The 53723-nt window shown below is 67.4% G+C and carries 36 protein-coding genes and 1 tRNA gene; 18 read left to right on the forward strand and 19 right to left on the reverse strand.

Annotated features, from left to right (window positions below; translation table 11 throughout):
* Positions 1-221 precede the first annotated feature (221 nt).
* On the forward strand, positions 222-1466 hold the full coding sequence (gene lipE / locus ABDV69_RS08445; RefSeq protein WP_343573234.1) for a lipase LipE: 1245 nt from the start codon (positions 222-224) through the stop codon (positions 1464-1466).
* 142 nt (positions 1467-1608) lie between these two features.
* On the opposite strand, the gene ABDV69_RS08450 is transcribed toward lipE, so the two are convergent.
* Positions 1609-1695: transfer RNA gene (locus ABDV69_RS08450), tRNA-Ser, on the reverse strand.
* 20 nt (positions 1696-1715) lie between these two features.
* Positions 1716-2204 carry a MarR family transcriptional regulator gene (locus ABDV69_RS08455; RefSeq protein WP_343573236.1) on the reverse strand — a complete coding sequence of 163 codons (489 nt, stop codon included), beginning with the start codon at positions 2202-2204 and terminating at the stop codon, positions 1716-1718.
* Positions 2205-2270: 66 nt separating this feature from the next.
* Between ABDV69_RS08455 and ABDV69_RS08460 the strand changes: the two genes are divergently transcribed.
* Positions 2271-3251, forward strand: coding sequence for an NAD(P)H-quinone oxidoreductase (locus ABDV69_RS08460; RefSeq protein WP_343573238.1), 981 nt, complete (start codon positions 2271-2273; stop codon positions 3249-3251).
* A 70-nt stretch (positions 3252-3321) separates the two neighbouring features.
* Here ABDV69_RS08460 and ABDV69_RS08465 read toward each other — a convergent pair whose 3' ends face one another.
* A complete protein-coding gene (locus ABDV69_RS08465) occupies positions 3322-4518 on the reverse strand; it encodes a cysteine desulfurase-like protein (RefSeq protein WP_343573240.1) in 1197 nt (398 codons plus the stop codon).
* A 110-nt stretch (positions 4519-4628) separates the two neighbouring features.
* On the opposite strand from ABDV69_RS08465, the gene ABDV69_RS08470 reads away from it, so the two are divergent.
* The 10 genes from ABDV69_RS08470 (at position 4629) to ABDV69_RS08515 (ending at position 17638) form a co-directional block, all read left to right on the forward strand.
* Positions 4629-6620 (forward strand): DUF6541 family protein, encoded by a 1992-nt coding sequence (locus tag ABDV69_RS08470; RefSeq protein WP_343573242.1) that lies wholly within the window; start codon positions 4629-4631, stop codon positions 6618-6620.
* A 47-nt stretch (positions 6621-6667) separates the two neighbouring features.
* Positions 6668-7132 (forward strand): bacterial proteasome activator family protein, encoded by a 465-nt coding sequence (locus ABDV69_RS08475; RefSeq protein WP_343573281.1) that lies wholly within the window; start codon positions 6668-6670, stop codon positions 7130-7132.
* Between the two features lie 7 nt (positions 7133-7139).
* A complete protein-coding gene (locus ABDV69_RS08480; protein WP_343573244.1) occupies positions 7140-7937 on the forward strand; it encodes an ABC transporter ATP-binding protein in 798 nt (265 codons plus the stop codon).
* Positions 7930-8829, forward strand: coding sequence for a glycosyltransferase family 2 protein (locus ABDV69_RS08485; protein ID WP_343573245.1), 900 nt, complete (start codon positions 7930-7932; stop codon positions 8827-8829). Before ABDV69_RS08480 ends, ABDV69_RS08485 begins: the two co-directional genes overlap by 8 nt.
* 49 nt (positions 8830-8878) lie before the next feature.
* Entirely contained in the window at positions 8879-9709 is an 831-nt protein-coding gene (locus ABDV69_RS08490) for an ABC transporter permease (RefSeq protein WP_343573247.1), read from the forward strand.
* Positions 9710-9828: 119 nt separating this feature from the next.
* A complete protein-coding gene (locus ABDV69_RS08495) occupies positions 9829-10239 on the forward strand; it encodes a GtrA family protein (protein ID WP_343573248.1) in 411 nt (136 codons plus the stop codon).
* Positions 10240-10271: 32 nt separating this feature from the next.
* Positions 10272-11654: an FAD-binding oxidoreductase gene (locus ABDV69_RS08500; RefSeq protein WP_343573250.1), complete on the forward strand. Its 1383-nt coding sequence runs from the start codon at positions 10272-10274 to the stop codon at positions 11652-11654.
* Complete coding sequence (locus ABDV69_RS08505; RefSeq protein WP_343573252.1) at positions 11655-12437, forward strand: decaprenylphospho-beta-D-erythro-pentofuranosid-2-ulose 2-reductase; 783 nt, start codon at positions 11655-11657, stop codon at positions 12435-12437.
* A complete protein-coding gene (locus tag ABDV69_RS08510; RefSeq protein WP_343573253.1) occupies positions 12438-14390 on the forward strand; it encodes a galactan 5-O-arabinofuranosyltransferase in 1953 nt (650 codons plus the stop codon).
* Positions 14390-17638: an arabinosyltransferase domain-containing protein gene (locus ABDV69_RS08515; RefSeq protein ID WP_343573255.1), complete on the forward strand. Its 3249-nt coding sequence runs from the start codon at positions 14390-14392 to the stop codon at positions 17636-17638. The genes ABDV69_RS08510 and ABDV69_RS08515 overlap by 1 nt, the downstream gene beginning before the upstream one ends.
* A gap of 53 nt (positions 17639-17691) precedes the next feature.
* Here the strand turns inward: ABDV69_RS08515 and ABDV69_RS08520 are convergent, their stop codons facing one another.
* The gene (locus ABDV69_RS08520; protein ID WP_343573283.1) at positions 17692-19056 is read right to left on the reverse strand and encodes an MFS transporter; all 1365 of its coding nucleotides are present in this window, start codon (positions 19054-19056) and stop codon (positions 17692-17694) included.
* Between the two features lie 287 nt (positions 19057-19343).
* Between ABDV69_RS08520 and ABDV69_RS08525 the strand changes: the two genes are divergently transcribed.
* Both ABDV69_RS08525 and embB read left to right on the forward strand, forming a co-directional pair.
* On the forward strand, positions 19344-22646 hold the full coding sequence (locus tag ABDV69_RS08525; RefSeq protein WP_343573257.1) for an arabinosyltransferase domain-containing protein: 3303 nt from the start codon (positions 19344-19346) through the stop codon (positions 22644-22646).
* Positions 22647-22663: 17 nt separating this feature from the next.
* Entirely contained in the window at positions 22664-25834 is a 3171-nt protein-coding gene (gene embB, locus ABDV69_RS08530) for an arabinosyltransferase EmbB (RefSeq protein WP_343573284.1), read from the forward strand.
* 450 nt (positions 25835-26284) lie between these two features.
* Here embB and ABDV69_RS08535 read toward each other — a convergent pair whose 3' ends face one another.
* The 11 genes from ABDV69_RS08535 to glf all read right to left on the reverse strand — a co-directional run bounded on the left by ABDV69_RS08535 (position 26285) and on the right by glf (position 45611).
* Positions 26285-27838, reverse strand: coding sequence for an acyl-CoA carboxylase subunit beta (locus ABDV69_RS08535; RefSeq protein WP_343573258.1), 1554 nt, complete (start codon positions 27836-27838; stop codon positions 26285-26287).
* Positions 27839-27851: 13 nt separating this feature from the next.
* Entirely contained in the window at positions 27852-33119 is a 5268-nt protein-coding gene (gene pks13 / locus ABDV69_RS08540; RefSeq protein ID WP_343573259.1) for a polyketide synthase Pks13, read from the reverse strand.
* Between the two features lie 8 nt (positions 33120-33127).
* Positions 33128-35020, reverse strand: a complete 1893-nt coding sequence (gene fadD32 / locus ABDV69_RS08545) for a long-chain-fatty-acid--AMP ligase FadD32 (protein WP_343573261.1) — start codon at positions 35018-35020, stop codon at positions 33128-33130.
* 336 nt (positions 35021-35356) lie between these two features.
* Positions 35357-36376 carry a cutinase family protein gene (locus ABDV69_RS08550; RefSeq protein WP_343573263.1) on the reverse strand — a complete coding sequence of 340 codons (1020 nt, stop codon included), beginning with the start codon at positions 36374-36376 and terminating at the stop codon, positions 35357-35359.
* Between the two features lie 102 nt (positions 36377-36478).
* Complete coding sequence (locus tag ABDV69_RS08555; protein ID WP_343573264.1) at positions 36479-37369, reverse strand: alpha/beta hydrolase family protein; 891 nt, start codon at positions 37367-37369, stop codon at positions 36479-36481.
* A gap of 168 nt (positions 37370-37537) precedes the next feature.
* Complete coding sequence (locus tag ABDV69_RS08560) at positions 37538-38581, reverse strand: alpha/beta hydrolase family protein (RefSeq protein WP_343573265.1); 1044 nt, start codon at positions 38579-38581, stop codon at positions 37538-37540.
* Positions 38582-38990: 409 nt separating this feature from the next.
* Positions 38991-40892: a flagellar motor control protein ZomB gene (gene zomB, locus ABDV69_RS08565; protein ID WP_343573285.1), complete on the reverse strand. Its 1902-nt coding sequence runs from the start codon at positions 40890-40892 to the stop codon at positions 38991-38993.
* Between the two features lie 79 nt (positions 40893-40971).
* Positions 40972-41889 carry a decaprenyl-phosphate phosphoribosyltransferase gene (locus ABDV69_RS08570; RefSeq protein ID WP_343573266.1) on the reverse strand — a complete coding sequence of 306 codons (918 nt, stop codon included), beginning with the start codon at positions 41887-41889 and terminating at the stop codon, positions 40972-40974.
* Positions 41886-42446, reverse strand: a complete 561-nt coding sequence (locus ABDV69_RS08575; protein ID WP_343573268.1) for a phosphatase PAP2 family protein — start codon at positions 42444-42446, stop codon at positions 41886-41888. Before ABDV69_RS08575 ends, ABDV69_RS08570 begins: the two co-directional genes overlap by 4 nt.
* Positions 42427-44400 (reverse strand): glycosyltransferase, encoded by a 1974-nt coding sequence (locus ABDV69_RS08580; RefSeq protein ID WP_343573269.1) that lies wholly within the window; start codon positions 44398-44400, stop codon positions 42427-42429. Before ABDV69_RS08580 ends, ABDV69_RS08575 begins: the two co-directional genes overlap by 20 nt.
* Positions 44397-45611, reverse strand: a complete 1215-nt coding sequence (gene glf, locus ABDV69_RS08585; protein WP_343573270.1) for a UDP-galactopyranose mutase — start codon at positions 45609-45611, stop codon at positions 44397-44399. The genes ABDV69_RS08580 and glf overlap by 4 nt, the downstream gene beginning before the upstream one ends.
* Before the next feature lie 266 nt (positions 45612-45877).
* Here glf and ABDV69_RS08590 point away from each other — a divergent pair, with 266 nt between their 5' ends.
* Positions 45878-46639 carry a hypothetical protein gene (locus ABDV69_RS08590; RefSeq protein ID WP_343573272.1) on the forward strand — a complete coding sequence of 254 codons (762 nt, stop codon included), beginning with the start codon at positions 45878-45880 and terminating at the stop codon, positions 46637-46639.
* Positions 46640-46836: 197 nt separating this feature from the next.
* The gene (locus ABDV69_RS08595) at positions 46837-48429 is read left to right on the forward strand and encodes an N-acetylmuramoyl-L-alanine amidase (RefSeq protein WP_343573286.1); all 1593 of its coding nucleotides are present in this window, start codon (positions 46837-46839) and stop codon (positions 48427-48429) included.
* Here the strand turns inward: ABDV69_RS08595 and ABDV69_RS08600 are convergent.
* Genes ABDV69_RS08600 through ABDV69_RS08615 form a run of 4 tightly spaced genes read right to left on the reverse strand, consistent with a single transcriptional unit; the run spans position 48426 to position 51560 of the window.
* Positions 48426-49292 carry an HAD family hydrolase gene (locus tag ABDV69_RS08600; RefSeq protein ID WP_343573274.1) on the reverse strand — a complete coding sequence of 289 codons (867 nt, stop codon included), beginning with the start codon at positions 49290-49292 and terminating at the stop codon, positions 48426-48428. The genes ABDV69_RS08595 and ABDV69_RS08600 overlap by 4 nt on opposite strands.
* Positions 49238-50023: a 1-acyl-sn-glycerol-3-phosphate acyltransferase gene (locus ABDV69_RS08605; protein WP_343573276.1), complete on the reverse strand. Its 786-nt coding sequence runs from the start codon at positions 50021-50023 to the stop codon at positions 49238-49240. The genes ABDV69_RS08600 and ABDV69_RS08605 overlap by 55 nt, the downstream gene beginning before the upstream one ends.
* 14 nt (positions 50024-50037) lie before the next feature.
* Positions 50038-50787 (reverse strand): lysophospholipid acyltransferase family protein, encoded by a 750-nt coding sequence (locus ABDV69_RS08610; protein WP_343573277.1) that lies wholly within the window; start codon positions 50785-50787, stop codon positions 50038-50040.
* A gap of 5 nt (positions 50788-50792) precedes the next feature.
* Positions 50793-51560, reverse strand: a complete 768-nt coding sequence (locus ABDV69_RS08615; protein WP_343573278.1) for a 1-acyl-sn-glycerol-3-phosphate acyltransferase — start codon at positions 51558-51560, stop codon at positions 50793-50795.
* A gap of 106 nt (positions 51561-51666) precedes the next feature.
* Here ABDV69_RS08615 and ABDV69_RS08620 point away from each other — a divergent pair, with 106 nt between their 5' ends.
* Positions 51667-53241 (forward strand): MBL fold metallo-hydrolase, encoded by a 1575-nt coding sequence (locus ABDV69_RS08620; RefSeq protein ID WP_343573279.1) that lies wholly within the window; start codon positions 51667-51669, stop codon positions 53239-53241.
* On the forward strand, positions 53238-53582 hold the full coding sequence (locus tag ABDV69_RS08625) for a hypothetical protein (protein ID WP_343573280.1): 345 nt from the start codon (positions 53238-53240) through the stop codon (positions 53580-53582). Before ABDV69_RS08620 ends, ABDV69_RS08625 begins: the two co-directional genes overlap by 4 nt.
* The last annotated feature ends 141 nt before the right edge of the window (positions 53583-53723 follow it).

Raw genomic sequence — 53723 nt, forward strand, 5'->3', positions numbered from 1 at the left:
GCCGCTCCGGGGTGGTCAACACCTCGAACCTCAGATCCAGCGCGCGCGTGACCGCAGCCCGAAGACCGTCGAGCACCTCGACGACCTCCTCACGACTACTAGAACACATGTTCGAATAATAACGACGGAGTCCGACACCCCGCACCCCACAAAGCCGCATCTGTGGATAACAGTCCAACTGCGGATAACTCGACGACGTGGCTCCCCCGTACCCTCGCGGCATGAGCGACTTACAGGGCAGAATTAAGATCCCCGCCGACCTCGACTCCGTCACTGCGGTCGGCGACGAAGACCACTCCGGGATCGACCCGCGGGCCGTCGAGCGGATCTGGCTGGCCGCCCGCCACTGGTACCAGGCCGGCATGCATCCGGCGATCCAGGTGTGCTTGCGGCACAACGGCAAGGTCGTGCTTAACCGGGCCATCGGCCATGGCTGGGGCAACGCCCCCACCGACGCACCGGACGCGGAGAAGATCCCCGTCCGGACCGATACACCGTTCTGTGTCTACTCGTCGGCGAAGGCGATCACCGCGACCGTCGTACACATGCTCGTCGAGCGCGGGCATTTCTCGCTCGATGATCGGGTCTGCCAGTACATCCCGTCGTACACCAGTCACGGCAAAGACCGCACCACCATCCGGCACGTGATCACCCACAGCGCCGGCGTCCCCTTCCCCACCGGACCGCGCCCGGATCTCAAGCGGGCCGACGACCACGCATACGCGCAGGAGCAACTCGGCAACCTGCGGCCGCTCTACCGGCCCGGTCTGGTGCACATCTACCACGCGCTGACCTGGGGTCCGCTGATGCGCGAGATCGTCTACGCCGCCACCGGTAAGGACATCCGCGATATCCTGGCCACCGAGATCCTCGACCCATTGAACTTCCGGTGGACTAATTTCGGTGTGGCAGAAGAAGATATCCCCTTGGTCGCGCACAGCCACCCCACCGGCAACCCGTTGCTGCCGGCGCCGATCGCGGCCGCCTTCCGCAAAGCGGTCGGGGGTACGACACATGAGATCATCCCGATCACCAACACGCCACTGTTCCTCAAGACCGTCGTCCCGTCGTCCAACACCATCTCGAACGCCGACGAGATGTCGCGATTCGCCGAAATATGGCGTCGTGGAGGCGAACTCGACGGCGTCCGGGTGATGAGCCCGGAAACACTGAAAGGCGCGGCGAAGCAATGCCGCCGGCTGCGACCGGACGTCGCTACCGGTCTGCTGCCGGCTCGTTGGGGCACCGGATTCCAGCTCGGCACAAAAAGATTCGGCCCGTTCGGCCGCGGTGCCGACAAGGCGTTCGGCCATTTGGGGCTGGTCAACTGCGCGATCTGGAACGACCCCGAGCGCCAGCTGGCAGCCGGCGTGGTCAGCAGCGGCAAGCCCGGCCGCGACCCAGAGGTCAAGCGGTACACCGCCTTGATGGACACCATCGCCGCTGAGATACCGCGCGTTCGGTAAACCTGCGTCATAGTTGAGCGGTGCAGGCGCAGTACCCGTGCTAGCCGGGCGATCGCAGGACTACTTCGCGGCCGACAATGATCACCGACGAGGTCACCGGAGCGGCATCACGTCAGCGCAGTTCACTCTGCTCGCGTAAGAGCGGTGGCGGAGGGATTTGAACCCCCGGACGGTGTTAGCCGTCTCTCGCTTTCAAGGCGAGTGCATTAGGCCGCTCTGCCACGCCACCGCGGACAAGGGTAGCCGGGCCTAGTCACAAGTTTTCAGTGCGGCGCTGATCCGACGGCAGTTCTCGCCGACCGCGACAACCTGCGAGCGCGACAACGGGCCGAGGAAGTGGGCGCGGATGCCTTCGGCGTAGGTCACCATGGCCTCTCGCGCAATCCTGCGACCGTCATCGGTGATCGCGGCAACCACCCCGCGCCGATCGTCCGGGCTCGCCTCGCGGCGTAGCAGTCCCTGCGCCTCCAGGCGGCGGACCTGGCGGGTGAGCCGACTCGGCAGCGACGCCAACGCCTCGGCGAGGTCACCCATCCGGGCGCAGCCGGCCGGGGCATGATCCAACATGTCGAGGACCCTGACGTCGAACACCGACAGCTGGTGTACCTCGGTGAGTCGACGATTGAGCGTCGCATACAACCGCAGGGTGGAATCCAGGAAGTGTTGCCACGACTTCTGCTCAGCAACATCCAGCCCGGGCATCTCACTGGCTGTCCGGCCGGCAATCAGGGCGGCCATCACGTCATGCTATGCGACACATCGCCTTTGGAACAGTCACAATCGGCAGGTAGTAGCGTGGCAAGCATGCATGGCATAGTCGCCGAATCGGCCGATCGACTCCAGTGGAAGCAAGTCCCAGACGTCACCCCGGGCCGTGACGACGTGCTGATCAAGGTCAGCGCCGCCGGGGTCAACCGGGCCGACCTCTTGCAGGCCGCCGGCCAGTATCCGCCGCCGCCCGGCGCGAGCGAATTGCTCGGGATGGAAGTCTCCGGCGTCATCGAGACAGTCGGCGACGACGTCCACGGTTGGGCGCCGGGACAAGAAGTCTGCGCTTTGCTGTCCGGCGGCGGCTACGCCGAATACGTCGCAGTTCCGGCCGGTCAGGTGCTGCCGCATCCGGTCGGCCTCGACCTCGTCGACTCCGCGGGGGTGCCGGAGGTGGCGTGCACGGTCTGGTCGAACCTGGTGATGACGGCACATCTGCACGAGGGTCAACTGCTGCTGATGCACGGCGGTGCCAGCGGCGTCGGCAGCCATGCCATCCAGATCGCCCGCGCGCTGGGCGCCCGGGTCGCCGTCACCGCTGGCTCAGCGGCCAAGCTGGACGCGTGCCGCGAACTCGGCGCCGAAATCCTGATCAACTACCGCGACCAGGACTTCGTCGCGCGGGTGCACGAGGAGACAGCTGGCCGCGGAGCCGACGTCATCTTCGACATCATGGGGGCGGCATACCTGGACCGGAACCTCGACGCGCTGGCCACCGACGGCCGCCTGGTCATCATCGGCATGCAGGGCGGGGTCAAGGGTGAACTCAACATCGCCAAGCTGATGGGCAAACGAGCGCAGGTGATCGGCACGACGCTACGCGGCCGGCCGACGACCGGGCCGAACAGCAAGAGCGACGTCGTCGCAGCGGTGACGGAGTCGGTGTGGCCGATGATTGCCGACGGGCGTGTCCGCCCGGTGATCGGGGTTCGGCTGCCGATTCAGCAGGCCGGCGAGGCGCACCGATTGCTGTCCGCGGGAGAGGTGACCGGGAAGATCGTGCTGACGGTCGAGTAGCGCGAGCAGACGCAGAATCGCACGTTCGCGCTGCGAACTGTGCGATTCTGCGTCTGCTCGCGCCGTGACGTCAGCCCAGCGACGCCAAAGCGCGTACCAACTGGTCGACCTCGGCAATCGTCGAATAGTGCGCCAGGCCGACGGTGACCGCGCCGCCGACGTCGTTGACCCCGATCACATCGAGCACCCGCGAGTTGGCATCGGAGATCGCCAGAATCCCGTTGTCCGCCAACCGTTGCACCACCCGCTCGGCCAGCACGTCGTGCACCGCGAAGCTGACCACCGGAATCCGCGACTCTGGGCGGGCGATCACCACCACCCGCGGCAGCGAGCGCAGCGACCCCATCAGGTACTCGAAGATCCCGTCCAGGTAAGTCGTCGCGGATTGCATTGAGGTAGAGAGCCTTTCGCGCCGAGTCCCGCGGGCCGACTCGTCGAGCGAGGCCAGGTACTCGATGCTGGCGACGAAGCCGCCGAGCAGGCCGAACTGGTGCACGCCGACCTCCAGGCGGCCCGGCCCGGTTGCGTACGGGTTGGTCGACACCGAGGTGAACGTGTTGATCATCGCCGGGTCCCGGAATACCAACGCGCCCAACGGCGGACCGCCCCAGTTGACGGCGTTGACCGCCACCACGTCGGCGTCGATCTCGTCGATGTCGATCAGCCGGTACGGCGCCGCAGCGCAATGGTCGACCACGACGAACCCGCCGACGTCGTGGACCAGCTTGGTCGCCGAGCGCAGATCGGTGACGGTGCCCAACGTCCCCGACGCCGACGTCACCGCGACCAGCCGCGTCGACTGCCCGATCAGGCCCTCCCACTGCCACGACGGCAGGTCGCCGGTCTCGATGTCGACCTCGGCCCACTTGACCCTGGCGCCGAACCGGTTCGCCGCACGTAGCCAGGGCGCGATGTTCGCCTCGTCGTCGAGGCGGGTGACCACCATCTCGTGGCCCAGGCCGGCGCGGGTCGACGATGCGTCCGCCAGCGACGCCAGCAACACCGCACGGTCGGCGCCCAGCACCACACCGCGGGGGTCGCCGTTGACCAGGTCTGCTGCCGCCTGGCGGGCCGCGTCGAGCACGGCCACGCTGCGTTTGGCCGACGGGTGCGGGCCGGCGGTGCTGGGAAAGGACCCGCGGAAGGCCGTCGAGACGGTGGTCGCCACCGAGTCGGGAATGAGCATTCCGGACGGGGCATCAAAGTGCACCCAACCGTCCCCGAGCGACGGGTGCAACCCGCGCACTCGAGCGACGTCGTATGCCATAGCAGCCACCTTAGAGCCATGCACAATAAGCGGAACCGGGACGCCTACCCGGCACCCGGATACATCCCCGCCGTCCCGAGCCAGGTCACCCGGCCCGCCATAATAATCGCGTGGGGCTGTGCTTCGGAACGCTGATCGCCTTGTTTTTGCTGATCGTCCCGGGGGCCATCGTCGGAAGAATCGCTGCGCTGACATGGCCGATCGCCATCGCAGTTGGCCCGGCGCTGACCTACGGCGTGGTCGCGCTGGCGATAATCCCGTTCGGCGCAATCGGCATCCCTTGGAACGGGTGGACAGCACTCGCCGCACTCGCCGCGGTGGGCATCGTGATGATCGGTGTGCAGCCGTTGGCGGCCCGCTACCGGGACGAGGCGGCTCAAGCGCTGGGTATCGAACGCCGGCAGGCGTTGACGATGGCTGCCGGGGTGGTGCTGGGCGGGTTGCTGATCATGTGGGCGGCCTCTCGCGGCCTGGTCCATTGGCAGTCGATCCCCAGCACTTGGGACGCGGTCTGGCACGCCAACACGGTCCGCTTCATCCTCGACACCGGCCAGGCGTCGTCGACCCACATGGGCGATCTGCGCAATGTCGAGACCCACCAGCCGCTGTACTACCCGTCGGTGTTTCACGCGCTGACCGCGGTCTACTGCCAACTCACCGGCGCGGCCCCGACGACCGGCTACACGGTCAGCGCGGTGGCGGCGGCGGTCTGGCTGTTCCCCTCCAGCGCCGCGATGCTGACCTGGCACCTGGCCCGCCCCCGCACCCGGTATGCCGCGGGCCTGGCCGCGACGGCGGCGGCGCTGTCCGCGTCGTTCACCTCGGTGCCCTACGTAGAGTTCGGCACCGCGGCGATGCCGAACCTGGCGGCCTACGGCGTCGCGATCCCGACGTTCGTTCTGGTCGTCTCGACGCTGGCGCACCGTGACCGGGTGCCGTCGGCGGTGCTGGCGCTGGTCGGTGTCTTCTCGGTGCATCTGACCGGGGGCTTCGTGGTAATCCTGTTCGCGGCGGCCTGGTGGCTGATGGACGGGTGGTGGCATCCGGTGCGCGGCCGGCTCGCCGACCTGCTGACGCTCGCGGCCTCGGCGGTGCCGGCGGTGCTGATCCTGGCGTCGCAGTTCATCGGGGTGGCCAAGCAGGCCGGCATCATCGCCGGGCACGCCTTCCCCAGCTTCAAGCCCGTCAAGCAGGGCGTGATCGACGCGCTGCTGCTGCACACCCGTCACCTCAACGACTTCCCGACGCAGTACGCCCTGGTCGCACTGAGCGGCCTCGGTATGGCGATCCTGCTGTACAAGAAACTCTGGTGGCCGCCGGTCCTCTGGCTGGTGCTCACCGTGGCGACGATCTACTCCGGGGCGCCGTTCCGCAATCCGCTGGGCACAGCGATCGAGCAGTTCAGCCAGTTCTTCTACAACGACCCGCGCCGACTCTCCGCGGTGGTGACGATGCTGGTGACCCCGATGGCGGCGGTCGCGGTGTTCACGTTGGTGGTCGGCGCCGTCGCGCTGGGCAGGATGCTGGTGAAAGCGCCTGATGCCGTCTGGGTTTCGACGGTCGTGACATTACTGACGCTGACCACCGTGCTCACCGCGCGGCACTACTTGTATCGGCATCTGGTGTTGTTCGGCGACAAGTACGACTCGGTGATCATCAACCAGCACGACCTCGACGCTTTTGCCCACCTGGCCGCGCTGCCGGGCGCGCGGACCACGCTGATCGGCAATTCCAACGTCGACGGCACCGCGTGGATGTACGCGGTCGCCGACCTGCACCCGCTGTGGACGCACTACGACTTCCCGCAGCAAACCGGCCCGGGTTACTACCGGTACATCTTCTGGGCGTACGCCGATGCCGACGCACTGCCCGGGGTGCCCGCGGACAAGCGCGCATTAGTCCCCGAGGCGATCAAGGCGCTCAACATCCGATACATCCTGACCAGCGCGCCCACGGTTCGGGGGTTCAAAGTGCCGGACGGACTAGTGTCGATAGACCATTCGAAGTGGTGGAGGAAGATTTACGACGGCGGTGACGCCTGGATCTACGAATGGCTGGGTCCTGGGCGCACCCCCACAACTCCCAAAGGTGACAAGCATTGAGTAATGACGACGGCATCGAGGTCATCGGCAGCGTCGACCCCCGGCTGATGGCGATGGTGCAAGATACCGACCAAGACCCGGATGACCGCTCGATCACCGACCTGGTCGAGCAACCGGCCAAGGTGATGCGGATCGGCACGATGATCAAGCAGCTCCTCGAGGAGGTGCGGGCGGCACCGCTCGACGACGCCAGCCGCAACCGGCTGCGCGAGATCCACGCCACCAGCATCGCCGAGCTCGAAGACGGGTTGGCGCCAGAGCTGCGCGACGAGCTCGATCGGCTCACGCTGCCGTTCACCGAGGGCAGCGTCCCGTCCGATGCCGAACTGCGCATCGCGCAGGCCCAGCTGGTCGGCTGGCTGGAAGGGCTGTTCCACGGCATCCAGACCGCGCTGTTCGCGCAGCAGATGGCCGCCCGCGCGCAGCTAGAGCAGATGCGGGAGCAACGTGGCTTGCCGCCGGGAGCCACCGGCCACGGCAGATCCGGTTCCGGCACTGGGCAATACCTGTAGGCAACCGGTGACACCAACTGGTCCACACATCGAAACCCACGGCGCGTGGGTGGAGTTTCCAATCTTCGACGCCAAGTCGCGCTCGCTGAAGAAGACGTTCCTGGGCGGCTCGATCGGGCGCAATGCGTCCAACGTGGTGGTCATCGAGGCGCTGCGGGACATCACCCTGTCGCTGGAACTCGGTGACCGGGTCGGACTGGTCGGCCACAACGGGGCCGGGAAATCGACTCTACTGCGGCTACTTTCGGGGATCTACGAGCCGACCCGCGGCTCGGCCCTCATCCGCGGCCGGGTGGCGCCGGTGTTCGACCTCGGCGTCGGGATGGACCCGGAGATCTCCGGTTACGAGAACATCATCATCCGCGGGCTGTTCCTCGGGCAGACCCGCAAGCAGATGCTGGCCAAGGTCGACGAGATCGCGGACTTCACCGAACTCGGCGACTACCTGTCGATGCCACTGCGGACCTACTCCACCGGGATGCGGGTGCGGTTGGCGATGGGCGTGGTCACCAGCATCGACCCGGAGATCCTGCTGCTCGACGAGGGCATCGGTGCCGTCGACGCCGACTTCCTGAAGAAGGCGCAGACGCGGCTGCAGCAACTCGTCGAGCGGTCCGGAATCCTGGTGTTCGCAAGCCATTCCAACGAATTCCTGGCCCGGCTGTGCAAGACGGCGATGTGGATCGACCACGGCGTCATCAAGCTCACCGGCAGCATCGAAGACGTCGTGCGGTCTTACGAGGGCGAAGACGCCGCTCGGCACGTGCGCGAGGTGCTGGCGGAAACGGCATCGCCTCGTGAGTGAGATGGTGTGCGCCGTCGTGGTGACTCATCGGCGCCCCGACCTGCTGGCCAAGTCGCTGGGCGTGCTGAGTACCCAGAGTCGGCCGCTGGACCAGTTGATCGTGGTCGACAACGATTCCGACGACCGTGTCCGCGATCTGGTTGCGGGGCAACCCGTTCCGACGACATATCTGCCGTCGCACCGAAACCTCGGCGGCGCAGGCGGTTTCGCGCTCGGCATTCTGCACGCGCTGGCACTGGGCGCCGACTGGGTGTGGCTGGCCGACGACGACGGTCACCCGCAGGACAGCGAGGTGCTGGCCACCCTGCTCGCCTGCGCCGACACGCATCGGTTGGACGAAGTGTCGCCGATGGTGTGTAACGCCGACGACCCTGCGCGGCTGGCGTTTCCGTTGCGCCGCGGCCTGGTCTGGCGGCGGCTGGTCAGCGAACTACGCACCGAGGCCGGCCAGCACCTGCTGCCGGGCATCGCGTCGCTGTTCAACGGCGCGCTGTTTGCGGCGTCGGCGTTCGAGGCGATCGGGGTGCCCGACCTTCGACTGTTCGTCCGGGGCGACGAGGTGGAGATGCATCGTCGGCTGGTCCGCTCCGGGCTGGCGTTCGGCACCTGTCTGGACACGGCGTACCTGCATCCCTGCGGGTCGGCGGAGTTCAAGCCGATCCTGGCGGGGAGGATGCACGCGCAGTATCCGGACGACGCGACCAAGCGCTACTTCACCTACCGCAACCGCGGATACCTGATGGCGCAGCCCGGTCTGCGCAAACTGGTTGTCCAGGAATGGCTTCGGTTCGGCTGGTTCTTCCTGATATCCCGTCGCGACCCCAAAGGTCTGCTGGAGTGGCTGCGGCTGCGCCGGCTGGGCCGCCGCGAACAGTTCGAAAGGCGCTCATGACCCGCGCCAATGACGATGCAGAGCGCAGCGATGCGAAGGAGTGGCGCCGATGACCTCGGTCGATATCGCGTCGGAGTCGAAGACGTTTGGCCGGGCCTGGGGTGACCTGGCCGACGGGTACCGCCGCCGCGAGCTGTGGCTGCACCTGGGCTGGCAGGACATCAAGCAGCGCTACCGCCGCTCGGTGCTGGGGCCGTTCTGGATCACCATCGCCACCGGCACCACCGCCGTCGCGATGGGCGGGCTGTACTCCAAGTTGTTCCACCTACAGCTGTCGGTGCACCTGCCCTACGTCACCCTCGGCCTGATCATCTGGAATCTGATCAACGCGTCCATCCTCGACGGCGCCGAGGTGTTCGTCGCCAACGAAGGATTGATCAAACAACTGCCGACGCCGCTGAGCGTGCACGTCTACCGGCTGGTGTGGCGGCAGATGATCCTGTTCGGGCACAACATCGTCATCTATCTGGTCATCGCGATCATCTTTCCGAAACCGTGGTCGTGGGCCGACCTGGCGGTGATCCCGGCGCTGGCGCTGATCGTGCTGAACTGCGTCTGGGTGTCGCTGTGCTTCGGCATCCTCGCGACCCGGTTCCGCGACATCGGCCCGCTGTTGTTCTCCGTCGTCCAGTTGCTGTTCTTCATGACGCCGATCATCTGGAACGACGCCACGCTGCGACAGCAAGGCGCCGGGCAGTGGGCGAAGATCGTCGAGTTCAACCCGCTGCTGCACTATGTGGACATCGTGCGCGCGCCGCTGCTCGGGTCGCACCAGGAGCTGCGGCACTGGGCGGTCGTGATCGGGCTGACGGTCGTGGGCTGGCTGATGGCGGCGTTCGCGATGCGCCAGTACCGGGCTCGGGTGGCCTACTGGGTCTAGCGGGCCTGGTTGGTCCGCGAGGCAGAAGCCAGGGCTGCGATGCGCCGCGGAGCGCGACCCTGACTGCTGTTTCGCGGTCCGGCTTGGTCGCGCACCGGCCCCCCGTAGACTTCCCGCCGATGGCTGAGATCGCGGCGAACTCCCCGCTGCCGCTGAAGACACAGGCGTGGCGATTCATCGTCACCGGCGGCCTGTCCGCGATCGTTGACTTCGGGCTGTACGTCGTGCTGTTGCAGGTCGGCCTGCAGGTCAACGTCGCCAAGTCGCTCAGCTTCATCGCCGGCACCACCACCGCCTACCTGATCAACCGCCGCTGGACGTTCCAGGCGCCGCCGAGCCGGGCCCGATTCATCGCGGTCTGCGTGCTCTACGCGCTCACCTACTGCGTTCAGGTCGGCATCAACTACCTGTTCTACCTGCAGTTCGTCCACGAGCCGTGGCGAGTGCCAGCCGCATTCGTGATCGCGCAGGGCACCGCGACCGTGATCAACTTCGTCGTCCAGCGGTCGGTGATCTTCCGCCTGCGCTGAGCGGCCCAGTTCAGGCGGTACCCTCTTTGACGATGTTGAGCAGCGACATTCCCACCACTAAAACCCCGCTGACGGGCTTTGGCCGCACCGCGCCGTCGGTCGCGGACGTGCTGTCGACCCCGGACACCGAGCTGATCGCCAAGGCGGTCGGCCAGGTCGCCGACTCCGGTGGTCGCGGCGTGATCGCCCGCGGCTTGGGCCGCTCGTACGGCGACAACGCGCAAAACGGCGGCGGCCTGGTGATCGACATGACGCCGCTGCACAAGATCCACTCGATCGACTCCGACAGCTACCGGGCCGAGGTGGACGCCGGCGTCAGCCTCGACCAGTTGATGAAGGCGGCGCTGCCGTTCGGGCTGTGGGTGCCCGTGCTGCCCGGCACCCGCCAGGTCACCGTCGGCGGGGCGATCGCCTGCGACATCCACGGCAAGAACCACCACAGCGCGGGCAGCTTCGGCAACCACGTCGTGTCGATGGAGCTGCTGACCGCCGACGGGCAGATCCGCCACCTCACGCCGGACGGCGAGGATGCCGAGCTGTTCTGGGCCACCGTCGGCGGCAACGGTCTGACCGGGATCGTGTTACGCGCCACCATCGCGATGACGCCGACCGAGACCGCGTACTTCATCGCCGACGGGATTGCCACTCATGATCTGGACGAGACGGTCGCGGCGCACCTGGACGGCACCGAGGACAACTACACCTACTCCAGTGCCTGGTTCGACTCGATCAGCGCGCCGCCCAAGCTGGGCCGTGCGGCGATCAGCCGCGGCAGCCTGGCCAGGCTGGACCAGCTACCGCCCAAGCTGGCCAAGAATCCGCTGCAGTTCACCGCACCCCAACTGCCCGCCGTGCCCAACGTGTTCCCGGTCGGCGTGGTGACCAAGCTGACCGGCAGCATGGCCGGTGCGGCCTTTTACCGGATGAGCGGGAACTACCGGGACAAGATCGTCAACTTGACGCAGTTCTATCATATGCTGGATTTGACGACCGGGTGGCAATATGCTTATGGCCCAATGGGTTTCGCCCAGCATCAATTCCTGGTGCCGCCGGACGCCATGGCGGAGTTCAAGGGCATCATCCGGTGGATTCAGACCCAAGGCCACTACTCGTTCCTCAATGTCTTCAAGCTGTTCGGCCCCGGCAACAAGGCGCCGCTGAGCTTCCCGATGGCCGGCTGGAACGTCGCGATGGACTTCCCGAACAAGCCCGGCGTCAACGAATTCCTCAACGAACTCGACACCCGCGTCATGGAATTCGGCGGTCGGGTCTACACGGCCAAGGACTCGCGGGTCAGTGCCGACAACTTCCACGCCATGTATCCCCGTATCGACGAATGGATTGCGGTGCGCCGCAAGGTCGATCCCTCCGGAGTCTTCGTCTCCGACCTGGCCCGACGTTTGGAGCTGCTGTAAATGGTGCTTGACGCCGTAGGAAACCCGCAGGCCATCCTGCTACTGGGCGGCACGTCCGAGATCGGGCTGGCCATCTGCGAGCGCTATTTGCAGAACGCCCACGCGCGAATTGTGCTGGCCGACCTGCCCAACCACCCGGGCAAGGACAAGGCCGTCGCGCAGATGAAGGCGGCGGGAGCCAAGTCGGTCGAGTGGATCGACTTCGACGGTGTCGACACCGCGAGTCACCCCGCGGTGATCGATGCTGCTTTCGGCGGCAGCGATATCGACGTGGCTATCGTCGCGTTCGGTCTGCTCGGCAATGCCGAGGAGCTGTGGCAGGACCAGCGCAAGGCGGTGCAGATCGCCCAGATCAATTACACCGCAGCGGTTTCCGTCGGCGTTCTGCTAGCCGAGAAGATGCGCGGGCAAGGCTTCGGCCGCATCATCGCGATGAGCTCAGTCGCCGGCGAGCGGGTGCGCCGGTCGAACTTCGTCTACGGCTCCACCAAGGCCGGCCTGGACGGCTTCTACCTCGGACTCGGAGAGGCGTTGCGCGAGTACGGGGTTCGCGTGCTGGTGATCCGGCCCGGTCAGGTTCGCACCACAACCACACTCGAGCACTGGAAGTCGACCGGCGCCAAGGAGGCGCCGTTCACCGTCGACAAGGAGTACGTCGCCGAGCTTGCGGTCACCTCGGCCGCCAAGGGCAAAGAGCTCGTCTGGGCGCCCGGCCCGGTCCGCTACCTGATGACGGTGCTGCGGCACATTCCGCGGCCGATCTTCCGCAAGTTGCCCTTCTAGATGCGCAACGCGCTGGCCGCCGTCGGCCACCTGGTGATTGCGGTCGCGATCGCAGCGGCGGTCGCGGTGGTGTCGCTGACCGCGATCGGCCGAGTGCAGTGGCCGGCCTACCCGTCGTCGAATCAACTGCACGCACTGACGACGGTCGGCCAGGTCGGCTGCCTGGCCGGATTGCTTTATGCGGGTTGGGTTTCACGGCGTGGCCGACGCATAATGGCGCAGCTGCTTGCGACGGTCTTCGTGTCGGCTTTCTCGGTGGTGACGCTCGGCATGCCGCTGGGCGCCACCAAGCTCTACCTGTTCGGGATCTCCGTCGACCAGCAGTTCCGCACCGAATACCTGACTCGGTTCACCGACAGCCCGACGCTGCACGACATGACATACGCCGGTCTGCCGCCGTTCTACCCGCCGGGCTGGTTCTGGATCGGCGGGCGGGTTGCCGCGCTGACCGGCACGCCTGGCTGGGAGACGTTCAAGCCGTGGGCGATCACCTCCATCACGATCGCGATCGCCATGGCGTTGGTGTTGTGGTCGCGGATGATCCGCTTCGAGTACGCGCTGATCGTCACGACCGCGACGGCCGCGGTGACGCTGGCCTACAGCTCGCCGGAGCCGTACTCGGCGATGCTCACCGTGCTGCTACCGCCGGTGTTTGTCCTGGCCTGGTCGGGTCTGCGTGCTCGCGATCGTGAAGCTGGCCGCGCGCTCGACGTCGAACGTGAGACTGGCCACACACTCGCGAGGGGTGGCTGGGCTGCGGTGATCGGCGCGGGAATCTTCCTGGGCGTTGCGGCGACCTTCTACTCGCTGCTGCTGGCCTACAGCGCGTTCACCTTGCTGCTGATGGCGCTGACGCTGGCGGCGTCGCGGCGCCGCGACGGGCTCAGAGCCGCGCTGGACCCGTTGGCCCGGCTGGCCGTGATCGGCGCGATCGCGGCAGCCATCGCGACGACGACCTGGCTGCCGTTTCTGCTGCGCGCGGCTCACGACCCGGTCAGCAACACCGGCAGTGCCTTCCACTACCTGCCGGCCGACGGCGCCGAGCTGACCTTTCCGATGCTGACGTTCACCCTGCTCGGCGCGCTGTGCCTGTTGGGGACGTTGTGGCTGGTCATACGAGCGCGGACGTCGGTGCGCGCGGCCGGCCTGGCCATCGGCGTGCTCGCGGTCTACGCGTGGTCGCTGCTGTCGATGCTCGCCACCCTGGCCCGCACCACGCTGCTCTCATTCCGTCTGCAGCCCACCCTGACGGTGTTGCTGACCGCCGCGGGTGTCTTCGGCTTCGTCGAGCTCACTTCGGCTTTAGCCGCGCGAGGGCGCGAGCGGGCCTGGCGCCGCGCCGTGCTACCGGTGGCGACATCGATCGGGCTGGCCGCGGCGATCGCGTTCAGCCAGGACATCCCCGACGTGCTAAGGCCCGACCTGACCATCGCCTACACCGACACCGACGGTCACGGCCAGCGCGGCGACCGCCGTCCGCCTGGCTCGGAGAAGTTCTACGGCCAGATCGACAGCGCGATCACCCGGACGACCGGCAGACCACGCGACCAGACGGTGGTGTTGACCGCCGACTACAGCTTCCTGTCGTACTACCCCTACTACGGATTTCAGAGCCTGACGTCGCACTACGCCAACCCGCTGGCGCAGTTCGACAAGCGCTCGGCCGCAATCAAGGGCTGGGCCAAACTCACCACCGCCGACCCGTTCGTCCACGCGCTGGACACGCTGCCGTGGGCGCCGCCGACGGTGTTCCTGATGCGGCACGGCGGCTCGGCGGGCGCTGCATCGCTGACCGGGGGAAGCAGCTACACCCTGCGACTGGCTGAAGACGTCTACCCCAACCAGCCCAACGTGCGTCGCTACACGGTGGAGCTCGACGCCGCGATCTTCGCCGACCCGCGGTTCAGCGTGACCACGATCGGCCCGTTCGTGTTGGCCATTCGCAAACCCTGATGGCTACCGAGGCGGCGCGGCGGGAGCAATTAGCATCAAGCACCGTGGGCGACACGGACAGGAGCTATCGGGTCGCCCGCTTGGTCGCCGTCGTCGCCGGTCTGCTGGGCAGCATACTGGCCATCGCGACGCCGCTGCTACCGGTCAAACAGACCACCGCCCAACTGAACTGGCCGCAAAACGGGATGCTCAGCAGCGTCGCGGCCCCGCTGATCGGCTACGTCGCCACCGACCTCAACATCAGCATCCCGTGCCAGGCCGCCGCCGGCCTGTCCGGCCCGGGCAAGACTGTGCTGCTGTCGACGGTCCCCAAGCAGGCACCCAAGGCCGTCGACCGCGGACTGCTGATCGAGCGGGCCAACGACGACCTCGTGCTGGTCCTGCGCAACGTGCCCCTGGTTGTCGCGCCGTTGAGCCAGGTGCTGAGCAGCGACTGCCAGAAATTGGTGTTCACCGCGCACGCCGACCGGGTCATCGGCGAGTTCGTCGGCCTCACACAGGGCCCCACCGCCGAGCATCCCGGCGCGGCCCGGCGCGGTGAGCGCAGCGGCTACGACTTCCGGCCGCAGATCGTCGGCGTCTTCACCGACTTGACCGGGCCGGCTCCGCCCGGTCTGACACTCTCGGCCACCATCGACACCCGCTACAGCAGTTCGCCGACGCCGGAGAAGATGGCCGCGATGGTGCTCGGCGTCGCGCTGACGCTGGCCGCGCTGATCGCACTGCACGTGCTGGACACCGCCGACGGCACCCGGCACCGTCGCTTCCTGCCGCCGCGCTGGTGGTCGATCAGCGGACTCGACGGCCTGGTCACGCTGGTGCTGGTGTGGTGGCATTTCGTCGGCGCCAACACCGCCGACGACGGCTACATCCTGACCATGGCCCGGGTGTCCGAGCACGCCGGCTACATGGCCAACTACTACCGCTGGCTGGGTACGCCCGAAGCGCCGTTCGGCTGGTACTACGACCTGTTGGCGCTGTGGGCGCATGTCAGCGCCACGAGCATCTGGATGCGGCTGCCGACGCTGCTGATGGCGCTGGCCTGCTGGTGGGTGATCAGCCGGGAGGTCATTCCGCGGCTGGGCCATGCCGTCAAGACCTCGCGCGCGGCGGCATGGAGCGCCGCCGGCGTATTCCTGGCGGTCTGGCTGCCCCTGGACAACGGTCTGCGGCCGGAGCCGATCATCGCCCTCGGCATCCTGTTGACCTGGTGTTCGGTCGAGCGCGCGGTGGCCACCAGTCGGCTGCTGCCGGTGGCTGCGGCCTGCATCATCGGCGCGCTGACGCTGTTCTCCGGGCCGACCGGTATCGCGTCGATCGGTGCGCTGCTGGTCGCAATCGGCCCGCTGCGCACCATCGTCGCGCGCCGCTCGCGGCGGTTCGGTGTGCTGGCGCTGCTGGCGCCGATCGTCGCGGCGATCACCGTCAACGTGATCCTGATCTTCCGCGACCAGACGCTGGCCGGCGAGCTGCAGGCGACCTCGCTCAAGCGCGCGCTCGGACCCAGCCTGAGTTGGTTCGACGAGCACATCCGTTACGAGCGGCTGTTCATGGCCAGCCCGGACGGATCGATCGCCCGACGGTTCGCGTTGCTGGTGCTGCTGGTCGCGCTCGCGGTGTCGATCGCAATGACGTTGCGCAAGGGGCGGATTCCGGGCACCGCCACCGGGCCGAGCCGTCGCATCATCGGGATCACGGTGATCTCGTTCATCGCAATGATGTTCACGCCCACCAAGTGGACGCACCACTTCGGGGTGTTCGCCGGGCTGGCGGGTTCGTTGGCCGCGCTGGCCGCGGTGGCGGTGACCGCGACGGCGATGCGCTCGCGACGCAACCGGACACTGTTCGCCTCGATCGTGTTGTTCGTCGTCGCACTGTCGTTCGCCAGCGTCAACGGCTGGTGGTATGTTTCGAACTTCGGTGTGCCGTGGTCGAATGCGTTCCCGCAGTGGCATTTCGGGTTCACCACCGGCTTCCTGGGGCTGAGCGTTCTTGCCGCGATGTTGGCGGCCTGGTTCCACTTCGTCAGGAGCGGCACCGACGCCGACCCGCCCCGCGATTCGCGGTTGGGTCGAATCATCCGATCCCCGTTGGGAATTGCCGCGTGGGCGGTGGTCTTCTTCCAGGTGCTGTCACTGACACTGGGCATGACCGACCAGTACCCGGCGTGGTCGGTGGGGCGCTCCAACCTGCAGGCACTAACCGGAAAGACCTGTGGCCTGGCCACCGACGTCCTCGTCGAGCAGGACCCGAACGCCGGGATGCTCAAGCCGGTCTCCGGGGACGAGAAAGATGCGCTGGCAGGCGGTTTCGCCGAGGGCTTCGACGCCAATGGTATTCCCGCTTCGGTGTCGGCCGACCCGGTGATGGAACGTCCCGGTGACCGCAGCTTCGTCAGCGACGACGGGAACGTCACCAGCGGCGAAGCCGGCAACGAGGGCGGCACCACGGCCGCGCCCGGCATCAACGGCTCGCGCGCGCGGCTACCCTACGGTCTCGATCCGGCACACACCCCGGTGCTGGGCAGCTGGCGATCCGGCGTCCAGGTGCCGGCCCGGCTACGGTCGGCCTGGTACAAGCTGCCTCCCCGCAGCGAGTCCGGACCGCTGTTGGTGGTGTCGGCGGCGGGCCGGTTCAACTACGGCGAGGTCGAAATCCAGTGGGCCAACGACAAGCAGGCCGCCGCCAACAAGCCGGGCGGCTCGACCGGACTCGCCGACGTCGGTGCGGCACCGGCGTGGCGTAACCTGCGGGCACCGCTGTCCGCGCTACCCGCGGACGCCACCCAGGTGCGAGTCGTGGTCAGCGACGAAGACTTGGCGCCGATGCACTGGATCGCCGTCACCCCGCCGCGGATCCCACGGCTGCGCACGCTGCAGGAGGTGGTCGGTTCGTCGGACCCGGTACTGCTGGACTGGCTGGTCGGCCTGGCATTCCCGTGCCAGCGGCCGTTCGGCCACCAGAACGGCGTGGACGAGGTGCCGAAGTGGCGGATACTGCCCGACCGGTTCGGCGCCGAGGCCAACTCGCCGGTGATGGACAAAAACGGCGGCGGCCCGCTCGGCGTCGCTGAATTGCTGGTGCGCGCGAGCACGGTGGCGACGTATCTGAAGGACGACTGGTCCCGCGACTGGGGCACGCTGCAACGGTTGACGCCGTACTACCCCGACGCCGAGCCGGCTGAACTCGACCTTGGTTCCGCGACCCGCAGCGGCCTGTGGAGCCCCGCTCCGCTACGACGCGGTTAGCTGGCGGCGACCCGCTGCGCCCGGCTCCCGCCGCGCTTGCGATCGCCTTCGGGTTAGTAGCCGACTTGCCCGCGCCCCGCGCGGAAAGCGGTGAAGCAGGCGGTCAGCGCGAGAAGCGCGAAGACCGCGAATGCCCACCGGGCGGCCGAGGCTCCGCCGCCGTCGACGAGGTTCACCACCACGCCGGCCAGGCCGGCGCCGAACGCACCGAAAACCAGCTGCACCGAGTTGATCGCGGTCGCGGCGGCACCGCCCTCAGCGGGATCGTCGACATCACTCATCGCCCACGCCGACAAATGCGGCCAGGCGGCGCCGATACCCACCCCGACGGCCAGCAGCGCGACCGCGCATACGACGACGACCCCTGCCGTCGCCCCCTGCACGTGGGTGACGCCGGCCACCGCCAGGCCACCGGCCATCACCAGCGGCGCGGCGATCACCACGGTCACGATCGTGCGCGACCTGTTCAGTGAGCCGCTGCCGAACCCGCTGATCGTCCAGCCCAGCGACAACGCCGCGCCAAGCAGGCCCGCGACGATCGGCCCGAGGTGCGCCAGCCGCTGACCGAACAACGGCACGTAAAGATCGACTTTGGTCGCGGCGACCAACAGCCCCAGCGTCAAGTAGACCCATTTCAGCGGGCCGAAGCCGTAGACACTGGCGGGCAGCACCGCGGTATCCATCCGGCGGTCGACCACCAGGAATGCGCCGATCAGCAGGGCGCCGAAGACCAGCAACCCCGCGGTCGCGAGGGCGTTGTGCGGCACCGACGCGACGCTGACCGCCAGCGCTGCGGCGCCCAGCAGCACCACCGATGGAATCGGAATCCGGGCCGAGTCACGGTCGGCGGGCTGCTCGGAGCCGTCCGTGGTGAGCAGGCCCGGCGCGAGGACGGCCATCCCCACGCTCAGGATAGCCAGCAAACCGAATGCCCAGCGCCAGGCTCCGAACTGCGCGAACAATCCCCCCACGGCAGGTCCGAACAAGGCGCCGATGCCCCACGTCGAGGCCACTAACGCCGAACCCCGACTCCACAACCGGCGGGGCAGCACGGCGTTGATCACCGCAAAGCTCAGACCGCACAGCAAGCCGCCCGCCAGCCCCTGGAAAAAGCGGCCCACCAGCAGGATGTCCATGCTGGGGGCGGCCGCGCAGACCAGGCTTCCGGCGGCGAGGACGGCAAAACCCGCCAGGTACGACACGCAGGCGCCGATGCGGTGCAGCACCGCGTTTACCGTCGCCGCAGCCACCACCGACCCGACGAGATATAGCGTCGTCACCCACGCATAGATGCGCTCGCCGCCGATCTCGTTGATCGTGCTGGGCAGCATGCTGATCGTCAGGAACTCGTTGGTGGAGTAGAGCACCACGCCCCCGGCGACCACAGCGGTCGTTCGCGAATAGGGGGAACTCCACAACTCACGCCAATGGCCGGTGGTGGATTGTCGTTCCTGCGCTAAATTCACCACCGCTGGATCACTAAACCATCTTTCGTCCGGGTAGTCGAACGCCCACCGAAGGCGCGGACATGTTCTGATGTCCTATTTCGGCTCGCGCCAAACCGCGGATGGACGTCGGATTCGCGCTTAATTCCCGGCGGGGTTCGCCGCATCGCCGGCATTACCGGGCCGCTGCCCGCGGCCTTGTCAGAACCCACGGCGAGGGTTGCATAACCGCCGGCGCCAGTCGCATACCATCGTGCCTCGTGCCCCTCGACGACACGCAGCGATCGACGCATCGGCTCGCCCGGCTGATTGCCGTCGTCGCGGGGATCGCCGGCGCGCTGCTGTGCGCGGTGGTTCCGTTGCTTCCGGTCACCCAGACGACAGCCACGATTCTGTGGCCGCAGGGCCTCAAAGACGGCCACATCACCGACATCACCGCGCCGCTGGTGTCCGGGGCGCCGCGTGCGCTGGACATCTCCGTTCCGTGCGCTGCGATCGCCACGCTGCCCGCCGACGGCGGACTGGTGGTGTCGACGCTGCCGGTCAACGGTTTCGAGGCCGGCAAGAGCGGGCTGTTCGTGCGGGCCGGCAAGGACTCCGTCGTCGTCGCGTTCCGTGACTCGGTCGCTGCGGCCGCACCGCGCTCCGCGATCGCCGCCGGCGCCTGCAGCACGCTGCACCTCTGGGCGAACGCGGGCGGCGCCTTCGCGGACTTCGTCGGAATCCCCGGCGCGAACGGCGGGCTGGCGCCGGAGAAGAAGCCGGCGGTCGGCGGGATCTTCACCGATCTGACCGTGCCCGCGCAGCCGGGGCTGTCGGCGCGCGTCGACGTCGATACCCGGTTCGTCGTCGCGCCGACGTTGCTGAAAACGGCGGTGATGGCCCTCGGTGCACTGGCCGTGCTGGCGTCGCTGGTGGCGCTGGCCGTCCTGGACCGGCAATCCGGGCGACGGACGCCGCGGCACTGGCACCATCTGGCTGGCGCCGGGGTCACCACTCCCCCGCAAGCGGGAGGTGCCCGCAGGCTGGCCGACACCGGCGTGATCGGCACGCTGCTGGCCTGGCATGTCATCGGCGCGACCTCGTCGGACGACGGTTACAACCTGACCATGGCCCGCGTCGCCGGCGACGCCGGCTACGTGGCCAACTACTACCGCTACTTCGGCGCCTCCGAGGCGCCGTTCGACTGGTACCAGTCGGTGCTGGCCCAGCTCGCGTCGGTGAGCACCGCCGGGGTTTGGATGCGACTGCCCGCCACGCTGGCCGCGATCGGCACCTGGCTGGTCATCAGCCGCTACATGTTGCGACGGTTGGGCCCCGGCCGGGGCGGTCTGGGCAGCAACCGGGTGGCGATCTGGACGGCGGGCGCAGTGTTCCTGGCGGCCTGGCTGCCGTTCAACAACGGCTTGCGGCCCGAGCCGCTCATCGCGCTGGGCGTCGTCGCCACCTGGGTGCTGGCCGAAACCGCGATCGCCACCCGACGGCTGGTTCCCGCCGCGACGGCGATCATCGTCGCGACGCTGACCGCGACGCTGGCGCCACAGGGCCTGATCGCCGTCGCCGCACTGCTGGCCGCCGCCCGACCGATCGCGCGGACCATCACCCGGCGCAAGGCAACTGACGGCCTGTTGGCGCCGTTGGCGGCACTGACCGCGTCGCTGTCGCTGATCATCGTCGTGGTGTTCCGGTCGCAGACGCTGGCAGGAGTCGCCGAGGCGGCACGGATCAAGTACAAGGTCGGCCCGACGATCGCCTGGTACCAGGAGTTCCTGCGCTATTACTTCCTCACCGTGGAGAGCAACGCCGAGGGCTCGATGACGCGGCGCTTCGCCGTGCTGATCATGTTGCTGTGCCTGTTCGGTGTGCTGGTCATCTTGCTGCGGCGCGGCACGGTGCCCGGTGTGGCGAGTGGGCCGGCGTGGCGGCTGATCGGCACGACCGCGATGGGTCTGCTGCTGTTGCACGTCACCCCGACGAAGTGGGCCATTCAGTTCGGCGCGTTCGCCGGGTTGGCCGGCGCGCTCGGCGCAGTCACCGCGTTTGCCATGGCTCGGATCGGCCTGCACAACCGTCGCAACCTGACGTTGTACGTGACGGCGTTGCTGTTCGTGCTGGCGTGGGCGACCTCGGGGATCAACGGCTGGTTCTACGTCAACAACTACGGCGTCCCCTGGTTCGATATCCAGCCGGTGATCGCGAGCCACCCGGTGACGTCGATGTTCCTGGCGCTGTCGATCGCGACCGGACTGCTGGGCGCCTGGCAGCACTTCCGGATGGACTACGCCGGGCACACCGAGGTCACCGACAGCCGCCGCAACCGCGTGCTGGCCTCGACGCCGCTGCTGGTGGTCGCAGTCATCATGGTGTTCGGCGAGGTCGCGTCGCTGGGCAAGGCCGCGGTGCTGCGCTATCCGATGTACACCACGGGCAAGGCGAACTTCGCCGCGATCGCCTCCGGGCTCTCGTCGTCCAGCTGCGCGATGGCCGACGACGTGCTGGCCGAGCCGGACCCCAATGAGGGCGTGCTGCAACCGGTTCCGGGCCAGAAGGTCGGCCCCGACGGCCCGCTCGGCGGCGACAACCCGGTCGGCTTCACGCCGCAGGGCGTCGGCGACAACTTGCAGTCGGACCCGGTGGTGACCAAGCCCGGCGTGGTCAACTCCGACGCGTCGCCGAACAAGCCGAACGCCTCGATCACCGACTCGGCCGGCACTGCCGGCGGCAAGGGTCCGACCGGCGTCAACGGCTCGCAGGCCGCCCTTCCGTTCGGCCTCGACCCGGCGCGCACCCCGGTGATGGGCAGCTACGGCGAGAACGCCCGGGCCGCCACCGCCACCTCGGCGTGGTACCAGATGCCGCCGCGCACGCCGGACCGGCCGCTGGTCGTCATCGCCGCCGCGGGCGCCATCTGGTCGTACAAAGAGGACGGCGACTTCTCCTACGGTCAATCGCTCCGGTTGCAATGGGGCGCAACGAAACCCGACGGCAGCGTGCAGCCGCTCGGGCTGATGTTCCCGATCGACATCGGACCGCAGCCAGCCTGGCGCAACCTGCGCTTCCCGACCAGTTGGGCACCGCCGGAGGCCGACGTCGCCCGCATCGTCGCCTACGACCCCAACCTCAGCGAGGACCAGTGGTTCGCGTTCACCCCGCCGCGGGTACCGGTGATGAAAACCCTGCAGCAGCTGATCGGGCGGCGGCAGCCGGTGTTGATGGACATCGCCACCGCCGCGAACTTTCCATGCCAGCGGCCGTTTTCCGAGCACCTGGGGATCGCCGAGCTGCCCGACTACCGCATCCAGCCGGACCACAAGCAGACCTCCGCATCGTCAAACCTGTGGCAGGCGGCGAAGTCCGGCGGGCCGTTCCTGTTCACCCAGACACTGATGTGGACGTCGACGGTGCCCACGTATCTCAACGGCGACTGGTACCGGGACTGGGGGCAGGTGGAGCAGTACCACCGCTGGCTGCCCGATGACGTGGCGCCGCTCGCCGCCGTCCAGCAGGGCGCCGTGGAAGTGTCCGGCTGGAGCCGACAAGGACCGATTCGAGCACTCCCGTGAGCACACCGACAGACGACATGAAGGTGACCCGCTGGGTCGCCACCATCGCCGGAATGATCGGGTTCCTGCTGGCGGTGGCCACCCCGTTGCTGCCCGTCGTGCAGACCACCGCCGACCTCAACTGGCCGCAACTGGGCCAGTTGAAAAGTGTTACCGCGCCACTGATTTCGCTGACACCCGTCGACTTCCACGCGGAAGTGCCGTGCAAGGTGGTGCGGGACATGCCGCCGATCGGCGGCGTGGTGCTGGGTACCGCACCGCGAAAAGGCAAGGACGCCAACCTGCAGGCGCTGTTCATCGTCGTCGACCAGCAGCGGGTTGACGTTACCGACCGCAACGTGGTGATCCTGTCCGTGCCGCGCGACCAGGTGGCGTCGGCGGGGTGCCGACACATCGACGTCACCTCGACACTGGCCGGGACGTACGCGACCTTCGTGGGCCTCAAGGACCCGGGCGGAAAAGAGTTGCGCAGCGGCTATCCCGACCCCAACCTGCGCCCGCAGGTCGTCGGGGTGTTCACCGACCTGATCGGCCCCGCGCCGCCGGGGCTGAAGATGTCGGCGACCATCGACACCCGATTCTCCACCACCCCAACCACAGTGAAGCTCCTCGCGATGGTCGGCGCGATCCTCGCCACGATCGTCGCGCTGATCGCGCTGTGGCGCCTCGACCAGTTGGACGGGCACCGGATGCGCCGGTGGATCCCGGCGAACTGGCGGACCTTCACCCTCGCCGACGCGACGGTGATCTCCGGGTTCGTGCTGTGGTGGGTGATCGGGGCCAACTCCTCCGACGACGGCTACATCCTGGGCATGGCGCGCGTTGCCGACCGGGCCGGCTACATGTCCAACTACTTCCGCTGGTTCGGTAGCCCCGAAGACCCGTTCGGCTGGTACTACAACCTGTTGGCGCTGATGACCCATGTCAGCGACTCGAGCCTGTGGATTCGCCTGCCGGACTTGGTCGCCGGGCTGGTGTGCTGGCTGCTGCTGTCGCGAGAGGTACTGCCCCGGCTGGGGCCTGCGGTGACCAAGAGCAAACCCGCCAACTGGGCCGCCGGGATGGTGTTGCTGACCGCGTGGATGCCGTTCGACAACGGGCTTCGGCCGGAGCCGATCATCGCCGTCGGTTCGCTGATCACCTATGTACTGATCGAGCGGTCGATGCGCTACAGCCGGCTGACGCCCGCCGCGCTGGCGGTGGTGACCGCGGCGTTCACCCTGGGCGTGCAGCCGACCGGACTGATCGCAGTGGCCGCACTGGTGGCCGGTGGTCGTCCGATCCTGCGAATCCTGGTGCGCCGCCATCGGGTGGTCGGCACCTGGCCGTTGGTGGCGCCGATGCTGGCCGCCGGCACGGTGATCCTGACCGTGGTGTTCGCCGACCAGACGCTGGCAACGGTGGCCGAAGCCACCAGGATTCGCACCGCGATCGGACCCAGTCAGGCCTGGTACACCGAGAACCTGCGCTACTACTACCTGTTCCTACCGACCGTAGACGGTTCGCTGTCCCGCCGGTTCGGCTTCCTGATCACTGCGCTGTGCCTGTTCACCGCGGTGTTCATCATGTTGCGCCGTAAGCGCGTTCGCGGCGTTGCGCGCGGACCGGCCTGGCGGCTGATGGGCGTCATCTTCGGCACCATGTTCTTCCTGATGTTCACCCCGACCAAGTGGGTGCACCACTTCGGGCTGTTCGCCGCCGTGGGCGCGGCGATGGCCGCGCTGACCACGGCGCTGGTATCGCCGGCCGTGTTGCGCTGGTCGCGCAACCGGATGGCGTTCCTGGCCGCGGTGTTGTTCCTGCTTGCGCTGTGCTTCGCCACCACCAACGGTTGGTGGTACGTGTCCAGCTACGGCGTGCCTTTCAACGCGGCGACGCCGAAGATAGCCGGGATCAGTGTCAGCGCAATGTTTGTCGCGCTCTTCGTGGTGGTCGCGCTATACGCGGCCTGGTTGCACTTCGCGTCCCGCGACCGCGGTGAAAACGGCCTGGCCCGCGCGCTGACCGCGGCGCCCATCCCGCTCGCCGCCGGCTTCATGGCGCTGGTGTTCATCGCGTCGATGACGATCGGCATCGTCCGGCAGTACCCCACGTTCTCCAACGGTTCGTCGAACATCCGGGCCTTCGCCGGCGGCTGCGGATTGGCCGACGACGTCCTGGTCGAGCCCGACACCAACGTCGGCTTCATGGCGCCCAAGCCCGGCGACTACACCGACCTCGGCCCGCTGGGCGGCGTCAACCCGGTCGGCTTCACCCCGAACGGCGTCCCCGACCACACCGTCGCCGAGGCCGTGGTGATGCATCCGAACCAGCCCGGCACCGACTACGACTGGGATGCGCCGGTCAAACTGAAGGCGCCCGGCGTCAACGGCTCGACCGTGCCGCTGCCCTACGGCCTTGATCCGCAACGGGTTCCGGTGCTCGGCAGCTACACCACCGAAGCGCAACAGCAGAGCAAGCTGGCGTCGGCGTGGTATCAGTTGCCGCCCGCGGACGACGGCCATCCGCTGGTGGTGGTGACCGCCGCGGGCAAGATCGCCGGCAACAGCGTGCTGCACGATCACACCGACGGCCAGACCGTGGTGCTGGAGTACGGCAAGGCCGGTCCAAACGGCGACGTGGTCCCGGCCGGTCGGCTGGTGCCCGATGATCTGTACGGCGAGCAGCCGAAGGCGTGGCGCAACCTGCGCTTTCCCCGAGCCAAGATCCCCGCCGACGCCGTCGCCGTCCGGGTGGTCGCCGAAGACCTGTCGCTGACGCCGGAAGACTGGATTGCCGTAACGCCGCCACGGGTGCCGGAACTGCGTTCGGTGCAGGAGTACGTCGGCTCCACGCAGCCGGTGCTGCTGGACTGGGCGGTCGGCCTGGCGTTCCCCTGCCAACAGCCGATGCTGCACTCGAACGGCGTCGCGGACATCCCGAAGTTCCGCATCACGCCGGATTACACGGCGAAAAAGATGGACACCGACACCTGGGAGGACGGTGTCAACGGTGGCCTGCTCGGCATCACCGACCTGCTGCTGCGGGCCCACGTGATGGCGACCTACCTGTCGCACGATTGGGCCCGCGACTGGGGCTCGCTGCGCAAGTTCGACACGCTGGTCGACGCGCCGCCCGCCGAGTTAGATCTCGGCACGGCAACGCATTTCGGCTGGTGGTCACCGGGCAAGATCCGGATCAAGCCCTAACGCCTAGCCGGATGTCGGCAACCTCAAAAGCATCGGCAGTCACAACAGCATCAGCAGTTACCAGTCCGAGGCCCTGTTCGTTTTTCGAATCGTGTACACCGGCGATATCACCACCTGAGTGCCCACGCGGAGTGATATCGCATGCGGTCACGGTTCACAATTCAGTCATGGCCCGGCCCTTGATGATGGTGTGACCAAAGCGCCTGATGGGGAGTGCGGTGAGCTGTCGGGGGGTATGGCGTCCAGCACACGCGGCCGAACAATTCACGGCGCCACAACAGGTTGGGCAGGCGGCGGCGCGCAGAGAGCTTCGCATCCCATCCCCGAGCCATGGAGAAGCGAGCGTGAGCCGCGGTCCCGCCGCGGCCATCAAGGGCAGCGTCGACGACGTGCAGGGCAAGGCCAAAGAAATCATCGGCCGGTTCCCGGCCGCATTGTCTCCGGGCGGGTCTAAAGCGGCAACAAGCCGTGCTTGCGCTGCGTGCGCCAGTGAATCTGCTTCTCCCGCAACAGGTGTAAAGACTTGCGCAGCAACAGCCTGGTCTGGTGCGGCTCGATCACGCCGTCGATGTAGCCACGCTCGGCCGCGGTCCACGGGATCGCCATGTTGAGGTTGTAGCCTTCGATGAAGTCCTTTTTGATCTGCTGCACCTCGGGCGCGGTCGGGTCGGGGAACCGCTTGACCAGCAACTGTGCGGCCCCGTCGGCTCCGATCACCGCTATGCGCGCGGTGGGCCAGGCGAAGTTCAGATCGGCGGACAGCTGCTTGGAACCCATCACCGCATAGCCGCCGCCGTACGCCTTGCGGACGATTATCGTCACCTTCGGCACGTCGGCTTCCACAACCGCGTTGAAGAACCGGCCGCCGCGCTTGATGATTCCGTTCTTCTCCTCCTCGACACCCGGCATCGCGCCCGGGGTGTCCACCACGAAAACCAGTGGCAGGTTGTAGGAGTCGCAGAACCGGATGAAGCTGGACGCCTTGTCCGAGGCCTCGTTGTCGACCGCGCCGGACATGAACATCGGCTGGTTTGCGATCACGCCGACCGACCGTCCGTCGACACGGGCGAACGCGGTGATGATAGCCGGCCCACGCTGGTCGGCGATCTCGAAGACGTCGCCGTCGTCGAAGATGCGCAGCAGAATCTCGTGCATGTCGTAGGCGGTGTTGTCCGCGTCCGGCACGATGGTGTCCAACTCGAGGTCGTGCGGGGTGATCTCCGGCTCCAGGCCCGGGTTGACGATCGGCCCGTCGCCAAAAGTGTTGTCCGGCAAAAACGACAGGTAGTCGCGCACGTACTGGAACGCCGCTGCCTCGTCCTCGACCACCTTGTGGATGTTGCCGCGCTGGGCCTGCACGTCAGCGCCGCCCAATTCGTCGAACGTCACGTCTTCGCCGGTGACGTCCTTGATGACGTCGGGACCGGTGATGAACATGTAGCCCTGGTCGCGCACCGCCACCAGCAGATCCGTTTGGATCGGCGAATAGACAGCTCCTCCAGCGCATTTGCCCAAGATGATGGAGATCTCCGGGACCAGTCCACGCAGCATCTCGTGCCGGCGGCCCAACTCGGCGTACCACGCCAGCGAGGTGACCGCGTCTTGAATCCGGGCGCCGGCGGAGTCGTTGATGCCGATGATCGGGCAGCCGACCATGGCCACCCAGTCCATCAGCTTGGCCACCTTGCGGCCGAACATCTCACCGACCGAGCCCTGGAACACCGTCTGGTCGTGGCTGAATACCGCGACCGGGCGGCCGTTGATCCGGCCGTGTCCGGTGACCACACCATCGCCGTAGAGCGCGTTCGGGTCACCCGGCGTGCGCGCCAGGGCGCCGATCTCCAAGAAGCTGCCCGGGTCGAGCAGCGCGTGGATGCGGGCGCGGGCGCTCGGGAGGCCCTTCTTGTCACGCCGCGCGATTGCCTTCGGATCACCGGGCTCCTTCGCCAGCTCCAGCTTCTCGCGTAGTTCGGTCAGCAGCTCGGCGGTGGTCTTGGTGGTCACTTAGGCCTCTTTCTCACTCGGCGTGAATCTTGTTGAGCGCCTGGGTCATATGTGCGCCGACCTTGGCGATGATCGGCTCGTCGATGGCTTGGATGTGCTCGCCGCCGATCGGCACGACCTCCAGGTCGGCCACGTAATCGCCCCACCCGCCGTCCGGCTTGCGGATGGCATACGCGGGTTCGAAGGTGATCGCGTCGTCGTGGTAGCGGTCGGCAATGTACAGCGTCACGTGGCCGTCGTAGGGCTGGTACTCGGCGGTGTCGATCGCCCGCTGGTCGAGATACGACGTGCGCTGGTGCTCGATGATGCCGCCGGGGATCTGCACGCCGGCCTGCTGCACCGCTTCCAGCACGAACTTGACCTGACCCTCGTCGTCGAGCGCTTCGAGGGTCTCGTACGGGATCGGCGGCACCTCGACGTTGAAGGTTCGCTCGGCGAAGCGCGCGTAGCGGTCCCAGCGCTTGCGGGTCTCTTCCTTGGTCTGCAGGATCGGTTCGCCCGGCATCACCGCGTCGATCAACCCGACGAACGGCACGTCGCAGCCCTGCTGTTTGAGGCCGATCGCGCAGGCATAGGCCAGTGCGCCGCCCAGCGACCAGCCGGCCAGGATGAAAGGCCCGTTGCCACCGAGCTCACGCAGCTTCGGAACGTATTGCGCCGCACGCTCTTCGATGGTGCCCTCGACCCGCTCGAAACCGTACATCGGGATATCCGGCGGTAGCCGGTTGAGCAGCGGCTCATAGACCACCGTCGATCCACCGGCGGGATGGAAAACGAACACCGCCGGCTTGGTGGACCCTTCGGGCCTGGCCCGCAGGGTCCGAACGAAACCGTCGATCTCACCGGCCTCCAGGAAGGCGCGCACCGTCGTCGCGAGTTCTTCGATGGTGCCGGCGGCCGTGACGTCGTCGGCGGTGATCGTCCCTTCGGCACGCTCAGACAGCCGCTGGGCCATCTTGGTGGCGGCGGCCTCGTCGAGCTTCGGCAACGCGTTGAAGATGCCGCCCGGCGACGTGCCGGTGACGATCGCCCAGGTCGCGAAGGCGACCCGCTCGGCGGCATCGCGCGGCGGGATGTCGGAATTGAGCGCTGCCGCAACGGCTTCGGAGTTGAGCACCTGCGCAGCACCCGCCAGGTTGGGTTGCGCGCTTGGTCCGGCCGGGTTGCTGGGCGGCGGCGGGATCGGCGCTGCCGCTTCAGGTTCCGCGGACACCTCGGTACCCGCGGCGGTCAGCGAGGCCGGGGTCGCGCCGGCCAACATCGCGGCCTGCTCGGCGGCGATCTCGTCGGCGGTCTGCGTCTTCTGACGCTCGTGCAGAGCAGCCACCTCGTCGCGGTGCTCGATCGCGTACTCGATCAGTTGCTCGATGTTGTAGAGGTTCGCGTCGCGGACCGCCTGCAGCTGAATCGGCGGCATGTCGAAGTCGTACTCGACACGGTTCTTGATCCGCACGGCCATCATCGAGTCCAGGCCGAGCTCGATCAGCGGGACCTCCCAGGGCAGGTCCTCGGGCTCGTAACCCATCGCCATCGAGACGATGGCGGCCAGCCGATCGTGGACCGTCTCACCGGAATCGGGTGACCAGCGGCCCAACCCGCCGAGTTGACGCGCGGTGAGGCTGTCGGTCACGGCGTCGGGCGTCTCCTCGGCTGCCGGCTCGGCGGCCGGTGCGGCCACCGACTGCGGAGCAGCGATCGCCGCGGCGGCGACCCCTGAGCCGGTGGCTATCGGCAACACCGAGGCCTGCCCGGCCCGCGCCACCAGCGCGTCGTAGACCAACGTGAAGGACTCGGCGATGCGCGCGTGCACCTGCACCGAGGCGCCACCGGGGTGGCGGGTCAGCGTCGTCACCAGCCGGGCGCCGTCGGCCAGCACTGCACGTTGCTCGGAGGCGACCAGCTGAGCATCTGGCAGCACTTGCGTCGCAGCGGCTTTCACCAATGCCGCCAGATCAGTCGCCGCACGCGGCGCGTACTCCCACACGTGCCGGCCATCCGGCATCGCGACGTGCGTGCCGGGCATGAGCATCGAGCCGTCGCCGGAGAAGTGCGCGTCCAGCCAGTGTTCCTTGCGCTTGAACCGGGTCGGCGGGATGTTGGCGAAATCTTCAGGCCCCCCGGCACGGCTGAACAACGTTCGAATGTCGAGGTGATGGCCGTAGACGAACAGCTGCGCCATCGCCGAGATCATCGACTCGACGTCGTCCTGCTTGCGGGCAAGCGTCGCAATCAGCTGTGCGTCAGGCAATCCCGCGGCCGCGGTGGTCAGACCGATCTGCATCAGCGCGACCGGGTTGGGTGCGAGTTCCAGGAACGTGGTGTAACCGTTGTCGACGGCGTTGCGGACGCCGTGGGTGAAGTACACCGAGTGCCGCATGCCCTTGAGCCAGTAGGCCACATCGTGGATCGGCTCGCCGCCGGGGCGGAAGTAGTTGCCTTCATGCACCGTCGAGAAGATCCCGACGTTAGGGCTATGCGGCGAAATGCCTTGCAGCTCAGCGGAGAACTCGCCCAGCAGCGGATCCATCTGCGAGGTGTGGCCGGCGCCCTTGGTCTGGAGTTTGCGCGCGAAGCGGCCCTCCGCCTCGGCGCGGGCGACGATTGCGTCGATCTGGTCGGGCGGGCCGCCGATCACGGTCTGGCTGGGGGCGGCGTAGACGCACACCTCCAAACCGGGGAAGTCGGCGAACACCGTCTTGAGTTCGTCGGCGGAGTACTCGACCAGCGCCATGAAGCGGATGTACTCGCCGAACAGCATCGCCTCGCCCTCGCCCATCAGGTGGGATCGCGAGCAGATCACCCGGGTGGCGTCGGCCAGTGACAGGCCGCCGGCGAAGTAGGCCGATGCGGGCTCACCCAGCGACTGGCCAATGACCGCAGCGGGTTTCGCGCCGTGATGTTTGAGCATCTCACCCAGCGCGATCTGGATCGCGAAGATCACGACGTTGCTGGTCTCGATGCCGTAGTCGACCGAGTCGTCGAGGATCAGCTCGAGAATCGAGTAGCCGCGCTCGTCCTGGATCAGCGCGTCCACCTTCTCGATCCACTCGGCGAAGATCTCGTTGCGCAGGTAGAGGTTCTTGCCCATCTTCCGGTGCTGCGCACCGAATCCGGCCATCGCCCAGACCGGGCCGTTGGTGACCGGGCCGTCGGTGCTGAACACGTAGGGCTTCTGCTTGCCCTCGGCGAGCGCCCGCAGCCCCTTGATGGCTTCCTCGTGATCGTGGGCCAGCACCACCGCGCGCGAGCGGCCGTGGTTGCGGCGCGACAGCGCCCGCCCGATCGACTCCAGCGACGATGCCTGTCCCTGCGCTGATTCCATCCAGTCGGCCAGCTCGGCCGCGGCAGCCCGCTTGCGCGAGGTCAGGAACGCCGACACCGCCAGCGGCACTACCGGGGTTGGAACCTCTTCGGCGGCAAGCTCTGCCAGCGCGATCTCTTTGAGACGCAGAGCTTCGTCGGTCAGGCCGGGCAGTTCGTACTCGCCCTCGCCCGGCGCGGTGCCGCCCGCGGCGGAATCGATGAACTCGCCGTACTCGTCGAAACGCAAGCCGCCGACCAGCGCGACGTGTTCCTCGGCGGCGGGCGCAGCCTCGGGCTCAGGTTCTGGCTCCCGCTCGACCGCCCGATCTACCAAGTCACGGGGGAGCGTCTCACGCAGCACCACATGCGCGTTGGCGCCACCGAACCCGAAGCTGGACACACCCGCGACGGCGTAACCGCTGTAGCGCGGCCAGTCGCTCACCGTATCAAGGACTTTCAGGTGCGAGGCGTCGAAGTCGATGTAGGGGTTGGGCCCGGCGTAGTTGATCGACGGCGGCAGCTTGTCGTGCTGCAGCGACAGCACCATCTTGACCAGGCTGGCAGCGCCGGCCGCCGACTCCATGTGTCCCACATTGGTTTTGACGGCGCCGAGCAGCAGTGGCTTGTCGGCGGGCCGGCCGCGGCCGATCACCCGGCCCAGCGCTTGGGCCTCGATCGGGTCACCCAGCACGGTGCCGGTGCCGTGTGCCTCGACGTAGTCGATGGTGCGCGGGTTGATGCCGGCGTCCTTGTAGGCCCGGCGCAGCACGTCGGCCTGTGCGTCTGGGTTGGGCGCGATCAAACCGTTGGACCGGCCGTCGTGGTTGACCGCGCTACCGGCGATCACCGCGAGGATCTGGTCGCCGTCGCGGCGGGCGTCGTCGACGCGCTTGAGCACCAGCATCGCCCCGCCCTCGGAACGGGTGTAGCCGTCGGCGTCGGCGGAGAACGACTTGATCCGACCGTCGGGTGAGAGCACCTGGCCGATCTCGTCGAAACCGAGCGTCACCGCGGGGGTGATCAGCGCGTTGACGCCGCCGGCCATCGCCACGTCGCACTCGCCGTTGCGCAGCGCCTGCACCGCCTGGTGGGTGGCCACCAGCGAGCTCGAGCACGCGGTGTCCACCGCGACCGACGGGCCGTGGAAGTCGAAGAAGTACGACACCCGGTTGGCGACAATCGAACTCGCGGTACCGGTGATGGCGTACGGGTGGGCGACGGTCGGGTCGGACATGGCCAGGTAGCTGTAGTCCATCACCGAGGTGCCGACGAAGACGCCGACCGACTCACCGCGCAGGCTGGACGCCGGGATGCGGGCGTGCTCCAGCGCCTCCCAGGTGAGCTCCAGCGTCATCCGCTGCTGCGGGTCGATGTTGTCGGCTTCGGTCTTGGACAACGCGAAGAACTCGGAGTCGAAGCCCTTGATGTCGGTGACGTATCCGCCGCGGGTCCGGGCCTTGGCGATCTTCTCGGCCAGCCGGGGTTCCGCCATGAACTCCGACCAGCGGCCTTCCGGCAGATCGGTGATTGCGTCGCGACCCTCCAGCAGCGCAGCCCAGGTCTGATCGGGGGTGTTCATGTCCCCGGGCAGCCGGGTGGCCAGACCCACCACCGCGATGTCGACTCGCTCGACGGGTCCGCTACGGGTCCAGTCGATGTCGTCGGTGCCGGTGGAGTCCAGCTCCGGGTCGCCCTGCACGATCCAGTTGGACAGCGCCTCGATCGTCGGGTGCTCGAACGCGGCCGCGATCGACACCGTGATCCCGGTGCGGTCTTCGATGTCGGCGGCCATCGTCACCGCGTCACGCGACGATAAACCCAGTTCCACCATCGGCGTGGCCTCACCGATCGCGTCGGGCGATTGGCCGGTGGCCTGCGCGACCCAGTTACGCAACCACTGCCGCACCTCGGCGACGGTCATGTCGGTGCGGTCCGGAGCGGGAGTGCTCGCTTGGGCGACGGGGTCCGAGTCAGTCATGGTCGCGATCAGTCCGTTTGGTCGGGGAAAGAATTGGGTGAGGCGACGCCGCTGCGCAGGCTGCCGTCGATGTAGGCGGCGCGGCACGCGCGTCGGCCGATCTTCCCGCTGGAGGTCCGGGGCACCGAGCCGGCCTGTACCAGCAGGACGTCGCGCACGGTCACGCCGTGCCGGACAGCGATGGCGGTCCGGATGGCGTCCGCGATCGGTTGGTATTCCAGCTTGTGGGCACCGGGGGCGCGCTCGCCGACGATCACCAATTGCTCGGAGCTGTCGTCTTTGTCGTACTTGAGCCCGGCGTGCGGGTCGTTGAACACTTCAGCGGGCAACTGGTTGGCCGGTACCGAGAACGCGGCGACGTAACCGGTGCGCAGCGCCTGGCTGGCCTCCTGCGCCGAGTACTCCAAGTCCTGCGGATAGTGATTGCGGCCGTCCACGATGACCAGATCCTTGACCCGGCCGGTGATGTAGAGGTGATCGTGGTGATAGGTGCCGAAGTCACCGGTCCGCACCCACATCCCGTCGTCGGCGACGCCTTCGGCGCGGGACGGGTTGGCGCGCGACTTGAGAATGTTCTTGAAGGTTTCGGTCGTCTCTTGTTCGCGACCCCAGTAACCGGCACCCATGTTGTTGCCGTGCAGCCAGACTTCGCCGATCTGTCCGTCGGGCAGCTCGGTGGCAGTCTCGGAGTCGACGATGATCGCCCACTCGTCGACTCCGATGACGCCGGCGGAAGCCTGTGCGACGCCGTTGGGCGCATCGGCGGCGACTTCGACGAAACGCCGGTTGTTCAGCGCCTCCCGATCGACGCTGATGATCGTCGGCGCCTGGTCCATCGGGGTGGTCGAAACGAAGAGGGTGGCCTCGGCCAGACCGTAGGACGGCTTGATCGCCTCCTCGCGGAAGCCGTACGGCCCGAATGCCTCGTTGAATTTCCGGATCGACGCCGCCGACACCGGCTCGCTGCCGTTGAGGATCGCCTTGACGTTGCTCAGATCCAACGGTGGCTCACCCTCTTTGGGCAGGCCGCGCAGCGCCGCGTGTTCGAAGGCGAAGTTGGGGGCTGCGGAGAGGGTCTGACCGGTTTCGCCTTCCTTGCGCGCGAGTTCGCGGATCCACCGGCTGGGCCGGCGCACGAAGGCGGCGGGCGTCATGAAGGTGAACCGGTAGCCGACCACGGTCGACAACAACGTGGTGATCAGGCCCATGTCGTGGAAGAAGGGCAGCCAGCTGACCCCACGGTCGCCGTCCCGGCCCTCCATCGCCTCGATCACCTGGACCACGTTGGTGGGCAGGTTCAGATGGGTGATCTGGACGCCCGTCGGCGTGCGGGTCGAGCCGGAGGTGTACTGCAGATATGCGACGGTGTCCGGATTGGCCAGCACGGGCTCCCAGGTGCTCGCGACGTCGTTGGGCACCGCGTCCACGGCGATGACGCGCGGCCGGTCCTTGGCCGGCCTGCTGCGGAAGAATTTGCGCACCCCCTCTGCGGAATCGCTGGTGGTCAGGATTGCCGCCGGGGTGCAGTCGTCGAGCACCGCGTGCAGCCGTCCCACATGACCGGGCTCGGCCGGATCGAACAGCGGTACCGCGATGCGGGCCGCGTACAGGGTGCCGAAGAATGCGACCAGGTAGTCCAGACTTTGCGGGCACAGAATGGCAACGCGGTCACCGGGTTGGGTGACCTGCTGCAGGCGGGCGCCCACCGCGCGATTCCGGGCGCCGAACTCGGCCCAGGAAATGTCCCTCGCGACACCATCGCGTTCGGTGGAGAAGTCCAGGAAACGGTAAGCCAGCTGGTCCCCGCGCACCTTCGCCCACTTTTCGACGTGGCGAACCAAGTCGGTGTTGTCCGGGAACTTGATCCTGCCGTTCACGATGAACGGGTTGTGGTACGCCATTCCGCTTTCTCTCCTTCACCCACTGCTTGGGTTAAGTCGTGGGAGCCGCGCCGACGGGGGTCATCGGACTCGGGTCGGCCTGCGAAAGCACGACACTTCGCCCGCGTAGGGTTGTCGCGAACGGCAAGCCTCACCGAGGCTACCGAAGCGCGTCAACCCGTCCGCACCGCGTGGATACGATGGGCTGACCGTAGCTGCTCTTAAATTATTCTTAATGTTAGTGGGCGGTGCGCCGCCGACCAAATTTGAAGGTACCGCTTATCACAACTGTGACCTGTGACGCCGGGCCGAGCGGTCGGGCCCTTGTTGCAGGCCCCTACTCGCCGGTGTTTGGGCTCACCCGTGTTTGGGGTGCGGAGCGTCCTCGATCACGCCGTGCGCCCAGTTCAGCGTCCACACGGTCGCCGGCTGGCCATCCAGGCTCCAGAACTGGGTGGTGGCGTACAGCGCGTGCACCGGCGCACCGGCGCCGCCGGCCAGGATGTCCAGCGTCCTGGGCAGATTGGCCAGGCTGAACGCCTCCGGCGGGGCGGCGCAGATCAGGTCGCCGGGTCCGCAGATCTCGTTGGTCTTGTCGTTGAGCGCACCGAAGCCACCCGGCCGCGGGCCCGTCATCGTCAAGCCGAGGGTGGACAGCACCGGCACCTCGCGCAGGACAATCTCGGCGCCCTCGCCCGGCGGATTAGGGCCGATGTCCTGGCCGACTCCCGTCTGCCGACGGCCGTCGGCGATCAAGGTCACACCGAGCACCAGGTCGTCGTCCACCGGACCGCGCCCGTTGCCGACGTCGCTGGCGATGTCACCGGCGATCACCGCACCCTGCGAGAATCCCACCAGCACGTAGCTGGTCAGCGGGCACTTAGCGGTCATGTCCGTCATCGCCTTGACCGCCGCCCGAGTTCCCTCCGTGCGGCTCTCGTCGTAGGACATCTGCGGTGGGCCGCCCAGCGGATTGCGGAACTGCGCGGTGTAGGGAACGGTGTACGTCTCGACCCGGCTCGAGTTGAACTGCTCCCGGATCGGCCGGGTGACGTTGAGCAGCAACGCCTTCGGGAATTGGACCGGGTTGAGTGGGTTGTCCTGCAACGACGACTCCCAGGTGCCGGGGATCGCAAGCAGCTGCACGTCGGGGCAGCTGGCGTCCTGCGAGGCCGGCCGCGGCTTGTGCGGGTGAGACGGCAAGCCGCCGCTGGTCGGGGGCAGGATGCTGGGTGGCACCGCGCTCGGCACGCTCTGCCGCTGGCGCAGCACGCCGACCACGGCCAAGATGACCAGCCCCACCACCAGTGCCACCGCGGCGGCGGCGATCAACGCCAGGATTCGACGACGGCGTTTCCGCCGTGAGTTCACAGCCATTACTCCCCTGCCGCAGAGTCGGTCGGTGGCGCAGCCGACAGACTCAGTGCCGCCGAGCTCCATTCACGGTACCGGGTCGCGGCACCGGGACCGCCCGGCGAGTTAGCGGATCGCGCCGACGATGTCGCCGGACATCGCACCCAGCTGACCGCTCCAGGAGCCCCAGTCGTTGCTGCCGCCGCCGGGGAAGTCGAAGTGCCCATTGTGGCCGCCGGCGTTGCGGTACTCCTGGTAGAAGAACCGGGCGTCGCCCATCGCCGCGCCGGCCTGACCGATCATCGCCGCGGCGTCGCCGCCCATGTTCGTCGGGCTCCAGACCCAGATCCGCGAGTTGTTCTGCGCCAGCAGCGCCGCGTGCACGTCCGGGTCGTGCCACTTCCACCGGCCCAGCTGCGGGGCTCCCCACATGCCGTTGCCGTCGATGCCGCCGAATTGCTGCAGGCCCGCGAGGATCGCCCCGTTGGTGGTGGTGCTCGACGGGTAGAGGAAGCCGGATAGCGAGCCGGCAAAGCCGAAGCGTTCCGGGTGGAAGCAGGCCAGCGCCATCGCGGCGTACCCGCCCTGGGATGCGCCGACGGCGCCGTGCCCACCGGGGGCCAGACCCTTGTTGGCGGCCAGCCAGTCCGGCAGCTCCTGGGACAGGAAGGTGTCCCACTGCTTGCTGCCGTCCTGCTCCCAGTTGGTGTACATGCTGAAGGCGCCACCGGCCGGGGCGGCCACCGAAATCCCCTTACCGGCCAGGGTGTTCATCGCGTTGCCCGCCGTCACCCAGTTGCTGACGTCCGGCGCGGCGTTGAAGGCGTCCAGCAGGTACACCGCGTGCGGCCCGCCGGCCAGGAATTGCACCGGGATGTCGCGGCCCATCGCCGCGGAGGGAACCATCAGGGTCTGGTAGCCGGCGGCGCGAGCGGCGCTGATGTGCGTCCCGAGAAACCCTCCGGCCGTCAGTACGGCGACGCACAGGAGCCGTAGCAGCATCAACAGACTTCTCATCACTGACCTCGCTCGTCGCTCGACCGCCAATAGGGGGGCTGCAAATCGGCCCCCGGTTCCCGCAAGGTAGCTAATCACACACGCAGGGGCCGGACGCCAGAAACGGCGAACGGCGACGACCTCGCATGGTCGTCGCCGTCAGCCGTGCCGTGCTGAGCTGTGCCGGGATCAGGTGTGCTGACCGGTCGCCGCGGCAGCCGGAGCGCCCGGGGCGGGGCCTGCGCCCGGAGTGGCACCGAGGTGCTGCTGCAAGTCAGGGACCATGGCGTGCAGCTGCTGGCCCCAGTACGGCCAGTCGTGCGTGCCGTTGTTGTCGAAATTGAACACCGCGTTGTGGCCACCGGCAGCCTTGTAGGCGTCCTCCCACTTGACGTTGCTGGTGCGCACGAAGCCCTCGAGGAACTTGGCCGGCAGGTTGTCACCACCGAGGTCGGATGGCTTGCCGTTACCGACGTACATCCAGACCCGGGTGTCGTTGGCGACGGTCTTGTCGACGTTGAGCAGCGGGTCGTTGCGGGTCCACGCCGGGTCTTCCTTCGGGCCCCACATGTCGGCGGGCTTGTAACCGCCGGCGTCACCCATGGCCAGACCGATCAGCGTCGGCCCCATGCCCTGCGACGGGTCCATCAGGCCAGAGAACGATCCGACCTCGATGAACTGCGCGGGGTGGTAGTTGGCCAGGTTCAGCGCCGAGGCACCGGCCATGGACAGACCGACAGCCGCGCCACCGGTCGGCTTCACCTGCTTGTTGGCGTTCAGATACTGCGGCAGTTCGCTGGTGAGGAAGGTCTCCCACTTGTAGGTCTGGCAACCGGCCTTGCCGCAGGCCGGCTTGTACCAGTCGGTGTACCAGCTGGACTGGCCGCCCACCGGCATGATGGCGGACAGACCGGACTGGTTGAACCACTCGAACGCGGGAGTGTTGATGTCCCAGCCGTTGAAGTCATCCTGCGCGCGCAGACCGTCGAGCAGGTAGACGGCGGGCGAGTTGGCGCCACCGCTCTGGAACTGGACCTTGATGTCGCGACCCATGGACGGCGACGGCACCTGCAGGTACTCGACGGGCAGACCCGGCCGGGAGAACGCGTGCGCGTCCGCGGTCTGGCCCACGGCGGCGATCATGCCCGGCAGCAGTGCTGCGGCCGCAGCCCCGAGCGCGAGCCGACGCGGCAACGTCGCAGCCGCATCGCGAAACCTGTCAACAAGCCTCATTCTTGCTTCCTCATTCATTGTCGGGCCCAACGGTGTGGGTCGGACTGCATCGCCCTATTGCCCAGCTGGTCAGCGCGCTTGGCACGCATCGTTGCTGAACGCGCCAGCCTGACGCGGCTGCCAACGAGTCATTCGGACCCGCATCGAAGCCGGACGGCGCAGCTGTGCTTGCGTAGTCAACCACATGTCGCGGTCTGAACTCTCATCGGCGTAGACCCGAAACCGGGCCTCGCGCTGCGGCCGGACCCGCTCAACTCGGCCGCGGATCACCCCGCTACGAATGTGCCGGCGAACGGTTATCCGCTGGTAATACCGTATATTCAGCGTTGCTGGACGCCAATCGGGACGGCGGGCGCCGCGCCCACCGAACAGCTCAAAAAATTCTCCGGCAGGTAACGTCCACGGCCGGCTAGGGCCCGGTGGCCGGCAGGCCCGTGTAGGGAGGTCCGCCTGACTCCGGAATGGCCAGACCGCACCTGATCAGTTCGTAGCGCGGGACGCGGTCGATGCGGTAGCGGGTGAACTGCACCGAGTGCAGCAGATTCGAGAAGAAGCGGTGCAGGCTCATGGGGCCGCGCACCGAATTCAGCATCTGCTGGGTGCCCTCGCATTTCAGCGCCGCCTCGGCCTGCTGGACGAATTTCTGGTCGAGGTAGCCCGGCACGCCCGGGTACCACTTCACCCACGGCCCGTCGGCGATCACCCAGTCCGGGAAAAGGTTCTTGTCGTGACCGATGCGGCCGTGCTGCAACCGCGCGGTGTGCGCGGCCAGCGGATTGGCCAACCCGATCTGGTCGATCACCCGAACGTCGAGTGCGACGTTCATGCCCACCATGCCGAGGTTGGTGAAAAAGACCGTGTGCGGGCCATTTTGGGGCAGCGGAGCCCCCTCCGGTTGGATCGGCGGAACCAGGTCCCACTGGTCGTAGTTGCCGGACGGCAGCAGCAGCGCACCCTCCGGAGTGTTGTTGAGCGCCACCAGGATTGCGCGCATCCGGGGGTAATCCAGATAGTCGGCGGCGGTCAGCGGATGCGCGTGACCGGTTGCCTGCGCGTAGTAACGGCGCTCGTCGACGATGCCGGTGTAGGTGACCCGGGTGGCGTCGTCGCCCAGGCCGGGCGAATTGGCCGCCCACAGCGCCCATCCCGCGACCGACATCCACAGCGCGCTCACGCCGCCGGCCAGCCAGTAGCCGGTCTCGCGGGTGAGCCTGGTGCCCTCCGGGAATACCACCGGCACCACGGCGACCGGCGCGAGCAGGCACAGCAGCGGGGCGAGCAGCACCCGGCCATGCATAAAGTCGCCGCCCTGGCGGATCCAGTAGAGCGCCTGCAGCAGCCCGCTGACCAGGATGAACATCACGACGGCGGCTGGACTCTGCACGGTGCGGGCCACCGGCCCACCGCCCGACGACGGCGCAACGGGTGCCGAGCGGCCCCGGCGGGCCGAGGCCCACAGCAGCACGCCCAGCCCCGTCAGCAGCAGCATCGGCACCCACAGCGCGTAGGGGCCGTTGAAGTTCGCCAAGTAGACCAGGCCCTGCGACCACTTGTCGCCGGCGGCGTCCTTGGCCAGCGCGGTACCGGGAAACAGCAGGCCGTAGTAGCCCATGCGGAAGATCTGGTACCCCACCGGCAACAGCCCGCCGGCCAACACGATCACCAGCCGACGCCGCCCGGCCTGTTCGGCCATCAGCATCATGATCAGCGCGCCGCCGCCGATCAGCGCCAACTCGGGACGCACCAACACGCTGCAGCCGGCGACGAAAGCCAGCGCGATGATGAACACCCGCCCGTGAGGGCGCTGCCCGCTAGGGCGGCGGCGAGCCTGCGACCAGCAGACCATCATCCACCAGAGCAGCCCGAGATAGGCCATCACCAAACCACTTTCGAGCCCGGAGGTGGCGAAGTCGCGCGCTGGCGGCACGGCGATGTAAGCCAGTGCGCCGGCCGGCAGCATGATCGCGCGACGGCCGACCAGGCTGGGTGCGAACAACCGGCCGGTGCCCAGCATCAGCATCGCCACACCCGCCAGGCTCAGTCCGAGCGCCAAGGCCAGAGCCACGTATTCCAGCTGCAGCGGCCGGGTCAGCGCGCTGACGGCGTAGGTCAGGTACGTCCACACCACCGAGGTGTTGGCCTCGACCCGCTCGCCCTTGTTGAACACCGGGCCATTGCCCGCCAACAGGTTTCGCACGGTGCGCAGCACGATCAGCCCGTCGTCGGCAATCCAGCGGCGCTGCCAGGCGCCCCAGCCGAACAGCACCGTGACCACCGCGACGCTCGTCCAGAGGCTGACCCGAACCGTGATGTCGTACGGAAACGAGACCCTGCCAACCGACTTGAGCGCCGGCCAGCGGGAGGTCGGGCGTGGGGCCGCTACGGCCGCGTCAGCCGAGGATGACTGCGACACCGATGGTCCCGATCCAGGCCAGGAACAACACCTGCAGCACCCGGTCGCGCAGCGCGATCTCCTCGGGTTCGCCGGCCACACCGCCGTCGACGTCCACCGCATACCGCAGGATCGCGATCGTGAACGGCACCATCGACACCACGAACCAGCCGGCCCTCCCGTGGTCGCGCTCGAACGCCCACAGCCCGTAGCAGACGACGACCGCGGTGGCCGACAACGTCCAGACGAACCGCAAGTAGGTACTGGTGTAGTTCTCCAACGCCTTGCGGATCTTGGCCCCGGTGCGCTCGGCCAATTGCAGCTCCGCGTAACGCTTTCCGGCCGCCTGGAACAGCGACCCGAAGGCCAACACCAACAGAAACCATTGCGACAGATGGATGCTGGCGGCGGCGGCGCCCGCGATGCCCCGGATCAGGTACGCCGACGAGACGATGCTGATGTCGATCACCGCTTGGTGTTTGAGGCCGAAACAGTAGCCCAGCTGCATCACGATGTAGACGACCATCACCAGCGCGAGGTTCTGGTTGACCCACCAGGACACCCCCAGCGACACCGCACCGAGCACCACCGCCAGCGTGTACGCCAGCCACTCCGGAACCACACCCGCGGCGATCGGGCGGAATTGCTTGGTGGGGTGCTGACGGTCGGCCTCGACGTCGCGGGCGTCGTTGATCAGGTAGATCGACGAGGCGGCCAGACAGAACACCACGAACGCGATCGCGACCTGACCCGGGACCTTGGCCCAGTCGTAGTGCACATCGGTGCCCCACGCCGCCAGCGGTGCCGCCGCGACCAGGACGTTCTTCACCCACTGCCGCGGGCGCATCGCCTTGATGACGCCGACGACCACGTTGGCCGGCGGTCCGGCCACCGTCTCGTCTGCCTTGCTGCTCATCTCGGCGCCTCACCTGTCATGCGACGATCGACCCAGGCCGCGGCCTTTTCGGTGGCTACCGCCACGCCCAGGCCGACCGCGACACCGGTGGCCACGTCACTGGGATAGTGCACGCCGAGCAGCACCCGGGAGAGTGCCATCGGCGGCACCAGCATGACAGGCAGCGGTAAACCGGTGGTACGGGCCAGCAGGATGGCCGCCGCAGTGGTCGAGCTGGCGTGCGCCGACGGGAAGCTCAGGCTGCTCGGGGTGCCGACGTTGACCGCGACCGCCGGGTGATGCGGACGCGGACGCCGGACGATCCGCTTGATCACCACGGCGGCGGCATGAGCGGCGAATGCCCCGGCGCCGGCCAGCAGCCAACTGCGGCGCTTGGCCGGTTGTGCGATCGCGCCGAGCGCCGACACCGCCAACCAGCCCAGGCTGTGTTCACCGAAATAGGACAGCGCCCGGGCGAGTGCCAACGCGCCTGGGCGATCGGCCAGTGCCGACTGCACGGCGACCAGGACGGCGACTTCGCCGCCCGGTGTCGCCGTTTCAGCCGCGGCGTCGGCCATTGCCAGCCGCCACATTTTTTCCGGCGGGCTGGGCCCCCAGTAGCACCGTCTCCCACTTCTCCTTGCTGGACAGCACCGGCAGCGCGTCGCGGTAGATGCGACGCATCTCGTCGAAGCGGCGTAGCAGCTGGCGCTGGCGTCGCACCGACTGCCAGAGCAGGGCGAACATCGTGTCCCGGTCGCGCTGACGGTAGACCGCGCCGCGGCCGTCGGCCGTGGTGACGGTGGCGCCGTCCAGCATCGAAAGCCGGAACCAGCGGGCATCCTGGGTCGGCACGTTGAGCTGCGGGCGCTGATGATGTTGCGGCTCGGTCTTTTTCAGCTGATGCAGCGCACCGCGGATCAGCCGGTAGCCGATCGACAGCGGGTGCACCGGGGGCTTCATCTGGTAGCTCCGCTGCGAGGGTGCCGGCAATTCATCCGACGACGGCAGCACCACCGCGTCCGGGTACTGCTTGCGCATCCGGTGTACTTCTGGCAGCGCGGATTCCAAGATCGAGAAAATGTGTTCCGGGCCGGCCAGGAAATCGTCGATCGCCTTGTTCTGGATGGCGACCGTCGAATACTCAAGGCAGGACAGGTGTTTCAGCGTCGCCTTGAGGTGGCTGCGGACCAGGCCCTTGACGTCGCCGTCCCAGTGCATGGCCGCCACCACCAGCCGGTTGCGCAGGTGGAAGTAGGCCTGCCAGTCGATGGCGTCGTCTTTGTCGCTCCACGCCATGTGCCAGATCGCCGCACCGGGCAGCGTCGCGGTCGGATAGCCGTGTTCGGCGGCGCGCAACCCGTAGTCGGCGTCGTCCCACTTGATGAACAGTGGCAACGGCTGGCCGAGTTCCTCGGCGACCTGGCGCGGGATCATGCAGGTCCACCAGCCGTTGTAGTCGACGTCGATACGACGGTGCAGCAGCTGGCTGCGAGGGTTGTTGTCGCTCAGCGGGTATTCGGCGAAGTCGTGGTCGTATTCGGTGTAGGGCGCCGCGGTCCACATGAAGTTCTCGCGGTCGACCATCTCGCCCATGATGTGCAGGTGCGACGGCTCCTGCAGGTTGAGCATCTGGCCGCCGACCAGCATCGGCGCCTTGGCGAAGCGGTGCATCGCCAAGATGCGCAGGATGGTGTCCGACTGCAGCTCGATGTCGTCGTCCATGAACAGGATCTGTTGGCAGTCGGTGTTTTTCAGCGCCTCGTACATCACCCGGCTGTATCCGCCGGAGCCACCGAGGTTGGGCTGGTCGTGGATGGCGAGCCGGTCGCCCAGCGGCGCGGCGGCCGCGGCGAAATCGGGATGGTCGCGAACCTTCGACGTGCCCTGGTCAGGCACGATGACCGCGCCGATCACCTTGTCCACTAAAGGATCCGCGGTGAGCTCACGCAGTGCGTTGACGCAGTCATTCGGCCGGTTGAAGGTCGGGATGCCGATCGCGACGTTCGCGACACCCGGCGCGGGCTCGTCGGAGTACCAGCCGGCGCTGCACAGGGTCACGTCGGAGTCGGTGGTGATGTCGAACCAGATCCAGCCGCCGTCTTCGAACGGCTGCAGGCTCAACTGGAATTCGAGCACCTCCGGGTCACCGCCCGCGGAAGCGAAGTTCTGGCCCTGCACAAAGATCCGGGCGCCGGTGGCCTTGGTGCGGTAGACGTCGACGCGGCCCTGGCCGGTGATTTCGGTGCGCAGCACGACCGAGGTGCACGTCGTCCACCGCCGCCAGTAGCTGGCCGGGAACGCGTTGAAGTAGGTGGCGAACGAGACCTGAGACTCGGCGCCGATGTTCAGTGAGGTGCGGTTACCGGCATGTGCGCGGCGGGAATTCGTCGTCGACTCTTCCAGGTAGAGCTTGCGGACGTCGAGGGGCTCGCCCGGCCGCGGCAGGATGACGCGGGCCAGCAGGCTCACCGCCTTGCTGGAGCGCTCGGTTGCGGCGTGGGCCGGATCGTCGACCGTGGTCTTACTCATGCCCGGGTTCCTCTGCTGTTCTCGTCCAGCGAACCGCCGTCGCGCAGGTGCGGCACCAGGACGTTGTCGTACATATTGAGGGCACTGGCGATGGCCATGTGCATGTCGAGATATTGATAGGTACCGAGTCGCCCACCGAAAAGCACGTTTGCCGAAGTGGTTTCGTTCGCCGCCCGGGTCCGGTAAGCGGCCAGCAGCGCACGATCGGCCTCGGTGTTGATCGGGTAGTACGGCTCGTCGTCGTGCTCGGCGAAGCGGGAGTACTCCCGCATGATCACCGTCTTGTCGGTCGGGTAGTCCCGCTCCGGGTGGAAATGCCGGAACTCGTGGATCCGGGTGTACGGGACGTCGGCGTCGTTGTAGTTCATCACCGGGGTGCCTTGAAAATCCCCGCAACCGCCCAACACTTCCACCTCGAAATCGAGTGTGCGCCAGCCCAAATGACCGTCGACATAGTCGAAGTAGCGATCCAGCGGGCCGGTGTACACCACCGGCGCGTCCGGGCTGGCGGCGCGGAGCTCGTCGCGCACGTCGAACCAGTCGGTGTCCAGCCTGACCTCGATGCGCTCGTCGGCGGCCATGTTTTCACACCAGGCCGTGTAGCCGTCGACCGGCAGGCCCTCGTAGGTGTCGTTGAAGTAGCGGTTGTCGAAGGTGTAGCGCACCGGCAACCTATTAATGACGGCAACAGGAAGCTCAGCGGGGTCGGTCTGCCACTGCTTGGCGGTGTATCCCTTGACGAACGCCTCGTACAGCGGTCGGCCGATCAGCGAGATCGCCTTCTCTTCGAGGTTCTGCGCGTCATCGGTGTTGATCTCGGTAGCCTGCTCGGCGATCAGCGCGCGTGCCTCGTCGGGAGTGAAGTAGCGACCGAAGAACTGGGACACCAGTCCCAGCCCCATCGGGAATTGGTAGGCCTGGCCGTCGTGCATGGCGAAGACCCGGTGCTGATAGCCGGTGAAGTCGGTGAACTGCCGCACGTAGTCCCACACCCGCTTGTTGGAGGTATGGAAAAGGTGCGCCCCGTACTTGTGTACCTCGATACCGGTCTGGGGCTCGGCCTCGGAGTAGGCGTTCCCGCCGATGTGCGGACGCCGTTCGACCACGAGCACCCGCTTGCCGAGCTGGGTAGCCACCCGCTCGGCAATCGTCAGGCCGAAAAAGCCGGAGCCGACGACATAGAGGTCAAAGCGACCGGAAGGAGAAGTCATCGGTTGCTTAGGGTATCGGACTGGGAGAACATCGCCCCGTTCGGCGCGGTGGTCTCACCGTCGCAAGCCCGAATACCGGCGTGGCGGGTAACGGTTGGCCGAGATTTGGTGACGAAAGTCGCGATTGGCTCACGATTAGATCTCGTCACTCCAGTAACAACATTCACGTAAGTAACATCAGCCATGTGTCCGAACAAGCAGTTCTCAGACACCGTTCGCGCCCCCGGCGTGCACGACACACCGCAGTCCAGATTGAGGAGACTTCCGTGCCGAACCGACGTCGACGCAGGCTCTCGACAGCCACGAGCGCGTTCGCCGCTCTGGCGGTCGCGAGTCCTTTTGCTTACATCGCTGTTTGCGACTTGACCGCCAAGCCTGCACCCCAGCACCGCGAGTTCGTCCGGGCCGCGTCCATGACCGACCTTCCCGGCGAGCTGATGGGCGCGCTGACGCAAGGGCTGTCGCAGTTCGGGGTCAGCCTGCCGCCGATCCCGAGCCTGACCGGTGCCACCAGCCCGAGCAGCCTGGGTACGTCCGGGTTCGGCTCGCCCGATCTCGCCAGCCCCGGCCTGACCTCGCCCGGCCTGACCTCACCGGGCCTGACCTCACCGGGCCTGACCTCACCGGGCCTCACCACACCGGGTCTGACGCCGGGCGCCACCACTCCGGGCCTGAGCACGCCCGGCCTGACCAGCCCGGGTCTCACGCCGGGGCTGACCAGCCCGAACGCCTTCGGCCCGACAACCGGCGTCGGCGGATTGTCCAACCCGAGCGAGCTTCCGATCAGCGACCCGGTCGGATTGGACCCGTCGGGCGGCACCTACCCGATCCTGGGCGATCCGTCGCTCGGAGCGGCGCCGGCTCCCAGCGGCGGATTGGTCAGCGACGTGATGAGCGCAGCCAACCAGTTGGGCGCCGGTCAGGCGATCGACCTGCTCAAGGGCATGATCCTGCCGGGCCTGACCCAGGCCGCACATGGCGCGGCCGCCCCGCTTCCGCCGCCACCTGTGCCGGCACCGATCCCCTGATCGCACGCCCGGCTTCGGATTTCCCCCCGAAACGGCACCGCAGAAGTGAGCTCCTGGTCTGACCAGGGTCGCCCAAACTCTGCGGTGCCGTGCCGTGTGCGCACCACTTTGTTCACTTGAGTAGCGTGTCGAATCAATCGCATCAATAGACACATACGTAACATCGGGTCGTGCCGTCCCCCTGTCGCCCGCCGACGATGTTGCTGGCCGCCATCGCGGCGACCGTCGTCATCCTGCCGTGGGCGGTTACCTCGACAGGCGGGAACCGGGAGCACTCGCCCCGCACTGGCGGCACCCACCTCGCGCAGCAGCCGTTGGTCGGACTCGGCGGCGGCGTCACGGTCCGCGAAATCAGCCAGGCCACACCGTTTTCCATGGTTGCGCTCACCGGCGGTGACCTGACCGGGACGACGGCTCGGGTGCGCGCCCGGCGCGCCGACGGCTCGTGGGGTCGGTGGTACGGGACCGAGGCACTGCCCGCCAGAGGCGACGGCGCCGCCGCGGGCCCGCGCGGCACCGATCCGGTCTTTGTCGGCACGACCACCACGGTCCAGATCTCGGTCAGCCGCCCGGCCGGCGCACCCCGCACGTCAGCGCCGAAGACGTCGCCGCCCCCCGGCCTGGGCTATATCCCCGCCAACACCGAACAGCCACTGGCGCAGAATATTGCGGCGATCCTCATTTCGCCGCCGCAGGCACCCGCCGACACCCAGTGGAACCCACCCACCGCCATCGTCGCCCCGGGCCAGGCGCCGGCCATCATCGCCCGCGCGCAGTGGGGCGCCGACGAAGCGGTGCACTGCGGCAACCGGCCGTTCGACCAGCCCATCCGCGCCGCGGTGGTCCACCACACCGCCGAGAGCAACGACTACCAGCCGCAGGACTCGGCGGCGATCGTGCAGTCGATCTTCGCGTACCACACCCAGATCCTCGGCTGGTGCGACATCGCCTACAACGCGCTGGTCGACAAGTACGGCCAGGTGTTCGAGGGCCGGGCCGGCGCCCTGCTCGGGCCCGTCCAGGGCGACCACACCGGCGGCTTCAACCGCGACAGCTGGGGGGTGGCGATGATCGGCAACTTCGACGACATCGCACCGACACCGATTCAGCTGCACACCACCGGCCGGCTGATCGGCTGGCGGCTCGGCGTGGACCACATCGACCCGAGGGGCACAGTCGCTTTGCTGTCGGCCGGTGGCGAGAACACCAACTTCGGTTTCGACACCGTCGCGACGCTGCCGACCATCTTCGCCCACCGCGACGTCGGCGCCACCGACTGCCCAGGCAACGTCGCCTACCAGCTGCTCGACGAAATCCGGCAAACGGCAGCGTATTCCAGCGATTCGCCGCGGCCCGAAGATCTGGCCCTGTCGCTGCAGGGCGGCGCCATTTACGACCGTTGGCAGACCATCGGAGGCCCCAGTAGCGTGCTGGGAGCGCCCACCTCGCCCGAAGCGACCGGGGCCGGCGCCGCACGCTACGTCACCTTCGAGAAGGGCGCGATGTACTGGTCGCCGGAGACCGGCCCGGAGGTGGTCACCGGGGCCATCTACGACGCCTGGGCCTCGCTCGGCTTCGAGCGCGGGGCGCTGGGCCTGCCGACCAGCTCGGAATTCCAGGAGCCGCTGTGGGTCAAGCAGAATTTCCAGCACGGCACGCTGAACTTCGACCGGCTCACCGGACGGGTCAGCCGGGTGATCGACGGCGTGGTCGAGGAATTACCGCCGCCGCCTGGCACCGGGCCGCCGGTTCAACTCGAGCGGTTCTCCCCGGTGGCCCCGGCGGCCTAAAGCCACCAACGCTCGAGGACCCGCGCCACCCCGTCGTCGGCGTTGGTGGTGGTGACCTCGTCGGCGGCCGCGAGCGCGTCGGGGTGCGCGTTACCCATCGCCACCCCGAGGCCGGCCCGCAACAGCATCGGCACGTCGTTGGGCATGTCGCCGAATGTGACCCAATCCGCGTCCGGAATACCCAGCGGCTCGGCAATTTCCGCGATACCCGAGCCTTTGTTGATGCCAGCCGACATGATCTCGATCAACCCGTTGTTGGTCGAGTAGGTGAGGTCGCCTTCGACCCCGACATGCCGGGCCAGCACCGCTGCCATGTCGGCGCTGCGCGCGCCGGCCTTACGGACCAGCAGCTTGATCGCGGGGGCGCTGAGCAGGTCTGCGAGCGAGACCTCGGTGTTGTCGGGGTTGAGCCAGGCATGCTCGTAGCCCGGCGAACTGACGAATTGCGGTGTGGCGCTGTCGTGCGCGCTCTCTCCGACCCGCTCGACGGCCAGCCCCGCGCCGGGGATGACCCGGGTGGCGATCTCCGCGAGCGCGCACAGCGCGTCCACCGACAGGGTTTTCGCGGACAGCACGCGGTCGGTCTTCGGGTCGTAGATCACAGCGCCGTTGGCGCACACCGCCATCGGCGCAAACCCCAGCCCGTCGACCACCGGCGGAATCCACCGTGGCGGGCGGCCGGTGGCGAGCACGAACAGCACACCGGCGTCGACCGCCGCGCGCACGGCGTCGCGGGTACGCGGGGTGATGAGTTCGTCTTCGTTGATCAGCGTGCCGTCGACATCGCAGGCGATCAGCGCGGGCAGGGTCAATGGATACCGCTTTGGCGCTGCCCCGGGCGGGTCACGCCGTCCGTCCCGCATTTCTCCCGGCGCTTTTGCAGTTCGCGCAGCCGGATCCGTTGCGAATCTTCGCGAGTCGGCGCACTACCGCCGAGCCGCCGCGGCACCCAGAACTCCCCCGCGGGATGCGGATACTCCTCCTGCACCTGGTACAGCAGTTGGTTCATCACCGTGCGCAGATTGGCGTTGAGTTCGTCGGCCGTCCCGTGCGGGGGCAGCGGGCGACCGGCGGCGACCGTGATCGGAATCTTGTTGCGGAACAACCTCTTTTCGTGGTCTTTGGGCCAGATGCGGTGCGCACCCCACACGATCAGCGGGACGATCGGCACCTGCGCCTGCAGCGCCATCCGGGCCGCACCGGTCTTGAACGCGCGCAACTCGTAGCTGCGACTGATGGTGGCCTCGGGATGCATCCCGATCAACTCACCCGCACGCAAGCGCTCGACCGCGACGTCGACAGCGTCGTTCCCGTTGCGGCGATCCACCGGGATCAGCCGGGCGTGCCTGATGACGTAGTCGACGGCCTTCACGTCCGCCATCTCGGCCTTGATCATGAAGTACATCCGGCGGCCGCGCTCGCGGACGGCGAGCATCGGCGGCAGCCAATCGAGGTAACTGGTGTGGTTCTGGGCGAGCAACGCGCCGCCGTGTTCAGGAATGTTCTCCAGCCCCTTGAAGCTGAACTTGGTTCCATTCATCGCGACCACGGGCGGTACGACCCATTCCCCGAACCGGTAAAACGATTCTGGCATGGCGATCGCTCCTTCTAGTCGCTGCGCTCGGCGCGCTTGCGCGCGCGCTCGGACCTCTCAGTGTCCTCAATTATTTTTGCCTCCGCTACCGTCGGCGCGCTGCCGCCGAGCCGTCGCGGCACCCAAAAAGCGCCTTCGGGGTGCGGATACTCCTCTTGCACGCGATGCAGCAGCGACGTCATTGCTTCGCGTAGGGCGGCGTCCAGATGCTCGATATCACCGGACGGCGGTAGCGGCGGTCCCGCCGCCACGATCACCGGGATCTTGCGTCGGCCGATGTTGCGGGGGTGGTCCTTGGTCCAGATCCGCTGGGCGCCCCAGACGATCAGCGGCACCGTCGGGACCCCCGCCTCCAGGGTCAGCCGAGCCGCCCCGGTCTTGAACGCCTTGAGTTCGAAGCTGCGGCTGATGGTGGCCTCCGGCATCAGGCCGACCACCTCACCGTCCATCAGTAGCCGGACCGCCTCGGCGTAGGCGCGTGATCCCGATGCACGATCGACCGGGATGGTCTTGGTGTGGTTGATCAGGAAATTGACCACCTTCACCTGCTGCAGCTCCGCCTTGACCAGGTAGCGGATGCGCCGACCGCGGGAGTTCGCGGCCAGGGCCGCCGGAATCCAGTCCACGTAGCTGGTGTGGTTGACGGCGATGACGGCTCCACCGGTGCGCGGAATGTGTTCGAGATGCTGAAAGGTGATCGTGGTGCCAGTCGCCGCGACCAGTGCCTTGGTCGCGACCTCCAGCGTGCGATACACCGGCTCCATAACCACTACTCGGCGCGACCCGCCTCACGAGCGGCCCGGGCCGCAGCGCGTTGGCTGGCTTCCTCAGCGTCCAATTGGGCGGCCTGGGCCAGGGTGGGCGCACCGCCGCCAAGCCGGTGCGGCACCCACCATTCGCCCGCCGGGTGCGAGGGGTAACGGTCTTGTGCCTGCTCCAGCAGGTGCTGCATCCGGGAGTGCAGCAGCGCGGTCAGCTCGGGTGCCGGCAGCGTCGGAGCAATCGGTTCGCCGACCACGATCATGATGGGCACCTTTGGCCGGAACAGCTTCTTGGGGTGGTCCTTGGTCCAGATCCGCTGGGCGCCCCAGACGATGTGCGGGATGATCGGCACGTTCGCCTCGATCGCCATCCGCGCGGCGCCTGACTTGAACTCCTTGATCTCGAAGCTGCGGCTGATGGTGGCTTCCGGGTAGACGCCGACCAGTTCACCGGCCCTGAGCCGGTCGACAGCGGCCTGGTAGGACGCTGTCCCACGGGACCGGTCCACCGGGATGTGCCGGCAGCCCCGCATGATCGGTCCGGTGATCTTGTTGTCGAAGACTTCCTGCTTGGCCATGAACCGGATCTTGCGTTTGCGGTCCTGCTGGAAGGCCGGCAGGCCGGCCAGGGTGAAGTCGAAGTAGCTGGTGTGGTTGATGGCGATGACGGCGCCGCCCTCGGAGATGTTCTCCTGGCCGATGACCGTAAAACGCAGACCCTGCACTCGCCATGTCAACCGCACCAACGCGATCACTGTCCCGTATACCGGTTCCACGGTGGTCAAGACTAGTGTTCGCCGGCTTGCTGCTCTAGCGGGTCGGGCGTTTCGACGGTCTCGGGCTAAGCTCGGGACGTCAGATGAGCGCGACCAAAGGGTGTCAGTGCAGGTCACAAGCATCGGCCACGCCGGCTTCCGGATCGATACAGCGGCTGGCAGCATTTTGTGCGATCCGTGGGTCAACCCGGCGTACTTCGCGTCCTGGTTCCCGTTCCCGGACAACAGTGGCTTGGACTGGGACGCGCTCGGCGACTGCGACTACCTCTACATCTCGCATCTGCACTCCGACCACTTCGACGCGACGCTGCTGACCGAGCACGTCGACACCGACGCCGTGGTCCTGCTGCCGGATTATCCGGTGCCGGACCTCAAAAATGCACTCCAGATGCTGGGGTTTCACCGGTTCTTCGAGACCACCGATTCGCATCTGCACCGGATCGCCGGGCCGAAGGGCGAGTTGGACGTCATGATCATCGCGCTGCGCGCTCCCGCCGACGGCCCGATCGGCGACTCGGGGCTGGTGGTCAGCGACGGCGTGACGACGGCGTTCAACATGAACGATGCGCGGCCGGTCGATCTGGACGTGCTGACGCACGCGTTCGGTCACGTCGACGTGCACATGCTGCAGTACTCCGGTGCGATCTGGTACCCGATGGTCTACGACATGCCGGAGCGGGCTAAGGAGTCGTTCGGAATCCAGAAGCGCCAGCGCCAGATGGACCGGTGTCGCCAGTACATCGCGCAGGTCGGCGCGACGTGGGTGATCCCGTCGGCCGGCCCGCCCTGCTTCCTGGACCCTGAGCTGCGTGACCTCAACGACGACCACGGCGATCCGGCCAACATCTTTCCCGACCAGATGGTGTTCCTCGATCAGCTGCGACAAAACGGTCACCACCACGGCCTGCTGATGCTGCCCGGTTCGACCGCCGAATTCACTGGCACGCAACTGAACTCACATGAGCACCCGTTACCGGCCGAACTGGGGGCACCTCCCGCTTGCGGGGGAGTCGAGGCGATTTTCACTACCGGCAAAGCCGATTACATCGCCGACTACGCCGCGCGGATGGAGCCGGTGCTGGCCGCCGAGAAGGCCCGCTGGGCACCCGCCGCCGACGACTCTCTGCTCGAGCCGCTGCGCGCGAAGTTCGAACCGATCATGCTCGCCGGAAACGAGATCTGCGACGGCATCGGCTATCCCGTCGAGCTGGTGCTGGGCTCAGAGCGGGTCGTCCTCGACTTCCCCAAACGCACGGTGCGCCAACCGATTCCCGACGAAAAGTTCCGTTACGGGTTCGCCATCCCGGCCGAGTTGGTACGCACCGTATTGCGCGACGACGAGCCGGACTGGGTCAACACCATCTTCCTGTCCACCCGGTTCCGGGCCTGGCGGGTCGGCGGCTACAACGAATACCTGTACACGTTCTTCAAGTGCCTGACCGCTGAGCGGATCGCCTACGCCGACGGCTGGTTCGCTGAGACCCACGACGACTCCGCGTCGATCACCATGGACGGCTGGGAAATTCAGCGCCGCTGCCCGCACCTGAAAGCCGATCTGTCCAAGTTCGGCATCATCGAGGGCAACACCCTGACCTGCAACCTGCACGGCTGGCAGTGGAACCTGGAGAACGGCCGCTGCCTCACCGCCCGCGGTCACCAGCTTCGGAGCTCCCGGCAATGAGCGCTGACACCGACGACTGCTACGACGACGGCCTCATTCAATTGGACCACGAGGCGATTACGTTGCGCCGCTACCACTTTCCGTCCGGCACCGCGAAGATCATCGCACTGCGGCATGTTCGCGGCTACCAGGCCGAACCGCTGGGGCTGCTCCTGCACCGGTTTCGCATCTGGGGCAGCTCCGACCTGCGCCGCTGGCTGCCGCTGGACATGGGCCGGCCGTTGCGGTCCACGCTGATCACGCTCGACGTGCCAGGCACCCGGCCCAGCCCGGCGTTCACGCCGGCCGACGCGCAAGAGTTCACCGCGCTGCTGGACCGACTGCTCGACGAACGGGGCTAGGAGGCTGGTGTCATCCAGCACTTGCCGGGCCGATTCGGTCCGATCTGGTTCGCCTGCTCCAGCCTGTTCACCAGTTTCGCGTTCGCGACCATCGAGCGCCAGCACCGGCACGCGCAGACGGTCGGGCGCTTACCGTCTAGC

This window comes from Mycobacterium sp. (assembly GCF_039583785.1).
Classification (GTDB): Bacteria; Actinomycetota; Actinomycetes; order Mycobacteriales; family Mycobacteriaceae; genus Mycobacterium.

Coding starts and splice junctions, on each gene's coding strand:
- lipE (WP_343573234.1), top strand. CDS start 222: ATGAGCGACTTACAGGGCAGAATTAAGATCCCCGCCGACCTCGACTCC.
- ABDV69_RS08455 (WP_343573236.1), bottom strand. CDS start 2,204: ATGGCCGCCCTGATTGCCGGCCGGACAGCCAGTGAGATGCCCGGGCTG.
- ABDV69_RS08460 (WP_343573238.1), top strand. CDS start 2,271: ATGCATGGCATAGTCGCCGAATCGGCCGATCGACTCCAGTGGAAGCAA.
- ABDV69_RS08465 (WP_343573240.1), bottom strand. CDS start 4,518: ATGGCATACGACGTCGCTCGAGTGCGCGGGTTGCACCCGTCGCTCGGG.
- ABDV69_RS08475 (WP_343573281.1), top strand. CDS start 6,668: ATGGCGATGGTGCAAGATACCGACCAAGACCCGGATGACCGCTCGATC.
- ABDV69_RS08490 (WP_343573247.1), top strand. CDS start 8,879: ATGACCTCGGTCGATATCGCGTCGGAGTCGAAGACGTTTGGCCGGGCC.
- ABDV69_RS08495 (WP_343573248.1), top strand. CDS start 9,829: ATGGCTGAGATCGCGGCGAACTCCCCGCTGCCGCTGAAGACACAGGCG.
- ABDV69_RS08500 (WP_343573250.1), top strand. CDS start 10,272: ATGTTGAGCAGCGACATTCCCACCACTAAAACCCCGCTGACGGGCTTT.
- ABDV69_RS08505 (WP_343573252.1), top strand. CDS start 11,655: ATGGTGCTTGACGCCGTAGGAAACCCGCAGGCCATCCTGCTACTGGGC.
- ABDV69_RS08510 (WP_343573253.1), top strand. CDS start 12,438: ATGCGCAACGCGCTGGCCGCCGTCGGCCACCTGGTGATTGCGGTCGCG.
- ABDV69_RS08515 (WP_343573255.1), top strand. CDS start 14,390: ATGGCTACCGAGGCGGCGCGGCGGGAGCAATTAGCATCAAGCACCGTG.
- embB (WP_343573284.1), top strand. CDS start 22,664: ATGAAGGTGACCCGCTGGGTCGCCACCATCGCCGGAATGATCGGGTTC.
- pks13 (WP_343573259.1), bottom strand. CDS start 33,119: ATGACTGACTCGGACCCCGTCGCCCAAGCGAGCACTCCCGCTCCGGAC.
- fadD32 (WP_343573261.1), bottom strand. CDS start 35,020: ATGGCGTACCACAACCCGTTCATCGTGAACGGCAGGATCAAGTTCCCG.
- ABDV69_RS08550 (WP_343573263.1), bottom strand. CDS start 36,376: ATGGCTGTGAACTCACGGCGGAAACGCCGTCGTCGAATCCTGGCGTTG.
- ABDV69_RS08555 (WP_343573264.1), bottom strand. CDS start 37,369: ATGAGAAGTCTGTTGATGCTGCTACGGCTCCTGTGCGTCGCCGTACTG.
- ABDV69_RS08560 (WP_343573265.1), bottom strand. CDS start 38,581: ATGAGGCTTGTTGACAGGTTTCGCGATGCGGCTGCGACGTTGCCGCGT.
- ABDV69_RS08570 (WP_343573266.1), bottom strand. CDS start 41,889: ATGAGCAGCAAGGCAGACGAGACGGTGGCCGGACCGCCGGCCAACGTG.
- ABDV69_RS08575 (WP_343573268.1), bottom strand. CDS start 42,446: ATGGCCGACGCCGCGGCTGAAACGGCGACACCGGGCGGCGAAGTCGCC.
- ABDV69_RS08580 (WP_343573269.1), bottom strand. CDS start 44,400: ATGAGTAAGACCACGGTCGACGATCCGGCCCACGCCGCAACCGAGCGC.
- glf (WP_343573270.1), bottom strand. CDS start 45,611: ATGACTTCTCCTTCCGGTCGCTTTGACCTCTATGTCGTCGGCTCCGGC.
- ABDV69_RS08595 (WP_343573286.1), top strand. CDS start 46,837: ATGTTGCTGGCCGCCATCGCGGCGACCGTCGTCATCCTGCCGTGGGCG.
- ABDV69_RS08600 (WP_343573274.1), bottom strand. CDS start 49,292: ATGCGGGACGGACGGCGTGACCCGCCCGGGGCAGCGCCAAAGCGGTAT.
- ABDV69_RS08605 (WP_343573276.1), bottom strand. CDS start 50,023: ATGCCAGAATCGTTTTACCGGTTCGGGGAATGGGTCGTACCGCCCGTG.
- ABDV69_RS08610 (WP_343573277.1), bottom strand. CDS start 50,787: ATGGAGCCGGTGTATCGCACGCTGGAGGTCGCGACCAAGGCACTGGTC.
- ABDV69_RS08625 (WP_343573280.1), top strand. CDS start 53,238: ATGAGCGCTGACACCGACGACTGCTACGACGACGGCCTCATTCAATTG.